This is a genomic window from Caminibacter profundus (assembly GCF_054657155.1).
Genome location: NZ_BAAHXC010000001.1, coordinates 759,234 through 815,740 on the forward strand (window position 1 = coordinate 759,234; position 56,507 = coordinate 815,740).

Annotated in this window: 68 protein-coding genes, 2 tRNA genes and 1 other RNA gene (2 of these 71 cut by a window edge); 30 read left to right on the plus strand and 41 right to left on the minus strand. The window is 28.5% G+C overall.

Annotated features, from left to right (window positions below; all coding sequences use genetic code 11):
• The 4 genes in view from uvrB to trxC are tightly spaced (at most 56 nt apart) and all read left to right on the plus strand, a layout consistent with a single transcriptional unit that may run on beyond the window.
• On the plus strand, positions 1-849 hold the final stretch of the coding sequence (gene uvrB, locus ACYQ1U_RS03970) for an excinuclease ABC subunit UvrB (RefSeq protein WP_459884570.1). 1,182 nt of this gene lie to the left of the window's left edge; 849 of the gene's 2,031 nt are visible here — the last part of the coding sequence; its start codon lies off the left edge, out of view; the stop codon is at positions 847-849.
• Positions 850-858: 9 nt separating this feature from the next.
• Positions 859-1,398 (plus strand): gamma carbonic anhydrase family protein, encoded by a 540-nt coding sequence (locus ACYQ1U_RS03975; RefSeq protein WP_459884572.1) that lies wholly within the window; start codon positions 859-861, stop codon positions 1,396-1,398.
• A gap of 3 nt (positions 1,399-1,401) precedes the next feature.
• Complete coding sequence (locus ACYQ1U_RS03980) at positions 1,402-3,567, plus strand: endonuclease MutS2 (protein ID WP_459884574.1); 2,166 nt, start codon at positions 1,402-1,404, stop codon at positions 3,565-3,567.
• Between the two features lie 56 nt (positions 3,568-3,623).
• Positions 3,624-4,061, plus strand: a complete 438-nt coding sequence (gene trxC / locus ACYQ1U_RS03985; protein ID WP_459884577.1) for a thioredoxin TrxC — start codon at positions 3,624-3,626, stop codon at positions 4,059-4,061.
• Between the two features lie 96 nt (positions 4,062-4,157).
• Here trxC and queA read toward each other — a convergent pair whose 3' ends face one another.
• Genes queA through gatC form a run of 3 tightly spaced genes read right to left on the minus strand, consistent with a single transcriptional unit; the run spans position 4,158 to position 6,533 of the window.
• Positions 4,158-5,186 (minus strand): tRNA preQ1(34) S-adenosylmethionine ribosyltransferase-isomerase QueA, encoded by a 1,029-nt coding sequence (gene queA, locus ACYQ1U_RS03990; RefSeq protein WP_459884579.1) that lies wholly within the window; start codon positions 5,184-5,186, stop codon positions 4,158-4,160.
• Positions 5,176-6,243, minus strand: a complete 1,068-nt coding sequence (locus ACYQ1U_RS03995; protein WP_459884581.1) for a type IV pilus twitching motility protein PilT — start codon at positions 6,241-6,243, stop codon at positions 5,176-5,178. Before ACYQ1U_RS03995 ends, queA begins: the two co-directional genes overlap by 11 nt.
• A gap of 8 nt (positions 6,244-6,251) precedes the next feature.
• Positions 6,252-6,533 carry an Asp-tRNA(Asn)/Glu-tRNA(Gln) amidotransferase subunit GatC gene (gene gatC / locus ACYQ1U_RS04000; RefSeq protein ID WP_459884583.1) on the minus strand — a complete coding sequence of 94 codons (282 nt, stop codon included), beginning with the start codon at positions 6,531-6,533 and terminating at the stop codon, positions 6,252-6,254.
• A 43-nt stretch (positions 6,534-6,576) separates the two neighbouring features.
• On the opposite strand from gatC, the gene hemL reads away from it, so the two are divergent.
• Both hemL and ACYQ1U_RS04010 read left to right on the plus strand, forming a co-directional pair.
• Entirely contained in the window at positions 6,577-7,839 is a 1,263-nt protein-coding gene (gene hemL, locus ACYQ1U_RS04005; protein ID WP_459884586.1) for a glutamate-1-semialdehyde 2,1-aminomutase, read from the plus strand.
• Positions 7,839-8,144 carry an AtpZ/AtpI family protein gene (locus tag ACYQ1U_RS04010; RefSeq protein ID WP_459884589.1) on the plus strand — a complete coding sequence of 102 codons (306 nt, stop codon included), beginning with the start codon at positions 7,839-7,841 and terminating at the stop codon, positions 8,142-8,144. The genes hemL and ACYQ1U_RS04010 overlap by 1 nt, the downstream gene beginning before the upstream one ends.
• Here the strand turns inward: ACYQ1U_RS04010 and ACYQ1U_RS04015 are convergent, their stop codons facing one another.
• From ACYQ1U_RS04015 to ACYQ1U_RS04025, 3 genes are read right to left on the minus strand one after another with little or no spacing between them, the layout of a single operon-like run.
• The gene (locus ACYQ1U_RS04015) at positions 8,145-9,389 is read right to left on the minus strand and encodes a type II secretion system F family protein (RefSeq protein ID WP_459884591.1); all 1,245 of its coding nucleotides are present in this window, start codon (positions 9,387-9,389) and stop codon (positions 8,145-8,147) included. It abuts the gene before it with no gap.
• On the minus strand, positions 9,386-11,020 hold the full coding sequence (locus ACYQ1U_RS04020) for a GspE/PulE family protein (protein ID WP_459884594.1): 1,635 nt from the start codon (positions 11,018-11,020) through the stop codon (positions 9,386-9,388). The genes ACYQ1U_RS04015 and ACYQ1U_RS04020 overlap by 4 nt, the downstream gene beginning before the upstream one ends.
• A complete protein-coding gene (locus tag ACYQ1U_RS04025; RefSeq protein WP_459884596.1) occupies positions 11,014-11,562 on the minus strand; it encodes a hypothetical protein in 549 nt (182 codons plus the stop codon). The genes ACYQ1U_RS04020 and ACYQ1U_RS04025 overlap by 7 nt, the downstream gene beginning before the upstream one ends.
• 76 nt (positions 11,563-11,638) lie before the next feature.
• On the opposite strand from ACYQ1U_RS04025, the gene ilvC reads away from it, so the two are divergent.
• The 9 genes from ilvC (at position 11,639) to ruvX (ending at position 17,016) form a co-directional block, all read left to right on the plus strand.
• Complete coding sequence (gene ilvC, locus ACYQ1U_RS04030; protein WP_459884599.1) at positions 11,639-12,661, plus strand: ketol-acid reductoisomerase; 1,023 nt, start codon at positions 11,639-11,641, stop codon at positions 12,659-12,661.
• Positions 12,662-12,716: 55 nt separating this feature from the next.
• Complete coding sequence (locus ACYQ1U_RS04035; protein WP_459884601.1) at positions 12,717-13,196, plus strand: hypothetical protein; 480 nt, start codon at positions 12,717-12,719, stop codon at positions 13,194-13,196.
• Positions 13,171-13,326, plus strand: coding sequence for a hypothetical protein (locus ACYQ1U_RS04040; protein ID WP_459884604.1), 156 nt, complete (start codon positions 13,171-13,173; stop codon positions 13,324-13,326). The genes ACYQ1U_RS04035 and ACYQ1U_RS04040 overlap by 26 nt, the downstream gene beginning before the upstream one ends.
• Positions 13,327-13,427: 101 nt before the next feature.
• Complete coding sequence (minD, locus tag ACYQ1U_RS04045; protein ID WP_459884607.1) at positions 13,428-14,237, plus strand: septum site-determining protein MinD; 810 nt, start codon at positions 13,428-13,430, stop codon at positions 14,235-14,237.
• Positions 14,234-14,467: a cell division topological specificity factor MinE gene (gene minE / locus ACYQ1U_RS04050; protein ID WP_459884609.1), complete on the plus strand. Its 234-nt coding sequence runs from the start codon at positions 14,234-14,236 to the stop codon at positions 14,465-14,467. The genes minD and minE overlap by 4 nt, the downstream gene beginning before the upstream one ends.
• A complete protein-coding gene (locus tag ACYQ1U_RS04055) occupies positions 14,464-15,450 on the plus strand; it encodes a divergent polysaccharide deacetylase family protein (RefSeq protein WP_459884612.1) in 987 nt (328 codons plus the stop codon). Before minE ends, ACYQ1U_RS04055 begins: the two co-directional genes overlap by 4 nt.
• The gene (locus tag ACYQ1U_RS04060; RefSeq protein ID WP_459884614.1) at positions 15,440-16,138 is read left to right on the plus strand and encodes a DNA-processing protein DprA; all 699 of its coding nucleotides are present in this window, start codon (positions 15,440-15,442) and stop codon (positions 16,136-16,138) included. Before ACYQ1U_RS04055 ends, ACYQ1U_RS04060 begins: the two co-directional genes overlap by 11 nt.
• Positions 16,139-16,147: 9 nt before the next feature.
• A complete protein-coding gene (locus ACYQ1U_RS04065) occupies positions 16,148-16,651 on the plus strand; it encodes a DNA-deoxyinosine glycosylase (protein WP_459884616.1) in 504 nt (167 codons plus the stop codon).
• Complete coding sequence (gene ruvX / locus ACYQ1U_RS04070; protein WP_459884619.1) at positions 16,624-17,016, plus strand: Holliday junction resolvase RuvX; 393 nt, start codon at positions 16,624-16,626, stop codon at positions 17,014-17,016. Before ACYQ1U_RS04065 ends, ruvX begins: the two co-directional genes overlap by 28 nt.
• On the opposite strand, the gene ACYQ1U_RS04075 is transcribed toward ruvX, so the two are convergent.
• From ACYQ1U_RS04075 to ACYQ1U_RS04095, 5 genes are all read right to left on the minus strand, one after another.
• Positions 16,976-17,788 carry a ketopantoate reductase family protein gene (locus tag ACYQ1U_RS04075; protein ID WP_459884622.1) on the minus strand — a complete coding sequence of 271 codons (813 nt, stop codon included), beginning with the start codon at positions 17,786-17,788 and terminating at the stop codon, positions 16,976-16,978. The two genes, ruvX and ACYQ1U_RS04075, sit on opposite strands and share 41 nt — an antisense overlap.
• Before the next feature lie 125 nt (positions 17,789-17,913).
• A complete protein-coding gene (trmA, locus tag ACYQ1U_RS04080; protein WP_459884625.1) occupies positions 17,914-19,011 on the minus strand; it encodes a tRNA (uridine(54)-C5)-methyltransferase TrmA in 1,098 nt (365 codons plus the stop codon).
• Positions 19,012-19,041: 30 nt separating this feature from the next.
• Complete coding sequence (gene fliP / locus ACYQ1U_RS04085; protein WP_459886386.1) at positions 19,042-19,785, minus strand: flagellar type III secretion system pore protein FliP; 744 nt, start codon at positions 19,783-19,785, stop codon at positions 19,042-19,044.
• Between the two features lie 35 nt (positions 19,786-19,820).
• Positions 19,821-20,591 (minus strand): OmpA family protein, encoded by a 771-nt coding sequence (locus tag ACYQ1U_RS04090; protein WP_459884627.1) that lies wholly within the window; start codon positions 20,589-20,591, stop codon positions 19,821-19,823.
• Between the two features lie 8 nt (positions 20,592-20,599).
• Positions 20,600-21,367, minus strand: coding sequence for a motility protein A (locus ACYQ1U_RS04095; RefSeq protein ID WP_459884629.1), 768 nt, complete (start codon positions 21,365-21,367; stop codon positions 20,600-20,602).
• 41 nt (positions 21,368-21,408) lie between these two features.
• Here ACYQ1U_RS04095 and glmU point away from each other — a divergent pair, with 41 nt between their 5' ends.
• From glmU to truA, 7 genes are read left to right on the plus strand one after another with little or no spacing between them, the layout of a single operon-like run.
• Positions 21,409-22,692, plus strand: a complete 1,284-nt coding sequence (gene glmU / locus ACYQ1U_RS04100) for a bifunctional UDP-N-acetylglucosamine diphosphorylase/glucosamine-1-phosphate N-acetyltransferase GlmU (protein ID WP_459884631.1) — start codon at positions 21,409-21,411, stop codon at positions 22,690-22,692.
• Positions 22,689-23,831 carry a bifunctional phosphopantothenoylcysteine decarboxylase/phosphopantothenate--cysteine ligase CoaBC gene (coaBC, locus tag ACYQ1U_RS04105; RefSeq protein ID WP_459884633.1) on the plus strand — a complete coding sequence of 381 codons (1,143 nt, stop codon included), beginning with the start codon at positions 22,689-22,691 and terminating at the stop codon, positions 23,829-23,831. Before glmU ends, coaBC begins: the two co-directional genes overlap by 4 nt.
• Positions 23,815-24,492 (plus strand): hypothetical protein, encoded by a 678-nt coding sequence (locus tag ACYQ1U_RS04110; RefSeq protein ID WP_459886388.1) that lies wholly within the window; start codon positions 23,815-23,817, stop codon positions 24,490-24,492. The genes coaBC and ACYQ1U_RS04110 overlap by 17 nt, the downstream gene beginning before the upstream one ends.
• A gap of 1 nt (position 24,493) precedes the next feature.
• A complete protein-coding gene (locus tag ACYQ1U_RS04115; RefSeq protein ID WP_459884635.1) occupies positions 24,494-25,156 on the plus strand; it encodes a di-trans,poly-cis-decaprenylcistransferase in 663 nt (220 codons plus the stop codon).
• A 28-nt stretch (positions 25,157-25,184) separates the two neighbouring features.
• Entirely contained in the window at positions 25,185-25,925 is a 741-nt protein-coding gene (locus tag ACYQ1U_RS04120) for a prepilin peptidase (RefSeq protein WP_459884637.1), read from the plus strand.
• Positions 25,918-26,889 carry an LptF/LptG family permease gene (locus tag ACYQ1U_RS04125; RefSeq protein ID WP_459884639.1) on the plus strand — a complete coding sequence of 324 codons (972 nt, stop codon included), beginning with the start codon at positions 25,918-25,920 and terminating at the stop codon, positions 26,887-26,889. Before ACYQ1U_RS04120 ends, ACYQ1U_RS04125 begins: the two co-directional genes overlap by 8 nt.
• The gene (gene truA / locus ACYQ1U_RS04130) at positions 26,871-27,596 is read left to right on the plus strand and encodes a tRNA pseudouridine(38-40) synthase TruA (protein WP_459884641.1); all 726 of its coding nucleotides are present in this window, start codon (positions 26,871-26,873) and stop codon (positions 27,594-27,596) included. Before ACYQ1U_RS04125 ends, truA begins: the two co-directional genes overlap by 19 nt.
• Here the strand turns inward: truA and ACYQ1U_RS04135 are convergent.
• From ACYQ1U_RS04135 to ACYQ1U_RS04155, 5 genes are all read right to left on the minus strand, one after another.
• Complete coding sequence (locus tag ACYQ1U_RS04135; RefSeq protein ID WP_459884643.1) at positions 27,593-28,108, minus strand: formyltransferase family protein; 516 nt, start codon at positions 28,106-28,108, stop codon at positions 27,593-27,595. The genes truA and ACYQ1U_RS04135 overlap by 4 nt on opposite strands.
• Positions 28,109-28,307: 199 nt before the next feature.
• Positions 28,308-28,384, minus strand: a tRNA-Met gene (locus ACYQ1U_RS04140).
• A gap of 6 nt (positions 28,385-28,390) precedes the next feature.
• Positions 28,391-28,465, minus strand: a tRNA-Gln gene (locus ACYQ1U_RS04145).
• Positions 28,466-28,780: 315 nt separating this feature from the next.
• Positions 28,781-29,056, minus strand: a complete 276-nt coding sequence (locus ACYQ1U_RS04150; RefSeq protein WP_459884645.1) for a hypothetical protein — start codon at positions 29,054-29,056, stop codon at positions 28,781-28,783.
• A gap of 169 nt (positions 29,057-29,225) precedes the next feature.
• Positions 29,226-29,501 carry a hypothetical protein gene (locus ACYQ1U_RS04155; RefSeq protein ID WP_459884647.1) on the minus strand — a complete coding sequence of 92 codons (276 nt, stop codon included), beginning with the start codon at positions 29,499-29,501 and terminating at the stop codon, positions 29,226-29,228.
• Between the two features lie 671 nt (positions 29,502-30,172).
• Here ACYQ1U_RS04155 and ACYQ1U_RS04160 point away from each other — a divergent pair.
• The 4 genes from ACYQ1U_RS04160 (at position 30,173) to ACYQ1U_RS04175 (ending at position 32,268) form a co-directional block, all read left to right on the plus strand.
• Positions 30,173-30,442 (plus strand): cupin domain-containing protein, encoded by a 270-nt coding sequence (locus ACYQ1U_RS04160; RefSeq protein ID WP_459884649.1) that lies wholly within the window; start codon positions 30,173-30,175, stop codon positions 30,440-30,442.
• Between the two features lie 12 nt (positions 30,443-30,454).
• Positions 30,455-30,782, plus strand: an RNA gene (gene rnpB / locus ACYQ1U_RS04165) — RNase P RNA component class A.
• A 179-nt stretch (positions 30,783-30,961) separates the two neighbouring features.
• Positions 30,962-32,053, plus strand: coding sequence for a molecular chaperone DnaJ (gene dnaJ, locus ACYQ1U_RS04170; protein WP_459884651.1), 1,092 nt, complete (start codon positions 30,962-30,964; stop codon positions 32,051-32,053).
• A gap of 23 nt (positions 32,054-32,076) precedes the next feature.
• Positions 32,077-32,268, plus strand: a complete 192-nt coding sequence (locus ACYQ1U_RS04175; protein ID WP_459884653.1) for a hypothetical protein — start codon at positions 32,077-32,079, stop codon at positions 32,266-32,268.
• Between the two features lie 245 nt (positions 32,269-32,513).
• Here ACYQ1U_RS04175 and ACYQ1U_RS04180 read toward each other — a convergent pair whose 3' ends face one another.
• From ACYQ1U_RS04180 to folD, 3 genes are all read right to left on the minus strand, one after another.
• Complete coding sequence (locus ACYQ1U_RS04180; protein WP_459884655.1) at positions 32,514-33,173, minus strand: site-2 protease family protein; 660 nt, start codon at positions 33,171-33,173, stop codon at positions 32,514-32,516.
• Between the two features lie 222 nt (positions 33,174-33,395).
• Positions 33,396-34,355: a signal peptidase I gene (lepB, locus tag ACYQ1U_RS04185; protein ID WP_459884657.1), complete on the minus strand. Its 960-nt coding sequence runs from the start codon at positions 34,353-34,355 to the stop codon at positions 33,396-33,398.
• Entirely contained in the window at positions 34,352-35,206 is an 855-nt protein-coding gene (gene folD, locus ACYQ1U_RS04190; protein WP_459884659.1) for a bifunctional methylenetetrahydrofolate dehydrogenase/methenyltetrahydrofolate cyclohydrolase FolD, read from the minus strand. The genes lepB and folD overlap by 4 nt, the downstream gene beginning before the upstream one ends.
• A gap of 52 nt (positions 35,207-35,258) precedes the next feature.
• On the opposite strand from folD, the gene ACYQ1U_RS04195 reads away from it, so the two are divergent.
• Both ACYQ1U_RS04195 and ACYQ1U_RS04200 read left to right on the plus strand, forming a co-directional pair.
• On the plus strand, positions 35,259-35,624 hold the full coding sequence (locus tag ACYQ1U_RS04195; RefSeq protein WP_459884661.1) for a c-type cytochrome: 366 nt from the start codon (positions 35,259-35,261) through the stop codon (positions 35,622-35,624).
• Positions 35,621-36,517, plus strand: coding sequence for an HpcH/HpaI aldolase/citrate lyase family protein (locus ACYQ1U_RS04200; RefSeq protein WP_459884663.1), 897 nt, complete (start codon positions 35,621-35,623; stop codon positions 36,515-36,517). Before ACYQ1U_RS04195 ends, ACYQ1U_RS04200 begins: the two co-directional genes overlap by 4 nt.
• 59 nt (positions 36,518-36,576) lie before the next feature.
• On the opposite strand, the gene ACYQ1U_RS04205 is transcribed toward ACYQ1U_RS04200, so the two are convergent.
• The gene (locus tag ACYQ1U_RS04205; RefSeq protein WP_459884665.1) at positions 36,577-37,002 is read right to left on the minus strand and encodes a hypothetical protein; all 426 of its coding nucleotides are present in this window, start codon (positions 37,000-37,002) and stop codon (positions 36,577-36,579) included.
• A 320-nt stretch (positions 37,003-37,322) separates the two neighbouring features.
• On the opposite strand from ACYQ1U_RS04205, the gene glyS reads away from it, so the two are divergent.
• The gene (glyS, locus tag ACYQ1U_RS04210) at positions 37,323-39,296 is read left to right on the plus strand and encodes a glycine--tRNA ligase subunit beta (protein WP_459884667.1); all 1,974 of its coding nucleotides are present in this window, start codon (positions 37,323-37,325) and stop codon (positions 39,294-39,296) included.
• Positions 39,297-39,306: 10 nt separating this feature from the next.
• Positions 39,307-39,507, plus strand: a complete 201-nt coding sequence (gene thiS / locus ACYQ1U_RS04215; RefSeq protein WP_459884669.1) for a sulfur carrier protein ThiS — start codon at positions 39,307-39,309, stop codon at positions 39,505-39,507.
• A 551-nt stretch (positions 39,508-40,058) separates the two neighbouring features.
• Here the strand turns inward: thiS and ACYQ1U_RS04220 are convergent.
• The 21 genes from ACYQ1U_RS04220 to pstA all read right to left on the minus strand — a co-directional run.
• Entirely contained in the window at positions 40,059-40,562 is a 504-nt protein-coding gene (locus tag ACYQ1U_RS04220) for an FKBP-type peptidyl-prolyl cis-trans isomerase (protein WP_459884671.1), read from the minus strand.
• A gap of 46 nt (positions 40,563-40,608) precedes the next feature.
• Positions 40,609-41,478, minus strand: coding sequence for a tetratricopeptide repeat protein (locus tag ACYQ1U_RS04225; RefSeq protein ID WP_459884673.1), 870 nt, complete (start codon positions 41,476-41,478; stop codon positions 40,609-40,611).
• A 30-nt stretch (positions 41,479-41,508) separates the two neighbouring features.
• Positions 41,509-42,093, minus strand: a complete 585-nt coding sequence (locus ACYQ1U_RS04230) for an OmpA family protein (RefSeq protein WP_459884675.1) — start codon at positions 42,091-42,093, stop codon at positions 41,509-41,511.
• A 20-nt stretch (positions 42,094-42,113) separates the two neighbouring features.
• Entirely contained in the window at positions 42,114-43,259 is a 1,146-nt protein-coding gene (locus ACYQ1U_RS04235; RefSeq protein WP_459884677.1) for a Tol-Pal system protein TolB, read from the minus strand.
• Positions 43,256-43,942, minus strand: a complete 687-nt coding sequence (locus ACYQ1U_RS04240; RefSeq protein WP_459884679.1) for a hypothetical protein — start codon at positions 43,940-43,942, stop codon at positions 43,256-43,258. The genes ACYQ1U_RS04235 and ACYQ1U_RS04240 overlap by 4 nt, the downstream gene beginning before the upstream one ends.
• The gene (locus tag ACYQ1U_RS04245; protein ID WP_459884681.1) at positions 43,939-44,316 is read right to left on the minus strand and encodes an ExbD/TolR family protein; all 378 of its coding nucleotides are present in this window, start codon (positions 44,314-44,316) and stop codon (positions 43,939-43,941) included. Before ACYQ1U_RS04245 ends, ACYQ1U_RS04240 begins: the two co-directional genes overlap by 4 nt.
• On the minus strand, positions 44,313-44,861 hold the full coding sequence (locus ACYQ1U_RS04250) for a MotA/TolQ/ExbB proton channel family protein (protein WP_459884683.1): 549 nt from the start codon (positions 44,859-44,861) through the stop codon (positions 44,313-44,315). Before ACYQ1U_RS04250 ends, ACYQ1U_RS04245 begins: the two co-directional genes overlap by 4 nt.
• Positions 44,842-45,222 (minus strand): ATP synthase F1 subunit epsilon, encoded by a 381-nt coding sequence (gene atpC / locus ACYQ1U_RS04255; protein ID WP_459884685.1) that lies wholly within the window; start codon positions 45,220-45,222, stop codon positions 44,842-44,844. Before atpC ends, ACYQ1U_RS04250 begins: the two co-directional genes overlap by 20 nt.
• Positions 45,223-45,224: 2 nt before the next feature.
• Complete coding sequence (gene atpD, locus ACYQ1U_RS04260; protein WP_459884687.1) at positions 45,225-46,634, minus strand: F0F1 ATP synthase subunit beta; 1,410 nt, start codon at positions 46,632-46,634, stop codon at positions 45,225-45,227.
• 9 nt (positions 46,635-46,643) lie between these two features.
• Complete coding sequence (atpG, locus tag ACYQ1U_RS04265) at positions 46,644-47,525, minus strand: ATP synthase F1 subunit gamma (RefSeq protein ID WP_459884689.1); 882 nt, start codon at positions 47,523-47,525, stop codon at positions 46,644-46,646.
• A 4-nt stretch (positions 47,526-47,529) separates the two neighbouring features.
• Positions 47,530-49,035 (minus strand): F0F1 ATP synthase subunit alpha, encoded by a 1,506-nt coding sequence (atpA, locus tag ACYQ1U_RS04270; RefSeq protein WP_459884691.1) that lies wholly within the window; start codon positions 49,033-49,035, stop codon positions 47,530-47,532.
• Positions 49,036-49,054: 19 nt separating this feature from the next.
• Entirely contained in the window at positions 49,055-49,573 is a 519-nt protein-coding gene (locus tag ACYQ1U_RS04275) for a F0F1 ATP synthase subunit delta (protein WP_459884693.1), read from the minus strand.
• Positions 49,573-50,073 carry a F0F1 ATP synthase subunit B family protein gene (locus ACYQ1U_RS04280; protein WP_459884695.1) on the minus strand — a complete coding sequence of 167 codons (501 nt, stop codon included), beginning with the start codon at positions 50,071-50,073 and terminating at the stop codon, positions 49,573-49,575. The genes ACYQ1U_RS04275 and ACYQ1U_RS04280 overlap by 1 nt, the downstream gene beginning before the upstream one ends.
• A complete protein-coding gene (locus tag ACYQ1U_RS04285; protein WP_459884697.1) occupies positions 50,070-50,495 on the minus strand; it encodes a F0F1 ATP synthase subunit B family protein in 426 nt (141 codons plus the stop codon). The genes ACYQ1U_RS04280 and ACYQ1U_RS04285 overlap by 4 nt, the downstream gene beginning before the upstream one ends.
• Positions 50,496-50,529: 34 nt before the next feature.
• Positions 50,530-51,357, minus strand: a complete 828-nt coding sequence (locus ACYQ1U_RS04290) for a ParB/RepB/Spo0J family partition protein (RefSeq protein ID WP_459884699.1) — start codon at positions 51,355-51,357, stop codon at positions 50,530-50,532.
• Positions 51,354-52,136 carry a ParA family protein gene (locus ACYQ1U_RS04295; protein WP_459884701.1) on the minus strand — a complete coding sequence of 261 codons (783 nt, stop codon included), beginning with the start codon at positions 52,134-52,136 and terminating at the stop codon, positions 51,354-51,356. The genes ACYQ1U_RS04290 and ACYQ1U_RS04295 overlap by 4 nt, the downstream gene beginning before the upstream one ends.
• Positions 52,133-52,753, minus strand: a complete 621-nt coding sequence (locus ACYQ1U_RS04300; protein ID WP_459884703.1) for a biotin--[acetyl-CoA-carboxylase] ligase — start codon at positions 52,751-52,753, stop codon at positions 52,133-52,135. Before ACYQ1U_RS04300 ends, ACYQ1U_RS04295 begins: the two co-directional genes overlap by 4 nt.
• A gap of 10 nt (positions 52,754-52,763) precedes the next feature.
• On the minus strand, positions 52,764-53,660 hold the full coding sequence (gene fmt, locus ACYQ1U_RS04305; protein ID WP_459884705.1) for a methionyl-tRNA formyltransferase: 897 nt from the start codon (positions 53,658-53,660) through the stop codon (positions 52,764-52,766).
• A 70-nt stretch (positions 53,661-53,730) separates the two neighbouring features.
• Complete coding sequence (locus ACYQ1U_RS04310; RefSeq protein WP_459884707.1) at positions 53,731-55,350, minus strand: inorganic phosphate transporter; 1,620 nt, start codon at positions 55,348-55,350, stop codon at positions 53,731-53,733.
• A 210-nt stretch (positions 55,351-55,560) separates the two neighbouring features.
• Positions 55,561-56,352 (minus strand): phosphate ABC transporter ATP-binding protein PstB, encoded by a 792-nt coding sequence (pstB, locus tag ACYQ1U_RS04315; protein WP_459884709.1) that lies wholly within the window; start codon positions 56,350-56,352, stop codon positions 55,561-55,563.
• Positions 56,349-56,507, minus strand: the 3' end of a protein-coding gene (pstA, locus tag ACYQ1U_RS04320) for a phosphate ABC transporter permease PstA (protein WP_459884711.1). The gene runs 651 nt beyond the window's last position; only the last 159 of its 810 coding nucleotides appear in the window; its start codon lies off the right edge, out of view — the gene reads right to left on this strand; the stop codon is at positions 56,349-56,351. Before pstA ends, pstB begins: the two co-directional genes overlap by 4 nt.

A 56,507-nucleotide genomic window follows, 5' to 3' on the forward strand; every position in this document is an offset into this window, starting at 1 on the left:
ACTCCGGGAGAATTTGAACTTAGTGTATCAACTTGTGTAGCTGAACAAATTATAAGACCAACAGGGCTTCTTGATCCAATAGTAGAACTACTTCCGAGCCTTAATCAAGTAGCTACTCTTTATGACAGAGCAAAAGAAGTTATAAGTAAAGGTGAAAAAGTTTTAGTAACAACTCTTACTAAAAAAATGGCTGAAGAACTTCAAAAATATTATCTTGAAATGGGTCTTAAAGTTAAATATATGCATAGTGACATTGATGTAGTTGAAAGAAATGAAATAATAAGAGGTTTAAGAAGTGGTGAATTTGATATGTTAATTGGAATCAACCTTCTTAGAGAAGGACTTGATTTGCCAGAAGTTTCTCTTGTAGCAATACTAGATGCTGATAAGGAAGGATTTTTAAGAAGTGAGACAAGCCTAATTCAGACAATGGGAAGGGCTGCTAGGAATGTAAACGGAAGAGTTTTGATGTTTGCAAATAAAATAGAAGAAAGAATTCTATTAGATGATGATTTGGAAATTTTAGAAAAAATAAAAGATAAAATAACAGGCTCGATGTATAGAGCTATTAAAACAACAATAAGTAGACGTATTAGACAAAAAGAATATAATAAAATTCACGGCATTACTCCAAAAAGTGTAATTAGAAAACTTGATAAATCTTTAAAAGAAGAAGGATATGAAGCAATAAGTAAAGAACTTAAAAACAAAAACAAAATTCCACCTAAAGAAAAAAAAGCAATAATTAATAAACTTCGAAAAGAAATGCAAGAAGCTGCAAAAGCACTTGAATTTGAAAAAGCAGCAATGTTAAGAGATAAAATTGAAGAACTTAAAAAAATGAAATAAGGAGAAGTGATGATTTTACGCTATAAAAATGATTTTCCAAAAATTGCTAAAAGTGCTTGGATAGCTCCAAGCGCTGATATTATTGGTGATGTAGAAATAGGTGAAGATAGCTCAGTTTGGTTTGGCTGTGTGATTAGAGGCGATGTGCATTATATAAAAATAGGAGCTCGCACTTCTATTCAGGATTTAACAATGATTCATGTAACTCACTTCAAAAATGAAAAAAAAATAGGAGACGGACATCCAACAATTATTGGAGATGATGTAACAATAGCACATAAAGTAATGCTTCATGGCTGCAAAATCGGAAATGCATGTCTTATTGGAATGAGTGCTACAATTCTTGATGGCGCAGAAATAGGTGATGAATCAATAGTTGGAGCTGGAGCACTCGTTACAGGCGGTAAAAAATTCCCTCCTAGAAGCCTAATTCTTGGAAGCCCTGCTAAGGTTGTAAGAAGCCTTACAGATGAAGAAGTAGAAAAAATATATGAAAATGCTAGAAATTACGTTAAATACAAAAATGAATATATTGATTTTATAAGGTAAAAAATGGTTAAAAAATTAGACTTAGTTGACTATATTGAAAAATTAACTTCTCTTTTTGCAAGGGAAAAAGACTATACTCTTATAGGAGATATTAGAAAAAATTATGAATATCTAAAGAAATTGTCAAATAAAGACTTTACCTCTCCTCCTAATATCAAAAATCTTGATAGAGAACTAATGCACCTAAAAAAATTTGGTGTATTAAAGCATGACCAAATATTTGAATTTGTGAAAATAATTAATTATTTTAAATATCTAAAAAGTAGAAACTGGCAAGATTTAGCTGAATGGTTTGATAAGATAAAAATTCCAGATGAAATTAATAAACTACTTAAACATTACAATGAAAAAGGTGAAGTTATAGGATTTGAAGAAATTGATATTATAAATGAAAAAATATCAGAAAAGAAAGCACAAATTAGAAAAGAGCTTTATAAATATTTAAACTCAAAAAAACTTGAAAGTTTTTTAGTAGATAAGCAAACTCATTTCCAAGGAGAGGAATGTTTATTAGTTAGAGGAGGATTTAATAAAGTCCTTGATGCTGAAATTCTTGGAAGAAGTTCTTCAGGGTTTTTCTATGTATTTCCAAGAGGCATTGAAAAAATAAAACGAGATCTTGATGATTTAGAAAGTATAAAAGAAGAAAAACTTTACGAAATTGCTAAAAATTTTAGTGAAACTCTGAGAATTTGGGTGAAATTTTTAGAATTTATAAATATTGAATTTGATAAATTTGATTCTCTGCAGGCAAGAGTATTTATGGCAAAAAATGAAAATCTTGAGTTTATTATGCCTTCATTTAACACTAAAAAAATAAGCTTAAGAGACTTTTGTCATCCAGCACTTAAAGAATGTAAACCTATAAATCTTGAATGGGAAAAAGAAGTCTTAATAATTACTGGTGTAAATGCTGGTGGCAAAACAATGCTTTTAAAATCAATTTTAAGTGCTGCTTTTATGAGTAAATATTTACTTCCAATGAAAGTTAGAGAAAATTCAATAGTCCCTCACTTTAAAGATATAAAACCAATAATTGATGACCCACAAAATGTAAAAAATGATATCTCCACATTTGCTGGAAGGATAAAAGAATTTAAAGAAGTTTTTTCAAAAGTAAATACGTTAATTGGTGTTGATGAAATAGAGCTTGGAACCGATGCAAATGAAGCTGCAAGTTTATTTAAGGTAATTATTGAAGAGCTTATTAAAAAAAATCGAATAGTAATTACAACTCACCATAAAAGACTAGCTAGTTTGCTTGCTGAACATGAAGAAGTCGAACTTCTCGCTGCAATTTATGATGAAAAAAATCAAAAACCAACCTTTGAATTTATAAAGGGAACTATTGGAAAAAGTTATGCATTTGAGACAGCAAAAAGATATGGTATTCCTCTAAATATAATCAATAAAGCAAAAAAAGAATACTCAGATGACCTTGAAAAACTTGATAACTTAATCGAAAAATCAGCCGAGTTAGAACTTACCCAAAAACAAAAAATAAAAGCATTAGAAAAAGAGTTAGAAAATGTTAAGTTTTTAAAAGAATCTCTAATTAGACAAAAAGAAGAATTTAATGAAAGAATTGAAAAAGAAAAAGAAAAACTACTAAAAGAATACAATGCCGCTATAAAAGCAGCAAAAGAAGCAATAAAAGCAAAATCAATTAAAGATGCTCATAGAAAACTAAACGAAGCAAATAAAATTCGATCAAATATTAAAATTAAAAAAGAAGAAATTAAAAAAGAATTTAAAGTTGGTGATATTGTAAAATATGGAAATTCAATAGGTTCAGTACTTGAAGTTAAAGGCAAAAATGCTATTGTAGAGTTTGATGGCAAAAAACTTCTAATCTCAAAATCAGCCTTAAAACCATATATGGTACCTATAAAAAAAGAAACAAAAATTTATAAACCAAAACCGACAAAAATTGATGTAAAACTTGACTTGCACGGAATGAGACTTGAAGAAGCTCTTGAGAAGACAGAAAAATATTTAAACGATGCAGCTCTTGCAGGACTTGAAGAAGTATGGATATATCATGGAATTGGTAAAGGAATTTTAGCAAAAGGGGTAACAGAACTTCTAAAAAACCATCCTTTGGTAAAAGAATTTAAAGATGCACCACCTCATATGGGAGGTTATGGAGCAAAAATTGTTAAACTATGATTTGACATTACTATATAAACTTGATACAATCACACTAAAAATAATGGAGGGGAAAGATGGAAACTATTATAATAGCATGTCCGCATTGTAAAAGCTTAAATAAACTACCAAAAAAAGATAGCTATAAAAAAGCTATATGTGGAAAATGCAAATCAAACTTACTAGATAATAAACCTATTGCTATTAACAATACTGAAGAATTTAAAAAAATAGTAAGCAATGTTAATGTACCTGTAATTGTTGATTTTTGGGCTGTATGGTGTGGTCCTTGTCAAATGTTTGCACCAACATTTGAGAGTGTTGCAAAAAATTATCCTCTAAAGGCCAACTTTTTAAAAGTTAATACTGAAGAAGTGCCTGAAGTTGCAGCAGAATTTGGTATTAGAAGTATTCCAACTATTATTGCACTCAAAGAAAGTATAGAAGTTGATAGAGTAATGGGAGCATTACCAGAATTTCAATTTAGTATGTGGGCAGATAAAATTATAGAGTAGCCAAGTTCCAAAGTTCCAAGTTCCAAATAATCAAGAAAACTTATATACAAAACTAATAAATATTAAACTTGGAACTAGGAACTCGGTACTTAAAACTTAAATTATTAGCATAGCATCTCCATAGCTATAAAAACGATATTTTTTTTCTATTGCCTCTTGATAAATTTGAAGTGTTTTTTCTCTTCCAATAAAAGCAGCTACTAACATTATAAGTGTTGATTTTGGAAGATGAAAGTTTGTGAGTAAATGATTTACACGAATTGGTGGATTTATCGGGTTTAAAAACAAATCACACTCACCTGAGAGTTTTTTCTCTCTTGCATAATATTCAACTGTTCTTGTAACTGTAGTTCCAACTGCTACAATTTCTTCATCACTATCAAGAATTTTAGCAGTATTAAGAGGAATCTCAAAAAACTCACTATGCATTTTGTGCTCTCTTATATCCTCAACCTCAACCGGCTTAAATGTCCCAGCCCCAACATGAAGTGTTAAGTATGATTTTTTAGAAATTTTGTTAAGTAGTTTGTCTGTAAAATGAAGACTAGCAGTAGGAGCGGCAACGGCACCCTCTTTTTTAGCAAATACACTCTGATATTCTCTCTCATCAATTGCTTCATCACTTCTTTTAATATACGGAGGCAAAGGCACATGCCCTATTTCTTCTAAAATCTTTACCAACTCGAAAAAACTAATTTTTCTTGGAACTTGTAACTTGGAACTTATAACTTTAAACTCAACTATTCTGCTTCCATCTTCCAACAACTCTACAACTTCAGCTAAAAGCCCCTTATCAAAATAAAGTTTTGTACCAACTCTTACCTTCCCTCTAATATAAACTAAAAAATTTTCACCAAATGGCCTATTTAATAGTAGCTCAACCTTACCGCCACTTGTCTTTTTGCCAAAAATTCTAGCTTTAATTACTTTAGTATTATTAAAAATAAATCTTTTATCTCCTACAAAATCCAAAATATTTTTAAAAATAGTATGAGTTATTTTGTCTTTTTTCCTATCATAAACTAAAAGCTTTGCACTATCACGTGGAAAGGCAGGATATTTTGCTATTAGACTTTCAGGCAAATTATAATCATAACTGCTAACGAGTAAATCTTTAAATTCCAATTAGTTTCCTTAACTCTTCTGGTTTTGTGGTTTTCGCCATTGCATCTTCTTTTGTAATAATATGTCTTCTAACAAGGTCAGCTAAAACTTGATTCATTGTCTGCATTCCTGTTACACCTTGATTTAATTGCATTTGAGAATAAATTTGTTGTATTTTATTTTCTCGAATAAGATTTGCAATTGCTGGATTATTTATCATAATTTCATGAGCTGCTATCCTGCCTCCTCCTATTTTTGGAAGTAACACTTGCGCAATAACAGCAGTAAGTGCCATTGAAAGCTGAGTTCTGATTTGGTCTTGTTCTTCTGCTGGGAAAACGTTTACAATTCTGTTTATTGTCTGGTCAGCACTATTTGTATGAAGCGTACCGAATACCAAATGTCCAGTTTCTGCAGCTGTAATTGCTGCACCAATAGTCTCTTTATCCCTCATCTCACCAATTAAAATTACATCAGGATCTTCTCTAAGTGAAGCTCTAAGTGCTCTTAGAAATGATTTAGTATCACGTCCCACTTCCCTTTGAGAAAAAATAGATTTTTTATGTTCGTGTACAAATTCTATAGGATCTTCAATAGTAATAATATGCTTTTTATAATGCTCATTAATCTCATTTAACATCGCCGCAAGAGTGGTAGATTTACCACTTCCAGTAGGACCTGTTACTAAAATAAGACCCTTATCTTTTTTAATAAGTTCTTTGAAAATAGCAGGTGCATTTAACTCATCTAAACTTAAAGGTTTTGGAGGAATTATCCTAAAAGCTGCTGCAATATTTCCTCTTTCATAATAGTAATTTGCCCTAAATCTTCCAACTCCTGGATTTTCAAAAGCAAAGTCAAGTTCTAGTTCTTCTTCAAAAGTCTTCTTTTGTTCATCAGTTAAAACTGCATAACAAAGATTAACAATGTCTTCATTTTTAAGTTTTGGAAGATTAAGTGGTAATAACTTTCCATCTATTCTAAGCATAGGCTCAGAATTTACAACTAAATGCAAATCACTTGCATTATATGCAACAATACTACTAAGAAGCTCATCTAAGGTAAAGTTAATTGCCATTAGTAACCTTACTCAATAATTTTTGGAACAATAAAATAGCCATCTTTTGTTTTTGGAGCATTAGCTAAAACATCTTCAATAATACCACTTTTAACTGGATTATCCTCTCTTAAAGGAGTAGGATTATCAAGTGTAGAAAAAGTTGCATCAATACTTTCTGTATCAAGTTCATTTAGCATCTCAACAAATTCTACTATTTCTTCTAAATCTTTTGCCATTTTTTCTTTATCTTCAACCTCAATCATTGATAAATTTTCAAGTCTTCTAACTAACTTTTCATCAATTTTCATTTCTATCCTTTTTTTGTATAATTTTAACAAAAAAGGAAAAAGAATGGGAATTTTTTCTGAAGCTAATAAATATATAGTAGGAGGTGTTAATTCACCAGTTAGGGCTTTTAAAAGTGTTGGTGGTGAGCCACCATTTATTAGAAAAGGAGTTGGTGCATACTTTTACGATATTGATAATAATAAATATTTAGATTATATTCAAAGTTGGGGGCCACTTATTTTTGGACATTGTAACAAGGAAATAGAAGAAGCAATTATTAAAGCTATCAAAGATGGTGTTAGTTTTGGAGCTCCAACAACAATAGAAATTGATTTAGCAAAAGAAATACTTGAACTATTTCCTCATTTAGATTTAATCAGATTTGTAAATTCTGGAACTGAAGCTACAATGAGTGCTATTAGACTAGCTCGTGGATATACAGGAAAAGATGATATTATTAAATTTGAAGGATGCTATCACGGACATAGTGATAGTCTATTAGTTAGTGCTGGAAGTGGTGCAGCTACATTTGGAGTACCAAGTAGCCCTGGAGTACCAAAAGATTTTACAAAACACACGTTACTCGCAAAATATAATGACATTGAATCAGTTAAAAAATGTTTTGAAAATGGCAATGTTGGTTGTGTAATAATTGAACCAATTGCTGGAAATATGAGCTTAGTACCGGCTGATAAAGAATTTTTGGGCGAACTTAGAGAGCTATGCAATCATTATAATGCTGTTTTAATTTTTGATGAAGTTATGAGTGGATTTAGAGCTAGTTTAAGAGGCAGTTTTGACATTTATGGAATTGAAGCTGATATTGTTACTTTTGGTAAAGTAATTGGTGGTGGAATGCCAGTTGGTGCTTTTGCCGGACGTAAAGAGATTATGGAAATGTTAAGTCCTATTGGTCCTGTGTATCAAGCTGGAACTTTATCGGGAAATCCAGTAGCAATGGCAGCAGGGCTTACTCAAATAAAAAAATTAAAAGAAAATCCTGAAATTTATAAAAATCTAGAAATTAAAGCAAAAAAATTAATGCAAGGATTTAGTGAAATTTCAAAAGAAGAAAAAATTGAGTTTAATTATAATGTAATAGGTAGTATGTTTGGATTCTTCTTCAATCACAAACTTCCTAAAAACTTTGATGAAGTAAACGAATCTGATACTTCAAAATATGCTGCATTTCATAATAAAATGTTAAAAGAAGGATTCTACTTCGCACCAAGTGCATATGAAACAGGGTTTATATGCACACCAATGACTGATGAAGATATTCAAAATACAATTGATTCTTATAAAAAAATTGCTAAAGAAATTTAATGGAAAATAAACAAAGAGGAAAATTAGGAAAAACAGTAGAGGGAGCTGAAAAACTCTCTCTTGGTATTTCAATAGTTGTTGCTATTTTAATGGGTATAGGAATTGGAGTTTGGATGAAAAATACTTTTGGGATTTCTTGGCTTTTATGGCTTGGAATATTTTGGGGAATAGCAGCAGCTATCATGAATATAAGAATAGAATATAAAAAACTAAAAAAAAGTTTTGATGAAACAGCAAACGACCCAAAATACAAAAATTATAAAATAAAAAAAGATGATGATTTTTTAGAAGAATTTGAAAAATAATTACATATGTCTTGCAGCATTTGCCAAATCCCACATTGGCATAAAAATCCCAAGAGCAAGAAGTAATACTAACCCTCCAATAATAATTAACATCAAAGGCTCAATTGATGCTTGCATATTATCAATAATATCCTGAAATCTATCCTCATAATAACTAGAAGCCTTACTAAGCATTGTATCAAGCTCTCCTGATTCTTCTCCTGCACTTATCATTCTTAGTGCAATAAAATTCACTAGCTCCACTTCTTGCATCATTTCAGCTAAATTTCTACCCTGATTTATACCTCTTATGATAGTTTTAATTTTATTTTTAATAATTTCATTTGAAATAATACTTTCACTAATTTTTAACGCATCTAAAAGAGGAATACCAGATTTTAAAAGAGATGAAAGTGTTAATAAAAATCTATGAAGAGTAGCAAATTTAATAATTTTTCCTATAAGAGGTATTTTTAATAATATTTTATCTGCATTAAATTTAAATTTATAAGAAGTTTTATAAAGATAAATGATAATTAAAACTATCAAAATGAAAACTAACAAAACAACCATTCCATATCTCGTAAGAACATATTCAATTCCTAAAAGGATTTTAGTTGGAAGTGGAAGTTCTGCGTGCAGTTGTTCAAACATTGCTTTAAATTTTGGAACTACTAAAAGAATTAAAAACACAAATGCAATTACAATTGCTATTAGAGTAATTATAGGATAACGGAGTGCTTTTATCATTTTACGTCTATTTTCATACATATTTTCGTAAATTTGAGCAAGTGAATCAATAGCCATTCCTAAATCACCAGTTTGTTCACCAAGTCTTATCATTGCAAGAGATATTCCACCAAGATATTCTTCATATTCTAAAAATACATCACTTAAACTTTTACCACTATCTATAGCATCTGCAGCAGCTAAAAAAATTTCTTTAATAAGAGAATCTTTTGTATTGTTTCCTATATCCTCAAGAGCATCTTTAAGAGAAATTCCGGCTTTAATAAGAACAGACAACTGCCTTAGAGCTGAAATATATGATGGGTATTTTAACTTTTTTCTAAGAATTCTTGTAAAAAAAATATCTTTTAAAAGTTTAGCTCTCTCTTCAAAAGGCATGGGAACTTCTTCAATTTTAACCAAAAGTCCTTTATGTAATTTTTTTGAATCAATAATAGCCTCAGTTTTATTTAAAGCCTTTATAATAACTTCCTCTTGTCTCCCTTTATAAAAAAAAGTAACTTTATACCATCTCATGGTTTTGCAACCCTATAAACTTCTTCTAATGATGTAATTCCCTTTAGAGCTTTAATAAGCCCATCATAAAACATATTCCTATAGCCTTTTGATTTTAAATATTCATTTAGTTCTGTCTTATCTTTATTTTTTGATATTAAACTCTCAAGTTTTTCATCCACTAAAAATATCTCAGTTACCAGTGTCCTTCCAATAAACCCCGTCATATTACATCTCTCACACCCTTTTCCTTTATAAAATATAGCATTTGGGGGAAGCAGATGTTTTATAGGTTCAAGATATGCATCACTTGGCTTATAAGGAGATATACAATAAGGACAATTTTTCTTGACAAGTCTTTGAGCTTCAACACCTACTAAAGCCGCTGCTACCATATAAGACTCAGCGCCCATATCTATCATTCTACTAACTGCACTTATTGCATCGTTTGTATGAAGAGTTGATAGTACCAAATGTCCTGTAAGGGCAGCCTTTATAGCAATTTCAAGAGTTTCTAAATCCCTAATTTCACCTATCATAATAATATCAGGGTCTTGTCTTAATATACTTCTGATTGTATTTGCAAAGGTAAGTCCTACTTTTGGATTTACTTGGACTTGTTGTATTCCTTTTAATTTATATTCAACTGGGTCTTCCACAGTAATTACTTTTTTTTCAATTCCCGCTATCTCATTTAAAGATGCATATAAAGTAGTAGACTTACCAGACCCAGTAGGTCCTGTTACAAGAAAAATTCCATTTGGTTTTTTAAGAGCACTTCTTAAAAGTTCTAAATTTTTTTCACTAATACCTATATCATCAAGGCGCTTTAAGATATTTCTTTTATCAAGAATCCTAATAACTATACTCTCCCCCCAAACCGTTGGTAATGACGAAACTCTAAAATCAAAATGATTTCCATCAATTTCCATAGAAAAAGCACCATCTTGCGGTTTTCTCTTTTCACTAACATCCATTCCTGCTTCAAGCTTTATTCTAGAGTTTACTGCATTATAAACATCCTCTTCTAAATCCCATTTCTCATACAGAGTACCATAAATTCTTATTCTAACTATTGCTTCATCTTCTGTAGGCTCAATATGAATATCACTTGCATTTTGTTCTATAGAAGACTTTATAATAAACTTAATAAGTCTAACTACTGCTGATTCTTCACCAGCAACTTCTTCGCCTTTTAGCTCTTTTTTGATTTCAACTTTAAGTTTATTAATTTCTTCTTTATCTTCAAGAAGTTTTAATAATTTATCAATATCCTCTTTATGTGCCAATACAAACTCTAAATTAAGTTCTGGAAAAAATCTTTGAAAATACGCTTTTACATTCCAATCAATAGGATTTTCTGATGCAATAATTACTCTATCATACCTAATATCAACTGGAATTGCTCTTACTTTTTTTAAAATAGAAACTGGTATCTTAATTCTAGTAAAAGAAACTTTATCTAAAGAAGGAATATATTTTACATTTAATTCTTGAGCCAGCTCTTTTAAAAAGTTATCTTTTGAGATATAATTTAAATCATATAAAATATCAAGCAATTTTTTTGTAGGATGGCTTTCTTTAAATTTTAAAGCTTCTTGAAGTTGTTCTGGAGTAATAAGACCTTTTTTTATTAAAATTTCCCCTACCAAAATTTTACCTTTTTTATAAATTTATTATTTTTATAAACTTTAATAACTATGTTATTTACATCTTCTTTAAAAGTTACTTTATAAGTATATTTATTATCACTCACTTCAAAAGTATTATCACTTACTTGAGGCTTTTGAATTTGAGCCATATAAAAAACTTTCGCTAAAAGATTATCTTCTATTAATGGAATTTTTATTTTTTCGATTTTGTAGTTGTCTTTTATGTATCTTTCAAGCAAAAGTTTTATCAAAAATAAAGTATTAATATATGTAGCATTTATTCTACCACTTTTTGTAATCCTAAGAACTTTTGCTAAATCAAGTGCTGGAGTTAGATAATTTTTTTTTAAACAAGCATATGCAACAAGAGATAAAAATTTTTCATTTTTTTTCTGATATTTATTAATATATATCCACCTATGAAGACATATATATGAGTAATATTTTCCTTTAAAAAGTTCTATTAAAGTTTTATTTTTCAAATTATCCTCAGAGTATAAAAATGAAGCAAAAAATAATAAAAAAATTGCAATAATTCTCATATAAAAACGCCTTTTGCTCTTTTTCCAAAAATTATATCATTTTATTTGTTATAATTCCAACAAAAAGGAGATTTTTATGAGCACTTTACCAATCTATTATGATAAAGATTGTGATATAAATATCATTAAAAGCAAAAAAGTTGCAATGATAGGATTTGGAAGCCAAGGTCACGCACATGCTTTAAATCTTAGAGACAGCGGAGTTGATGTAGTTGTTGGACTAAGAGAAGGCAGCAAATCTTGGGAAAAAGCTGAAAAACGCGGATTCAAAGTTTTGTCTGTGGCTGAAGCAGTAAAAGATGCTGATGTAGTAATGATTTTACTTCCTGATGAAATTCAACCAGATGTATACTATAATGAAATTGAACCAAACTTAAAAGAAGGTGCAACTATTGCATTTGGACATGGATTTAATATTCATTATAAACTAATTAAACCAAGAGCTGATTTAAATGTAATAATGATAGCACCAAAAGCACCAGGGCACACTGTAAGAAGTGAGTTTGTAAAAGGTGGAGGAATTCCTGATTTAATTGCAGTATATCAAGGTGGTGAAGAAGCAAAAAAATTAGCTCTTAGCTATGCTAGCGCAATTGGTGGTGGTAGAACTGGTATAATTGAGACAACTTTCAAAGATGAAACTGAAACTGACCTATTTGGAGAACAAGCAGTACTTTGTGGTGGTGTAACAAGTCTTATTAAAGCAGGATTTGATACATTAGTAGAAGCTGGATATGCACCTGAAATGGCTTATTTTGAATGTCTTCATGAATTAAAACTAATCGTAGATTTATTATATGAAGGTGGTATGGCAAATATGAGATATTCAATCTCAAATACTGCTGAATATGGTGATTATGTAAGCGGTCCTAGAGTTATTGGAGAAGAATCAAGAAAAGCAATGAAAGAAATCCTTAAAGAGATCCAAAATGGTAAATTTGCAAAAGATTTCATCTTAGAGAGAAAAGCTGGATATGTTAGAATGAATGCAGAAAGACAACTTACAGAAGATAGTCTGCTTGAACAAACTGGTAAACAATTAAGAAAAATGATGCCTTGGATTACAAAAAATAAAATTGTAGACCCGGACAAAAACTAAGTTTTTTGTCCTTTTTTGTTATAATTTAACACTCAAAAAATAAAAAGAGGAAATGATGAAAAAGTTATTAGGGGTATTAACAATTTTAGCTTTATTATTAAATATTGCAATAGCTGATAATATAGCAATAATAAAAAAAGGTCTGAGAGATTTTTCAACATTTCTAACTTATTATGTAAATAAAGATATATGCACAAAAATAACAGTACTTAACACTAATAAAACTCATTCTATTTTAGCAAAAAAAGTAGCAATTATAGAACACACTACCCCAAACAAATTAGACTTTCCAATTTTTCTAAATCCAGAAGATATATGGAATTGGAAAATATGTCAAAAAGATGGTAATATAATTTTAGTTTCTAACGATGATTCAATTCATCCAATGATCGCACCTGTTCTAGCAAATGAAAAAAATTTAGATAAAAGCATTAATATTAAAAATGTAAATAATAAATTTTCTATTGGATATATTGAAATCTTACCAGTTGCAGAGTTTAAAGAAGGAAGTGAAAAAAAAAGCTGTATTAGTTAAAAGATGGAAAATGTTTATTGATAATAAATGCTCTTCAAATCAAATAAAGACCAATATGAGTAAACATTCTTTAGATTGTAAAATTGAATATGAATCAAATAAAAATATTAAATCAATTCTTCCTATGTAGAGTTTAGAAAAGTTTATTTATTAAATCAATTTTAATTTAAAAAATATAGTTAAATATAAAATTAGTTTAAAATGATATAATTTCAATAAAAAGGATATATATTGGCTGAAATAATCACTATTACTAGTGGAAAAGGTGGTGTTGGTAAATCAACAACAACAGCAAACATTGCAACTGCTCTTGCAAAATTTGGTAAAAAAGTAGTAGCAGTTGATTTTGATATTGGTCTTAGAAATTTAGATATGATCTTAGGACTTGAAAACAGAATAGTTTATGATGTAGTTGATGTAATGGAAGGTAGATGCAACCTTGCTCAAGCTATTATTAAAGATAAACGCACTCCAAATCTACACTTTTTACCAGCAAGTCAAACAAAAGATAAAACTGTTTTAGATAAAAATAAAGTAGAAAAATTAATAAATGATTTAAAACAAAACTTTGATTATATTTTAATTGACTCTCCAGCTGGAATTGAAAGTGGATTTGAGCATTCAATATATCTTGCTGATAGAGCTTTAATAGTAACAACCCCGGAAATTAGCTCAGTTAGAGATGCAGATAGAGTAATAGGAATTATAGATGCAAAAAGTAAAAAAGCTAAAGCTGGAGAAGAAGTAAAAAAACATATAATTATAAATAGAATAAAACCTGAACTAGTTGAAAAAGGTGAAATGCTCTCAACTGAAGATGTTTTACACATATTGGCATTGCCTCTTATAGGTATAGTACCTGATGATGAAGATATAGTAAAATCTACAAACCTAGGAGAGCCTATAGCTTTAAAAGATGACTCACTTGTAGGAGAAGCTTTTAGAAGAATTGCTAGAAGAATTTTAGGAGAAGATGTAGAGTTTTTAGATCTAAAAGCTAAAAAAGGATTTTTAAGTAGACTTAAAGGACTATTCAAATGAGTTTTTTTGATATTTTTAAAAAGAAAAAATCAAAAGATGTAGCACGTGATAGATTAATGATGATGCTGGCATATGAAAGAGCTAATACAAAAATAGAAAACCTTGATGAAATGAAAAAAGATTTAATTGCAGTTGTAAAAAAATATTTAAATGTTAAAGATGTATGCATAAAAAATAATTCAAATCAAGATATTGAAACCTTGGAAGTAGAAATTATATTAGATAAATGAAGAAAACAAAAAAAACTACAAGAAAAAAGAAAAAAACTTCTAGTTCCTCTAAATACAAATATCTTATTATAATATTATCTACGCTTATATTAATTTTGTCTGGAACTTTAATAACATTACTGTTACAAAATAAAAAAATAGAAACAAGAATAACAAAACAAGAATCTACAATAAAAAATCTTCAATCAAAAATAACAAATTTAGAAAAAGAACTAAAGAAAAAACCAAAAAAAGAAATAGTAATAATGCCAGTATCTTCTGAAGCTAGAGACTATGAAGAAGCTTTAAAAAAACATCCTATAAAAAAAGAAGAGCCAATTAAAAAAACTATAACAACAAAAAATTCACCTAAATTAGTAATTATTATTGACGATGTTGCTTTTAAACATCAAGTAAATCTAATAAAACAAATTCCTTATAAAATCACTCCTTCTTTTTTCCCACCAACAACTAGGCACCCAAATACACAAAAATATTCAAAATTATTCACCCATTATATGGTCCATGTACCAATGGAAGCAATAAATTTTAATAAGCCAGAAAAAAACACTTTAATGGTAGGAGACAGTTTTGAAAGTATTTATAAAAAAATTCATCATATAAAACAAATTTTCCCAAATGCAAAATTTATTAATAACCATACAGGAAGTAAATTCACAAGTGATTATAATTCAATGTATTATCTTTTTATGGCTCTTAAAAAAAACAACTTAGGCTTTGTTGATTCAAAAACTACTCCAAAATCCAAGGCATCTAAAGTAGAAAAGAGCATAAAAATTCCTTTTTACTCAAGAAACATTTTTTTAGATAATATTGAAGACCCAAATTATATAAGAAACCAACTAATAAAAGCTATAAAAATTGCAAAAAAAAGAGGCTTTGCAATAGCAATAGGTCATCCTCACAAAATTACTCTAATAACTCTTAAAAATTCAAAAGATTTGCTAAATCAAGTAAAGGTAGTTTATATTGATGAGCTTTGAATTTAAAGGATTTAAGCTTTTTTATAAAGGAAATATAGAGCTAATTAAAAAGCCAAAAATTGCAATAGTTGGCACTAGAAAACCCACTAAATATTCAAAAGAAATAACTTATCTTCTTGCAAAAAAACTCTCAAAAAAATTTGTAATAATTAGCGGAGGTGCCTTAGGGATTGATACAGAGGCTCATAAAGGAGCTTTTCCAAATACTATTTTTGTATCACCATCATCTCTTGATATAATTTATCCAAAAGCAAATGAAAGTTTAATAAAGTCAATTGAAAAAGAGGCACTTGCAATTAGTGAATATGAAAAAAATTTCTCTCCAAAAAAATATACTTTTATTGAAAGAAACAGAATTATAGTGTATTTAAGTGAGTTTGTAATAATTCCTGAAGCAAACCTAAAAAGTGGTAGTATGAGAAGTTTTGAATGGGCTGAAAAATTTAACAAAAAAGTATTTGTTATTCCTCAACGGCTTAATGAAAGCAGTGGGACAAATTATTTAGCAAAAAGAAAATTAGCAGAGGTTATATGGGATATCGATGAGTTTTGTGAAAGTCTTGGTATAAATTCAAATGAAAAAATAATATCTCTAAATGAAGCTCTTAAAACATATGGATCATTACTTTATGAAATGGAATTAAATGGTGAGGTTGAGATAAAAAATGGAAAAGTTTATTTCAATTGACAATGGAAAATGGAAAATATTTTAATTCATCCGTTTGAGCCTATTATTTTTGAGGATAGTGAAATATTGATTTTAGGAACTTTTCCATCAATTAAATCATTTGAAAATAATTTCTATTATTCTCATCCAAAAAATCAGTTTTGGGATATATTAAGTATCATTTTTAATGACAAAAAACCTGATAGTATTGAAAAAAAAATAAATTTTTTAAAAAGACACAAAATTGCTCTTTGGGATACAGTTTGTGAATGCAAAAGAAACAAAGGTAATTCAAGAGATGATAATTTAGAAATCATTAAGCCATGTCCTATAGAAAAATTATTAAAACAATACCCTAATATAAAAAAACTTGCCGTTACAAGTAGACTTGCTGAAAGAGTATTAAAAAAACACTTTTCATTTTTAACTTTACACTTTTCACTTATATATCTTCCCAGTCCAAGCCCACTTAATGCAAGAATGAAATTAAATGAAAAGGCTAAAAAATGGAAAGAATTATTGCAATTGATGTAGGACTTAAAAGGATTGGAGTAGCTTACAATCCTTATAGCGATGTTGTAGTCCCTCTTCCAGCAATTATTAGAAAAAACAGAAATCAAGCAGCAAGAGAAGTTGAAAAGATTTTAAAGGAATTCAATGCTAATATCTTAATAGTAGGACTTCCAAAGACAAATGAAGAAATGCAAATTAGAATAAAACATTTTGTAAATTTACTTGAATTTAAAGGAAAAATTGAATTTGTAGATGAAAGTTTTACAAGTAGCATTGTAGAAGAAGAAATAAAAGGAAAAATTAAATATAAAAGAGATGGTAGAATAGATAGTTTAGCGGCTAAACTTATCCTTGAAAGTTTTTTAACCTCTCATAAAAAAAATTAATAAACTCACTTTTTTTTGCTAAAAATCCAGTTATGTTATCTACTTCAGTAGGATTTCCTAACTCATAATCAATCTGCATACTCATCTTACTCTCAAACGGAATATTTAAAGCTTGTTTTATAACTTTTTCTTTTTTGTCTCTTAAGTCTATTCCATAATATGCAGCTATTTTAATAACTTCATCTAAAAACTTTTCAACCTCATCTCTTTTATTTTTCATAATCCAACCAGTCGGTTTAGAGTAAAAACTTTGAAGTGTTGCAAAAGTTGAAATAAATAAATATTTTTCCCATATATCCTTATCAATATTTTTAGAAAATTTAATTTTAAAGTCACTACAATTTTTAAAAATTTCTTTTATTTTTTCATCATCTTCAATACACAAATAAAAAAGAGGAGTTTTTTTATGAATAATTCCATTTTCTTTGTTTGATAAAATATAAATACACGCTTTTTTAATATTAAAATTACTAAATTTATCAAAATGCCCTACTCCATTAAGAATTGGAACAATTATTGAATCTTTCTTTATGAAATTTGGCAGAATTTTTATTACATCATCTAAATGATAACTTTTTGTAGTTACAAAAACTATATCATATTTGTCTTCTATTGTATTAAATTCTATCTCTTCTATTTTTTCTACATCTTTAACTTTTAATTTCCTAACCATCCCTTTGCTTCCAATTACACTTACGAAATTTCCACATTTTTTAAGCCTGTAAGCCAAATACCCTCCAACTCCTCCAGGACCTATTACTAAAACTTTCATTTTCTTTTCCTTATTTTATCTGCTATTATTACTCCAAGTGCTATGCTTAAAAAAACAAGTATTAAAAATACTTCACCCACTAGATCTTTAAAACTTATATAATTTTCCATTTTCAATTTTCCATTTTAAATTTTTTCTAAAATTACTCCACATTCCATATGATTTGTATAAGGAAATTGATCAAAAAAGGCAAATGCTTTTATTTTTCTATTTTTACTTAAAGTAATTAAATCTCTTTTTAAAGTTTCAGGATTACAAGAAATATAAATAATATTTTCAAAACTATCTACAAACTTCCTTGATTTATCATCAAGTCCCGCACGTGGTGGATCAATTAAAACATTTTTCAAATCATAAGAAGTTAGCAGAGGTGAGTTTTCTTCTTTTAAAGAGCTAAACTCAGCCGCACTCATTGCAAGAAATGTTATATTATCTCTATTATTTGCTTCAGCATTGAAGCTAGCAGCTTCTATAGATTCTTTATTAATTTCAGTTGCTATTACTTTATTAAAGTTTTCACTTAGTGGAATAGTAAAATTTCCATTACCACAATAAAGTTCCACTAAATCACCTTGTAAGTGAGATGAATTCCTAAGAGCCCATTCAATCATCTTTTCATTCATCCCTCTATTTGGTTGAGAAAATGTATTTTCAATTATTTTGTATTTATAAATTTTGCCAGCCACTTTTAATTCTTCAATCAAATAATTTTTATCAAATACATATTTTCTACCCTTTTTTCTTACAATAAAATCAACATTTGAAAACTTCTCTTTTAGTTTTTTTATATCTTCAGCTATTGCTTCATCAACTTTTCTATGATAAATTAAAGTTACAAGTAACTCGCCTTTAGAATTACTTAGAAAATCAATTTCATATAACCTTAATTTAAGATTTTCATTTTTTTCAATTTCTTTAAGAAGTTTTGGCATTACATCATAAATAAACCTATCTACAATTTTACACTCATCAATATGTATAACTCCACGTCCCTCTTCTTTTCTTTTTCTCATTGCATAAAAAAGTTTATCTCCTTCCCTCCAAACTCTAAACTCAGCACGAGATCGAAAATGCTCATTGCTTCCACTAATAACTTCAATATCAGGAATATCAAACTCACTAAAAAGCTCTTTTAACTTTTCACTTTTAACTTGTAATTGCTCTTTATATGGTACTTCCCATAAAACACAACTACCACATTTTCCAAAACTAGAACACTTCATATTACTCCTTATATTAATATTAAAGTTAAATTATTTAAAGCTTTGAACTAAACCTAAAACAATCAAATTCCATCCATCAACTAACACAAATATAAGTATTTTAAAAGGTAATGATATCATAACTGGCGGTAACATCATCATACCAAGACTCATAAGTATACTACTCACAACCATATCAATTACTAAAAATGGCAAAAATATCAAAAATCCAATTTCAAAAGCAGTTTTAAGTTCACTTATCATAAATGCAGGTACTAAAACACTAAGTGGGACATCATCAATTGTTTTTGGATTTGGCAGTTTTCTAATTCTAAAAAATAGAGCCAAATCTTTTTCTCTAGTATTTTTTAGCATAAACTTTTTAAATGGCTTAACAGCTCTATTAAAAGCTTGCTCATATCCAATTTTTTCTTCCATATAAGGCTTTATTCCATTTTTATAAGCCTCTTTTGCATAAGGTTCCATTATAAAAAAAGTTAGTACAAGAGATAATGAAACTAAAAGAGTAGTAGGAGGTGATTGTGGAGTTCCAAGAGCTTGTCGTAAAAACCCAAAAACCACTAACAATCTGACAAAACTAGTAGTAACTAATACAATGCTTGGCGCTAAAACCAAAAAAGTCATTAATATAGCAATATTTAAAACTGTTACTAGTTGCTTTGGATTATCTGGTGCTGTAAGCGATAAATTAACCGTAGGTATTTGAGGTGCTGCAAAAGAAAGCATAGGAAATAGTAATATAAAAAAAATAGAAAAATTAAGATATTTTTTCATTTCCCTTATACTTTTCATTTTTCACTTTTAATTTTTCATTTATTTATATTATCTAGAACTGATTTTTGAATTTGTTCTTTATTTTTTTTCGCAAAAAACCATATTTCAACTCTTCTGTTTTTTGCTCTACCTTGCGGGGTATTATTACTTGCTATTGGATGATAAGGACCATATGCTGCAGCACTAAGCTGAGCTGGATTTACACCATTTTTTATCAAAATTTTAAGTACACTAAGTGACCTTGCTGCACTCAGTTCCCAATTGTCTTTATATGGACTGTTTTTTGGTGGTGGAACATTATCAGTATATCCCTTTATTTGAATTTCAACATTTTTTGGCAAATACTCTTTTATAATTATAGCAATTCTTTTTAAAAAGAGTAGTGAATCTTGGTCAGTAATCATAGCACTACCAGGAGCAAAAGTAATATCTGCTGGAAGTCTAATAAAAAAACCTTCTTCTCCTTCTTCGAGCACTATTGCAGGGCCTTTTCCACCTTGAGTAAATTGCTTAAACTCCATTATAGCTTGAGAAAGTTTATTGACAGTTTGTGCAGTTTCTTCATTTTTTTGAATAGGAGTTGCTTTTTGAATTCTCTCTCGGCTTACTTCCGTTTGTGTACCTCCTTCAAGTACACTTAGAGCCCCTGCAAGTGAACCAATTGCCTCCTTTACTTTTTTTGCATCCATAGTAGACATAGATAGAAGTAATACGAAAAAACATAAAAGAAGACTCATTAAATCCCCAAATGTAGCAAGCCACTCAGGCATACACTTAGGACATTCACATTTGCATTTTTTAGCCATTTTTTATCCTATTCAAATTGAGATTGTCTTTTACTCGGCGGCAAGAAACTTAGTAATTTTGCTTCAAGTGTTCTTGGATTGTCTCCTGCTTGAATAGACATAATTCCTTCAATTATCATCGTTTTTGCTAATATTTCATCATCATTTCTTAAAGCAAGTTTATTAGCAATAGGACTTCCAAAAATATTACCAATCATTGCTCCATACAATGTTGTAAGAAGTGCAACTGCCATTGCTGGACCAATTGCTGATGGATCAGACATATTAAGAAGCATAGCAACTAGTCCTACAAGCGTTCCAATCATCCCCATTGCCCCTGCAAGACCTGCCCAGTTATCGAAAATAGCAGCCATCTTTTTGTGTCTTGCATCCATTTGTTCAAGGTCAATTTCTAATAGTTCTCTTATAGTATCAGGTTCATTTCCATCTACAGCCATTGAAAGGCCTTTTTTTAAAAATTCATCCTCTTCATTTGCAGCAGCTTGCTCTAACGATAATATACCATCGCGCCTAGCTTGAGTTGCATAATCTACAAGCTTTTTTATAAGTTCTTCATAATTTGGTTGATAACTAGGTTTTATTGCAATCATAAATACTTTTGCAAATTTAGTCATCATTTCCATTTTATTTGCAACAAAAAGTGTCATAATTGAACCTAAAACAACAATAAGCACCGATTGTGGGTCAATATAAGGCCCAATACCTACTCCCATTGCCATTGCAGCAATAATAAGACCAAGAGCCCCAACCAACCCAATGACCGTTGCTAAATCCATTCCCTCACCTTTATGTTATAATTTTGGCAAAAAGGTTTGCCATGCTTCAAATTATTATTTTAGCTGCGGGCAAAGGCACCCGTATGAAAAGTAAATCGGCAAAAGTGCTGCACACTTTATGCGATAAACCAATGATTGAATATGTAATTGAAGAGTCTTTAAAACTCACAAATAGCATCGATGTAGTTTTAAATCATCAATTTGATAATGTTAAAGAAATTGTATCAAAATATCCAGTAAATATTATAAAACAAGACTTAGAAAATTTTCCAGGAACTGGAGGTGCAGTAAAGGAAGTCCCTATTAGGGGTGAAAGAGTATTTGTACTCAATGGTGACATGCCATTAATCGAAGCAGAAGAACTGAAAAAATTTCTAGATATTAATGCAAATATTGTTATGAGTGTCATGAACCTTGCTAATCCTGACGGATATGGAAGAGTTGTAATTGAGAATGGAAATGTTAAAAAAATTGTTGAACAAAAAGATGCAAATGAAGCTGAATTAAAAATTCCTTATGTAAATGCTGGTGTTTATTTATTTAAAAAAGAGATTCTTGAAAATTATCTACCAAAACTAAGTAATAACAATGCACAAAAAGAATATTATCTAACAGATATTATTGAAATGGCAGTCAATGATAATAAAGAAATTAAAGCAATAGAAGTAAATGAAGAAAACTTTAAAGGAGTAAATTCTAAAAAAGATTTAGCTGAGGCTGAAAGGATAATGTGTAATAGAATTAAAGAATATTGGATGAGAGAAGGTGTAATTATGCACTTACCTGAAACTATCTATATTGACGCTAATTCTTGCTTTGAGGGTGAGTGTGAAATTGGTCCTGGATGTGTTATAAAAAACAGTGTAATAATTGAAAGTGAAATAAGACCATTAAGTGTAATTGAAGGTGCAGTTATTAAAAATTCAGGAATTGGTCCAATGGCAAGGATTAGACCAAAAAGTGAACTAATAAATACTCATATAGGAAACTTTGTAGAAGTAAAAGCTTCTAAACTAAACGGTATTAAAGCAGGACACCTTAGTTATCTTGGTGATAGTGAAATAGATGAAGGTACAAATATTGGTGCTGGTACAATTACATGTAATTATGATGGAAAAAATAAATATAAAACTAAAATTGGAAAGAATGTATTTGTAGGAAGCGATACAAAACTTATTGCTCCTGTTGTAATAGAAAATGATGTTATAATTGCAGCAGGAAGCGTAGTAAATAAAGATGTGCCTAAAGGAAGTTTAGCTATAAGTAGAGATCCTATTAGAATAGTTAAAGACTTTTATTATAAATTTTTTGGGAGAAAACAGTGAATGTATTAATTGGAGTAACTGGCAGTATAGCAATATATAAAACATGCGAACTTATAAGAATGTTTATAAAAAGAGGCGATAAAGTAAGAGTAATTATGAGCGAAGCTAGTACTAAGTTTATATCCCCTTTGATTTTTGAAGCATTAACAAGAAATAAAGTGTTAATAGAAAAAAATGAAGATTGGTCAAATGAACTTAACCACATAGATTTTGCTAAATGGGCAGATATTTATATAATAGCTCCAGCAACTGCTAATACAGTTAATAAAGCTGCAAATGGAATTGCTGACAATTTACTCTTACAAACTTATCTTGCCTGCACATCTCCTACTCTTTTTGCACCAGCTGCAAATACAAATATGTATCTTCATCCAACAACTCAAGAAAGTTTTAAAAAACTAAATATAATTGAAGCAAATGCTGGTCTTCTTGCATGTGGAGATGAAGGTATAGGCAAAATGGCAGATGTTCAAGAAATTTTCTTAAGAGCATTAAGAGAGGTTAATAAAGATAGCTTCTTTGAAAACAAAAAAGTGGTAGTAACAGCTGGTGGAAGTATTGAAAAAATCGACGATGTAAGATTCATTTCAAACTTTTCAAGTGGGAAAATGGGAGAAGCACTTGCAGAAGCTTTTTATATCAAAGGTGCCAATATAACATTAATATCAAGCAAAAACCATAACCTAACTAAAGAAATAAAACAGATAAAGGTAATGAGTGCTGATGATTATTACAAGGCTATTTTAAATGAAAATCCTGATTTTTTAATAATGGCAGCAGCGATTGTAGATTACAAGCCTAAATACACTCCAGGAAAACTTAAAAAAGAAAAAATAGGTGAAAAATTTTGTCTTGAAATGGAAAAAAATATTGATATATTAGAAACACTTAAAGACAAAAAATTTAAAAAAATTGGTTTTAAAGCAGAAGTTGATGAAAAAAACGCAATAAACTCAGCAAAAAATGCTCTAAATAAAAAAAATTTAGATGCAATATGTTTAAATTTACTTACAAAAAATAATTTTGGAAGCGATGAAAACGAAATTATTTTTTTAACAAAAGATAAAGAAATAAAATTTGACCAAGACAAAAAAGAAAATATTGCTTTTAGGATAGTTGAAAGTGCTAAATCTATCTAAAATAGGAAAAATATTAAAAGCAACAAATCGAATGGCAGTTGTTAAAGATTTTAATAATTCTATCCCAATAAAAATAGAAGTTTTAAAAGAGATAAACCCAATAACATACAAAATAAAACTTGGTAACAAAGAAGTTGAAACAAAGTCTTATATTCCTCTTGAAACCAATAAAAAATATTTTGCAAATGTAAAAGAAAAAAAAGGATACATCCAAATTACAAATCTAAAAGAATATCCAAAACTTCTTGAAATATTAGAAAAAATGCCTAATCAAAAAGAAACAGACATTACAAAAGATAATATTATTCAAAAATTAACTTCTTCTACTTCAAAAGAAGAATTTTTATTTTTTGCAAATATTTTTTTAGCTCTTCAAAAAGGTATTTATCACTTATTTATAAATGAAAAAAATAATAGAGGTATAATGCAATATAAATATACAAAAAATCAAATAATATTTTATGCATGTTATAAATTTTTAGGAGAAATTGAAGGTATAATAATACCTAAAAAAATTAAAATTTTTGCAGAATATAAAAATAGTGCCAAACTTATTTTAGAAAACAAAGAAGAAATAAATCTAGATGTAGAAGTGGATTTAAAAAATGAAATAAAACCTATTTATGAATTTAAAAATTCATTATTAAATTTAAAGGCGTAATATGCATTTAGCAATAATTATGGATGGAAATGGAAGATGGGCGAAGCAAAGAGGTTTGAAGCGTACAGAAGGTCATAAAAAAGGTGCTGAAGTTGTTAAAGAAATTACTACATATTGTGCAAATAATCCCGAAATTGAAATTTTAACTCTATATGCTTTTTCAACAGAAAATTGGAAAAGACCTAAAATTGAAGTTGATTTTTTAATGAAACTTCTTGAAAACTACTTAAAAAAAGAACTTCCAACTTATATTGAGAATGAAGTAAGATTTGAAGTAATAGGAGATATATCTAAGTTTTCTCCTAACCTTAGAAAAAGAATAGAATATACAAAAGAAGTTACAAAAGATTTCAAAAAACTTACACAAGTTTTAGCACTAAATTATGGAAGTAGAGATGAAATAACAAGAGCTATTAAAAAAATGATAGAAAAAAATGAAGAAATAACATATGAAAATATTCAAAAAAATTTAGATATATCTCGTGATGTAGATTTGTTAATTAGAACAAGTGGAGAAATTAGAGTTAGTAATTTTCTTTTATGGCAAATTGCTTATGCTGAAATGTTTTTTACAAAAACGTTATGGCCTGATTTTAATACACAAGAGCTCGAAAATATTTTAAATGAATTTAAAAAAAGAGATAGAAGATACGGAGGAATATAATATAATTTCAAAAAAGTTAAGGTAATTTATGGAAATTATATTTATTTTTGTTTTTGGGTTAATAATCGGTAGTTTTTTAAATGTAGTAATTTACAGAGTACCAATTGGTAAAAGCATAATTTCACCTCCTAGCAGTTGTCCCAAATGTAATACATTAATAAAGCCTTATTACAATATTCCTATACTCGGTTGGATATTGTTAAAAGGTAAATGTGCTAATTGTAAAGAAAAAATTTCAATAAGATACCCATTAATAGAATTAATTACTGGAATTTTAGCAGTACTAATTTACCTTAAGATAAAAGAAATTGATATTTTTTTTATTATAACATTTGCAACATTTTCTACACTTTTAGCACTCTGTGTAATTGATTTTGACTACAAAGCAGTACCAGATAGCTTAAACCTTTTAGCACTAACTCTTGCTTTTTTTCATTCTACTGATATTTTAGAAAATTTTAAAAACGCTCTTTTAATGATGGGGGCTATGGCTCTTATTAGATATTATTTAAGCTATTTTATAAAAAAAGAAGCTATGGGAGAAGGTGATATTATTGTTGGCGGTACTATGGGGGCACTGCTTGGAGTGAAATTATCTCTAATTGCCTTATTTGTAGCATCACTTATTGCTATTATTCCATCACTTTATTATAGAACCCAAAAAAAAGATCCTGAGCTTCCCTTTATTCCTTTTTTAGCATTAGGCTCATTTTTAGTATGGTATTTTGATAATCTTTTTATAAATTTATGGAGTACTTTATATGGGTAAAATAAAAAAATATTTAATAATTGAATATTTACCTATATTTTTTTCTTTATTTTTTATTATTTCACTTATTATTTCATTAATTTTTATTGTTTCAATTTCAAACATTACAGCTGGACTTCAAATAACATTTATTGACCTTATGAAAATGTACCTTCTATCCCTTCCTCAAATTATTTTTATAACTTTATCAATTGCTTTTTTTATATCAGCCAATACCCTTTTTGCAAAACTCAGTGAAACTCAAGAGTTAGTAGCCCTGTTTTCACTTGGATTTAAACCTATAAAACTACTATCTCCTATAATCTTTATAGCTTTTATTCTAACTATAATTAACCTTTTTATTTTATTAGTCTCAATTCCTTATTCAAAAATTGCTTTTAACAATTTAAAAAATGAAAAAAAACAAGAAACAAAATTTAATTTTGAATCAGCTCAAATTTCTCAACAATTTGGAGAATGGTCTGTATTCGCCCAAAAAAATAAAGAAAAGTCCTATTCAAATATATACCTTTATAACACAAAAGAATCAAAGTTTATATTAGCTAAAAAAGCAAACCTAAAAGGTTCTAATGGTAGTTTAAAGTTTACAATGACAAATGGAAAAGTATATGATTTTAACTCTTCATATGTAATCAATTTTGAAAAAATGCATATAAATCAAAAAATTCCAAAAATCAAAATTTCAATTTTTAATTTTAAAAACTATTTTAATTACAATAAAAAACTATTTATTAAATACTTACCATTTGCCCTACTTCCAATTGCTCTTTTATTTTTTATCCCAATTCTAAGTTTTTTCCACCCAAGACTTTACAAAAATAGATATCTGCTATATTCCATTGCTTTACTTGGAGTTTATATAACTTTAGCTTTTGCAAATAAAAACATATTAATGTCTATTATAATTCCTTTTACATTTTTAATAGCAGGAGGTATTTTATATAAATGGAAAGTAAAGTTTTAGCAATAATTTCATATGATGGAAGTAAATTCTATGGTATGCAAATTCAACCAAATAAAAAAACCGTCCAAGGTGAGATAGAAAAAGCCTTAAAAAAACTAAATATAAATTCAACAATAACTCATGCAGGAAGAACTGATAGAGGAGTCCACGGACTAAACCAAGTTATAACTTTTAAAATTCCTTTATTTTGGAATATAAAAAAACTTCAAACTTCATTGAATAAAATATTACATCCATATATTCACATAAAAAAAATAAAAATAACTCATAAAGATTTTAATCCAAGATTTGATGCAAAAAAAAGAAGTTACAGATACATTTTAACTCCTTATTTTTCTCCTCATATAGCAGATTATATGACTTATTATCCAAAAAAAATAAATTTAACACTTTTAAATGAAGCTCTAAAAGTTTTTGAAGGAGAACATGACTTTGAGTATTTTGCTAAAACCGGAAGCGAAGTAAATAGCTATATTAGAAAAATATATAACACAAAAATTTTCAAATATAAAGATAAAATAATTATAAAAATAATAGGGAATGGTTTTTTAAGAGGTCAAATTAGAATTATTATTGATTTTTTACTAAAAATAAATGAAAACAAACTAACTATTGATGATTTAAAATCTCAACTACGTAAAGAAAAATTAATCTCAAAACACCTAGCTCCCCCGCAAGGACTTTATCTTGAAAGAATTTGGTACTAATCCCAAAATCTTTCAATTACTAATGTCAAAAAAGTATGTTCTGCTTTTTTTAATGCTTTACGATACTCTTCAAATGTTTTATATTTATGTGGGTTTATATGATATTGCAAAATTATATCTCCACTATCTAATTCAATGTCTGCATAATGTATAGTAATCCCACAAGACTTTTTTGCTTCAAAAGAAAGCTTATCAGCATTAAGACCTTTAAAGTCTGGTAAAATACTTGGATGTAAGTTAATTATACGACCTTTAAAGGTATTTATAATTTCTGGTGGTATTATTCTCATATAACCAGCAAGTACTATTAAATCTGGATTTATTTCTTTTAATTTTTCTAAAATTTCATTATTATCATTTGAAATTAATATTGGTGGCAAATTTTTTTCTTTTAAAGCTTCTGAATCAGATCTATTAGTCACTCCCAAAACTACCTTATAATTTTTTTGATGTGATAATATATTTAAAAAATTACTCCCTCCCTTACCAAAAAAAACAACAACTTTTTTCAAGAAAATCCTTTTTGATTGAAATTATACCAATAAGAAGCTATGTAGTAATTTATACTTTATTAATTTTCCTATACTTTAGGTATATTTTAGCTTATTTTGATGAATTAAGAAATAAATCTTGTAGAAAAAACTGATCTGAACAATTCAAAAGTAGCAATTAAAAACATAAAAAAGTGTCAGAGACTGTATACTATTAAATTGGTTGCGGGGGGAGGATTTGAACCTCCGACCTCCGGGTTATGAGCCCGGCGAGCTACCAGGCTGCTCTACCCCGCGTCACAATGGCTGGGCTGGGAGGATTCGAACCTCCGAATGACGGAGTCAAAGTCCGCTGCCTTACCACTTGGCGACAGCCCAATGTCATTTGGTGATGAAATTATATTAAAAAACATCCACAAAGTCAAGTGTTTTTAAGCCTGTTCGAGAAAAAAAGTCAAAAAAAAGAGAAAAAAGCTTTTTTTGAAAAGAAAACAAGTTGTACAAAATACATAAATAATATAAGAATAAAAAAACAACTAATAACCATGCTAAAAATTTTGCATAAACAAATGTTTTAGCAACTTCATAAGTTACAGCATTAACGAAACAATTAAATTTGTTTTTTACATTTCCAAAAAATCCTTCTATATTGAATCTTTGTTTAAATAATGAATGTTTATATTTTTCATAAATTTATTTAACCAATTGTCTTTGTGTTGATTTTATTTCATTGTGTAAAGGCTTTTTTATTCTGAATATTGGAAGTAAATCTTTTTCTATTGTTAAATCAATCAACTCATTGGAATTTGAATAAATACCATCACCTATTATAGGTATTTTGTTTTCATATTCTCCAAAAGAAAAATTTCTTATTAAAAATGTTTTTGCTTTATTAAAAATATTGTCTGTAAGTATTCCTTTTAATGCTTTTCTTTCATCATAATAAGCTTCAAAATTTCTTATTATCAAAGGTATTCTAAAATTAAACTCTGGTATATAAAGAATTATTGCTTCTGTCTTAATGTGAGATTTTATTTTCCTTATCTCTAGTCCTCTTTTAAATTTTGCATAAAATTTATTTGAATATGAAAATCCTGTCGCATCTATTAAAAGTAGAACTGTTATTTTGGAAAGTTTTTTATTGTTTAATTTTTTTTATTATTTCTTGGCTTATTTTTAATATCGCTTCTTCTAATAGTTTATCATCGAGTTTAGATAGTCTGTAATGAAGTGTTGATAAGGCTGGTAGTTTTATTTTTAACTCTCTTTCAAGTATTACTATTACTTCTCTAAAAGAATACTTATGCATTTGCATGATTATTGCTATAAATATTATAAAATAATCATCGTATATTTTTGGTTTTCCTCTTTTAGGCTTTTCTTTATTTTTAAAATATTTCTTGCATAATTTCAATACTTCTTTGTATGGTAAAAGTTTATATGATATTTGTCTTTTCTCATCCTAAACCTTTTTTAAATCACAAACAATTTCTGTTCCTAAATCCCCCCTTTTTTTCCCAGTTTCTCCTGTTTTTTCTCGAACAGGCTTAGTGTTTTTTGAAACTTTTTTTTTAAAAATAAAAAATTTTCTAAAAATTATGTATAACTATATTGCCTAATAGGTCTTACCTTAATATAAGCAAAATCACATTTCATTTCTTCACTGACTAAATAATTTCAACAAGAATGAAATTTTTTAGTATTTAAATCACAAACTACTAATGAATCAGGCTTGTATGATTTTTTTAACACTTTTTTTCACTAAAATTTGCAACAATTGTTTCTTGTTATTTAATCATCTTGAAAAATATAATTAATTCCAAGTTGTTTGCATTTTGATTTTAGTTTTTGTTTAAATCACTGATGTTAAACAGTTTGAAAGTTGATATGAAAAACTCTACATTATAAATGTTTTGCAAAATTATATGCAAGTAACTTAAAAACTCTTAATTCTTCTTTGTTTAGTTTTAATCTATTTTTTTGTGTTAAGATTAATTTCTTCATATAAATTTTATTATAATGTCAAAAAAACTCTCCTTACTGCCTTAAAAGCCTATGTCTTTAAGTCTTAAGAAAGGAGTTTTGGTGAAAACCGCTTCTGATATTATTAAAGATTTAGAAAAAGAAGGATTTAAAAATATTTTCATTTGGAAAGATTCTAAAGGAACTTATTATAATTGGCATAAACATCAATATGATGAAATTAGAGTAATGTTAAAAGGCAAAATGATAATAAATACAAAAAATAATAAATATCACCTAAAGCCTGGTGACATATTAAATGTTCCTGCTGGTGAAATTCACGAAGCATATATTATAGAAGATGCAGAGTACATATGCGGATCAAAATTTTGATATAATTATATAAAGGTGCGCTGGGAGGTTGCTGGAAACAGAGGAAAGTCCGGGCTGCAGCAAGGCAGGGGTCAGCCTAACAGGCTGCCGCCGTAAGGCGAGGGAAAGTGCCACAGAAACCAAACCGCCGATGGCCTAAAATAGGTTCAGGCAAGGGTGAAACGGTGAGGTAAGAGCTCACCAGGGGATATAGCGATATATCTCGCTGGTAAACCCACCCCGCAGCAAGGAGGGATGGTAAAGCCTTGCAATTTTACCCTCCGCATGAGCGGCACCGTAAGGTGTGCGCCAAGATAAATAACCTCCTAAACAGAACCCGGCTTACAGGCGCACCTTTTTATTTTTACTCCATAACTAATATCAAAAAAATCATTACCTCACTCCGAAGTTTTCTTTACTCTAAAAAAATTAAATTTTCAATCATATAAAATCTTCCATTTTACATTCTCAATTCTCAATTGGTATTATAATTTTACATTTATGGTTTGATATAATTCCACTAAAAAAAATGGAGGGGAGATGGATTATTATGAAATATTAGGTGTCAGTAGAGAAGCTAGCAAAGTTGAAATAAAAAAAGCATATAGACGCCTTGCAATGAAATATCATCCTGATAGAAATCCTGGTGATAAAGAAGCTGAGGAAAAATTTAAACAAATAAATGAAGCTTATCAAGTTTTAAGTGATGATGAAAAGAGAGCAATTTATGATAGATATGGAAAAGATGGCTTAGAAGGAAGAAGTTTTAAAAGCGATTTTGATTTTAGCGATATTTTCAATATGTTTAATGATATTTTTGGTGGAGGAAGAAATTATCAAGATGAAATACATATGCCATATGATATGGACAATTTATATGAAATAAGCTTAGAATTTGAAGAAGCAGCTTTTGGAGTTAGCAAAGAAATAGAAATTGATTATTATTCCATTTGCCTAAAATGTAAAGGTTCGGGAGCTGAAGAGAAAATCACTTGTCCAACTTGTCAAGGAAGAGGAAGTATTGTTTTAGGAAATGGTTTTATAAGAATGTCTCAAACTTGTCCTGAATGTCAAGGGAAAGGTTTTATTCCTAAAAAAATATGTTCTGAATGTAGTGGAAAAGGATTTATAGCAAAAACAGAAAAAGTCCAAGTGGACATACCTGCAGGTGTAGATACTGGTATGAGAATGAGAATTGCAAGAAAAGGGAATGAATATCCTCACAGAAGAGGTGATTTATATTTAATTTTTAATGTAAAAGAATCAAAAATTTTCAAAAGAAAAAGCAATAATTTAATAGTAGATGTACCTGTGTTTTTTACAAGTGCAATATTAGGAGATAAAGTAAAAATACCAACCTTATCTGGAGAAAAAGAAATAGAAATTAAACCGAACACAAAAGATAAAACAAAAATCATTTTTAGAAATGAAGGGTTACCTGATCCAAACACAGGTATTAAAGGTGATTTAATTGCTACTATAAATATAACTTACCCTAAAAAATTAACCAATGAGCAAAAAGAGTTACTTGAAAAATTACATGAAAGTTTTACAGGTGAAATAAAAGAACACAAAAATTTTCTCGAAGAAGCTATAGAAAAAGTTAAAGGATGGTTTAAGAATAAGCTATAATACTATTATAAAAAAGACAATTTATGAAAAAAATGTTTTTGCTACTAATAGCAAGCTTTTTATGGGCAAAAATACTTATTGTAAACTCAAATGACCAAAAAGATCAATGTGGTATCCCTCAGCTTAATGGATTTCTATCTGTAATGTATGAAAATGAATATTCACCAAAAGACTTTTCTATATATTTTTTCTCATACCAATTCCAAGATGTTTAGATACTTCAGTATAATAAAATTTAGTTAATCAAATACAACCAATTAAAGCATATACTTCTATTTAAAAACTATGACTATATTAGAATTGATATAAAAAATAAAAAACTCTATCAGTTAGCGTGGAGGATGTGAAGAAAATCTACCTTTTGAAGAAAAAATTGAAAAAGCAGATTTAGCTTTATATAAATCTAAAAAGCTTGGAAAAGGAAAAACTGTATTTTTTAAAGAAATTGATTATATCAAAATTAATAAAGAAGTGCATTAATCAATTTATATGCAGGTAAAAATATATAATCTCCTAATGGTGTAAATAATACAATAAGTAAAATTAATATTCCATAAGGCTCAATTTTATTATAAAATTTAACAAGTGCTTCCCATCTAAAATGAAGTGCTAAATATTTAAGAGCATTTGCTCCATCAAGAGGTGGAAGCGGTAAAAGATTAAAAATGGCTAAAATTATATTCACAACTACTATATAAAATAAAAATACAAACATCCATAAACTAAGTATAGACTCAGGAGAACCAAAAAAAACAATAATAGAAGATGCTATTAGAGCCAATAAAAAGTTATATGTAACTCCTGCAAGAGATACTGCAAATGCAGCTAAATATCCCCCTTTGCTAATAACTGTAAAGATGTTAACTGGAACTGGTTTTGCCCATCCAAAAATCATAGGGTTTTCTACTCCTGCTAATTTTTGAGATAAATATAAAAGAATTGGAAAAACAATACTTCCAAACGGATCAATATGTTTTATTGGATTAATACTAAGCCTACCTTCCCTACTTGCCGTATCATCGCCATAATATTTTGCAACTGCTCCATGCATTATTTCATGCCCTATAATTGCAATCAAAAATGCAAGTATCATTGCTGTATATTTAATTATAAACTCCAATTTATTCCTTTTTTTGTATATTGGTTATTGGTGTATTAGTAATTGGTATATTGGTAATTTTCCATTGTCCCCGACCACCATACATCGATTAGTTTTAGGGTTAGTAGAGGTTGTAGAAGTATTAAAGGTAATAGAGGTATTATAACCTCTACAACCTATACAACCTCTATTAACCTTTAATACCTTCTCATTTTCCATTTTCAATTTTCCATTTTACATTAGCTATCTACATCCTGCCACTTCATAAGGTCTCTTACCAGCTCTAAGTTCTTCCTCTATTTCATCAATTGTTTTTCCTACTCTATTCCATCTAACCGTAAAATCACTATTCCAACTCATATAAATAAACCAAGGTTTTCCTACTACAAGACTATAAGGTACTGGTCCCCAAAACCTACTGTCAAAACTTTCATCTCTATTATCTCCAATCATTAAAAATTTATCTTTACCAAGTTTTGAGTAAAAGTATTTAATTTTTCCATTTTCAAGATAAATCCCCATTCCTATATCAATTTCTTGAGGTTTTACATTAATCCCTTGAAGTGCGAGTGCTGCTAGGGCTTTGTCAATTGCCTTTTTTATCTCATTATAAGGTATATATCCAGTATAATTATTTAGCCCCATAAAATCAACTAACTGCTCTGCTCTTTGCTTTAATCCAAAATAAGTAAAGTTTTGATTGATATATTGAATTCCTTTGTGCTTTTTTCTGTAAGGATTTAGTACAAAAAGTTTTCCATTAAACTCTTTGGTTATAAATCCTTTAAAATGCTTTTTAACATACTCATCGCCCTCTTTTGGATGAAGCCAAAAACCTTCATCATTATAAATTACCTCATCACCGCTACTTGCAAAACATCTTTTTACGAAATGTTTTTTTACATCAAGTGGATATCTAAAAATTACAATATCACCTCTTTTAGGTCTAGGACCATCAATCAAATGCCCATCACCTCTAAAATCTGGTAAAATTGGTACTTCAATCCAAGGTATATGAGGTATTGGGATTCCATAAGCAAACTTTTTAGCAAAAAGAGCATCACCTGGAAGAAGAGTTTTTTTCATACTTCCACTTGGAATAATAAAAGCTTGAGCTAAAAAGAAAATCACAAGCAAAACAATTACAATCGTCCCTGTCCAAGTATTAGACCAATGGTAAAATTTAATTAATTTATCTTTCATTTAGACTCTTTCAAAAAATTTTTAGCAGCTTTTACTGTATTTTTGAGAAGCATTGCTATTGTCATAGGACCAACCCCACCTGGGACTGGTGTTATAAATGAAGCTTTTTTGCTTACATTTTCAAAATCCACATCCCCCACAAGTCTTCCATTATCAAGCTTATTAATCCCAATATCAATCACTATTACTCCATCTTTAACCATATCAGCTGTTATTAAATTTGGTTTACCAACTCCAACAATTACAATATCAGCTTTTTTTGTATGAGCTGCTAAATCTTTAGTTTCTATATGACAAATATCAACAGTTGCCCAAGCATTAACAAGCAAAGCCCACATAGGCTTTCCAACAATATTACTAGCACCTACAACACAAACATCTTTTCCTTTTAAATCAATTTCATATTCTTTAAATAATTCCATAACTCCAAGAGGAGTACATGGAGCAAATGTATCAAGTCCCTCCACAAGTCTTCCCATATTATAAGGATGAAAACCATCAACATCCTTAGCAGGAGAAACTTTTTCAAGAATTTTTGTAGTATCTATATGTTTTGGTAGAGGAAGTTGAATAAGTAGACCATGGATATTTGGATTTTCATTTATCATTTCAATAGTAGAGAGAAGTTCTTTTTCGCTAATTTCTTCTGGAAATTCATGAACCACACTATATATTCCAACATCTTGACATGCGTTTCTTTTCATTCTCACATAAGTATGACTAGCAGGATCATTCCCTACTAAAATCACAGCAAGACCAGGTGTTATACCTTTCTCTTTTAATTCTTTTACTTCATTTTTTAACTCTTCTTTTATTTTAGCAGATAACTTCTTACCATCCATAATTGTCATCGATATTCCTTTTTGGTAAAATATTTTAGAATTTTAACATAAAAGGCCTATATTGAGATTAATTATCCCCTTTTTAGCAACTTTTCTATTTGGACAAGAATGGTTTATAACTAATTATGAATATGGAAAAATGCTCTATAATAACCCAAGAGGTATTAGCTGTGCAAAATGTCACGGCATTAAAGCACAAGGAAAAATAATTGCTAAATATAAAATAAAAAAACATGGAAAAATAATTTTAAAAGAATTAAAAGCTCCCAATATTCAAAATATATCTTATGATAGATTAAAATCAAAACTATTTTTACTTACAAAAAAAGACAGAAAACTATCTGTTATGCCAAGATATAATTATCTAACTTCAAACGAACTTGAAGCTTTATTTTTATACATCCAATCACAAAAGGACAAAAAATGATTTTTAAAGATATTTCAAAACTTCAAGAAATTGTTGATAAAAACAACATAAAAGAAGCTTTAAAGCTTATAAAAAAACAAAAAAATTTTCCACTCCCTCAAACAAAAAAAAGAAGTGCTTTAATGATAAGTGGACATCAAATAAAACACTTAAACAAAATTGACGAGCTCCCAGCTGATATTATTATGCTAAATTTAGAAGATGGTGTACCAAAAGAAAAAAAAGAAATAGCTAGAATCATGATAGCAGTATTTTTATCACATATCGAAAAAATAGACAAAGAAATCGTAATTAGAGTAAATGCACTAGATGAAGGAGGAATAGAAGATATTGAATTTTTAAAAAACTTTAACTTCAATGCGTTTAGAATTCCAAAAGTGAATTCTCTTGAAGATATTGATGATATATTTTTATTAACAGAAAAAGAATTGCATATTTCAGTAGAAACTAAAGAAATATTTATAAATTTAAAAAATTTTAAGCATCCAAAAATTAAAGCATTTTATATTGGAGTATATGATTTGCTAAATGAACTTAACATCCCACACTCTGTTATAAAACTAGACAATCCTTTAATTCATAAAATTTTAACTGATTTTTCAATATATTCAAATTACAATTCAATTACTCCAATTGGATTTGTATATCAACAATATAAAGACCTTGAAGGTTTTTCTAAATGGTGCTTACTTCAAAAAGATTTAGGAATTAAAGGAGTTGGTTGCATTACTCCTGCTCAAATAGAAATTGCAAACAAAATTTTCTCAGAAGATTTGGAATTTGCAAGGATGATAGTTGAAAAATTTGAAAAAGAGGGGCCTTTTACAATTGATGGGTTATATGTAGATGAGCCGATTTATAAGAATTATTTACAAATTTTATCAAGATTTTAGTTTGTAAAAGTATTTTACATAATATAAATTTTTAAACTTCAAGCACTTTTACAACTTTATTAATTAAACAATTTTATATTTTTCTCTATTTTTTTTATAATATCTTCTGCACTATTATTTATTGTTACCTCAATTAATATACCTTTTTTATTTAAATGTTTTTCTAATTTATTTTTAACTTTGTATGTTCCCATTTTTCCTGTTTGAAATAACATTATCACAAAAGTATTATCATACTTTGCAATTAAATCACTTTTTCTCAAAAGTTTTTTAATTAAACTAATTTGATTTGCATCAAACTTAAATAAAACCAAATTAACTTTTAAGTTTTTATATCTTTTATATATTTCTAAAGTATGTTTTAAATATTCAATAAAAAAAACTTTAGAATAAATATTATATTTAGGCTCTTTTACTAAATTTACATAAAATTTTTCTAGTATTTCGATTAATTTTTCTTTTGACAAATTGAATAGTCTATTCATAATAAAGCCTTCTACAAAAAATATCATAAAGATATTCTATACTTTCTACAGTCCAATTATACTTTTAAACTTGTGTCAAATGAAATATTTAAAATAGAGGCAATTATTATATCACAATTTAATTTTAAGAAGTAAATTTATGTATAAATATTTAATAATTAAGATTTACAACTAATACTTTTCATTTATAATTTAGAAAAAATTCTTAAAATTAGTATTATTGTTAAAATTAATAAAAATATTTTCTTATTTTTTACTTATTATTTAGAATCTACCTGCAAATAATAATTTTGATAAAATTACAATAAAAAAGGAAACTTATGTTAAAACCTTTATTAATTGAAATTGGAGTTGAAGAACTTCCAGCTGGGCCTCTATTAAAAGAAATACCAAATATTGAAAAAAAATGGTTTGAAATTTTAGAAAAATATAATTTAAAAACAAATTTTGATTTTTTCTATACTCCAAGAAGATTAACTCTTTGGCATAGAGAATTCCCTACAAAACAACCAAATGAAGAAAAAGAGATTTGGGGAGCACCAAAAGCAGTAGTAGAAAAAAACCCTAAAGCACTTGAAGGATTTGCAAAAAAATGTGGAATTAACGTAGATGAAGTAACATATAAATCAAAAGGCAATCAAGAGTTTTTATACTACAAAACTACAATAAAAGGTAAACTTGCAAAAGAATTATTGCCTCAAATGATTGAAGAATGGTTAAAGAGTCTTAATTTTGGAAAAACAATGAAATGGGGAAATTGCAAAGAAGAGTTTATAAGACCTATTAGATGGATTTTATGTATGATGGAAGATGAAGCAATCAAATTTAAAAGTTTTTGCATATCTTCATCAAACATTACAAAACCACATAGAGTTTTTAAAGAAGATATTGAAATTAGTTTTGTGGGAGATTATTTTTGTAAACTAGATAAAAACGGAGTTATTTTATATCAAGATGAAAGAAAAAAAAGAATACTAGATGGTATTAAAAAAATAGAAAATGAAAATAATATAAAAGTAGAAATTGATGAAGAACTTCTATTAGAAATTATTGCAATTACTGAATATCCTACACCATTGCTTGGAAAATTTGATAAAGAGTTTTTAGAATTGCCTCCTGAAGTTATTATTACTTCAATGAAAGAACATCAAAGATATTTTCCTGTATATAAAGATAATAAACTAACAAATGCTTTTGTAGTTGTGAGTAATGCTTTTACAGATGATTTCAGTAAAATTATTAAAGGAAATGAAAAAGTACTTAGAGCAAGACTATCTGATGCTCTATTTTTCTGGAAAAACGATTTAAAAAATAGTCTAAGCATTGAAGGATTAAAAGACATTGTATATATGGATAATCTTGGTAGCCTTTACGATAAAGTTAAAAAAGAAGAAAAAATTATTGAATATTTAGCTAAAGAATACAATGGAGATATTAAAAAAGCAAAACTTGCTGTAAATCTTGCAAAAGCTGATCTGCTTACTGAAATGGTTTATGAATTTACAGAATTGCAAGGAATCATGGGGTATTATTATGCTTTAAAAGAAGGTATAGATGAAGAAATTGCTACTAGCATAAAAGAACAATATACTGACACTGTTACAAATAAAACATCAGCCCTACTTAATATATCAAGAAACCTTGATACTATTATGGGACTTTTTAGTATAAATAAAAAACCAAAAGGAAACAAAGACCCATTTGGACTAAGACGTGCCGCAAATCACATAATAAAAGTAACACTTGATAACAAAATCCCTCTTGATATTAAAAAAGTTGTTAAAGACTTAGAACAAAATTATCAAAACTTAAATATTAAAGAAGTAGTTGATTTTATAAATGAAAGGCTTTATAAGTTTTATAATGTAAATCCAACAGTTATTAGAGCAGTTCTTGCTACAGGTGAGAGTAACTTACTTGCAATTGATAAAAAAGTAAAATTATTAAATGAAATGGTTGAAAGTGAAGACTTTAAAGAATTATCAACTACATTTAAAAGAGTTGCAAATATTGTAAAAGATTTTGATCTAGAGAGTATAAAAGTTGATGAAAATCTTTTTGAAAAAGAAGAAGAAAAAAAATTATGGTTGGAATTTAAAAAAGTAAAAGACATTAAAGACCTTGAAAAAAAACTTGACTTTTTGGTATCTTTAAAACCACTAATAGACAAATTTTTTGATAATGTAATGGTGAATGTAGAAGATGAAAAAATTAAACACAATAGGCGCTCACTAATTGCTTCAATATATAAAGAGTTTTTAGATATTGGTGATATAAAAGAGATAACAATCTAAAGGAAAACATATGAAAATTACGATTAATGGAATCGAAAAAGATATACCTAAAAACACGACTATAAAAAAACTTCTTGAAAGTTTACAAGTTTTAGATAAAACTATGGCAGTTGCAGTAAATATGAAAATAATAAAAAAAGACAATTGGGACAAACACATTATTAATGAAGGAGATAAAATAGAAGCACTAAATTTTGTAGGTGGAGGATAAGCCCTTGCCCCTCCTCCTATGCACTCTTTCTTATACTAATACTCATTATAAATCAAAAACTTATACCATCGTTAACTACTAAAAACACTTATATTTAAAATTGATAATTTAAAAAGTAATACCAATTCTTAATTATACCAATTCTAATATAGTCATAGTTTTTAAATAGAAGTATATGCTTTAATTGGTTGTATTTGATTAACTAAATTTTATTATACTGAAGTGTCTAAACATCTTGGAATTGGTATTAGTTACTTTATAAATGTTTAAAATTTCCTTAATTTCAATACTTTTCATCATTTTCAATTGTCAATTGGTATAAGTAAAAGCTATTTTCTTTGAGCTAATACATAAATGTTTTTTAATTATGTTTGGTGTTATGGATTTTAAAAGGTTAAGAAAAAGTTGAAAAAAGGTTTAGATAAGATTAAAAGGTGGTGTTTAAAAGTGTTTTTTAATGGGAAATGGTTTATAAATTTAAAGTATAAAAAATATTCTTATTTACTTAAATGATGTCAGCCACTATAAAGCAATAAAAAAAAGATACGGTCTTAGTGACCGCATCCACAACTTCCGCATCCACAATGTCCGCCATCATGCGCTTGTGCGCCAACTTGTCCTGTTAGAGCTTCTTCTGGGGTAGCCTCTCTTTTAGTTACTACTTTTACATCAAATGTCAAATCTTCACCTGCTAAAGGATGATTATAGTCAATTGTAACAGTTTCATCGTTAAAATCTTTTACAGTAACTGCTATTACTTGTCCATCAGGAGATTGGCCATAAAGAGTCATTCCTTTTTGAAGTTCTATTCCTTCAAATTGACTTCTTGGAAGCTCTTCAACAGCTTCTTCATTTCTTTCTCCATAAGCTTCACTTGCAGGAACTACTACTGTTTTTTCTTCCCCAATTTCCATTTTTTCTACTTCTTTTTCAAGTCCAGGGATAATTTGACCTTTTCCTGCAACAAATTCTAAAGGAGATTGCCCTTTGTTACTATCTACTACTTCACCATTTGAATTTTTAACTGTATATTCAATTCCGTATACTGTTGCCATATTATTCCTTTTTAAAATTTAAATTATAAGTAATCATTATATCAAATTATTTTAATTTTTCCAACTCTTTTTGTGCCAGCTTTGAATATTTTGAATTTGGATAATCATTAACTAGTTTTTTAAATGTAAGCTTTGCGGATTTCTTATCACCAATTTTTTCAAATGAAATTCCGGTATGATATAATAATCTTTCACTAAAAGATGTTTTTTTAGGATAAATTTCTATACTTTTTTTATAATATCCTAGAGCTTTTTTATATTCAGCCTTTTTAAAAGCAATTTCTCCTAAATAGTAAGCACTTGTTGCAGGCAAATAATTTTTGCTAAGTGTAAATAAAAATAACTCCTTCGCCCTCTCAAGTTTTCCTGAAAAATAATATTGTTTAGCTTTTGTCATTGCTTCTTTTGGAGAAAGTGGCTTTTGTTTTTTTATCTCTTTTATTATTAAATCAATAGCATTTTTTAAATACATAAAATTTTCATTTTGAACTTTTGTTATCTCTTTTATTGTATTTTTTATATTTACTACTTCATTTTGAATAGAATAAATCTTATTTTCTAAACTTTTTACCTTATTATCTAAATCTTTATATTTTTTATCTATATTCTCAATTTCTTTTTTAAATGCAAGTAAAGAAGATTTAGTTGCATCAAGTTCTGAAAGAAAAGTATTAAAAGAAGCAAGTTTTTCATTTAATAAAGAAATACTTTCATCATAACTTATAAGTTTTATTTTCAAATTCTTTAAATCTTTTTCTAATAAACTTAAGTCTTTTTTAATAGTTTTAATCTCTTTTTTATTCTCTAAAATAATTTTTTCTTGAGGAGTCAAACCATAATTTGAGTTTATTCCTGCATTAAAAGGATTAATATCAGCTAATAAAAATATAGGCAAAAAAAGAAAAAACTTTTTCATACAATTCCTTTTTTAAGGAATTGTATCTAATTATGGTAAATAAGTGAAATTATCTCTTCTATTTAATTTCCAACACCATTTAGCATGAGCAGAACATACAGGATTTAACTCACCATAGCTTATAACAGTAAGTTTTTTAGGATCAACTCCTAATTTTATTAAAGCATTTTTTACACTATTTGCTCTTTTAAGCCCTAAAGCATAGTTATATTCTTCTGTTCCCCACTCATCACAATTTCCCTCAATTCTTATCGTATAATTACTTGGATTATTTTTTATAATTTCAGCTAATTTTTCAACTTTTGGCCACTCTGATTTTTTAATATTATATTTATCAAAATCGAAATATATTACTATACTCGCAAGCTTTTTAGCAAATTTTTGATTATTTTGTGTTTTTGAAACAGTTACAGTAGTAGCTTCAATATTTTGCTCTTCAACAGTTGCATTTTTAGTATCAACTATTTCTTCTTGAGGTTGACTTTTTACAACTTTATCAGCTTGAATAACTTCCTCAGTATTTTTTTGTTCTGCATTCTCTAAGTTTGGCTGTTTTGAACAACCTGTAAATATTAACAATGCTGTTATTCCTGCAGTTAATGCCAATTTTTTCATTATTTGCTCCTTTTATTTTTTTACCAGTCAAACGATTGTAACTTTTTAGTAAGTGGATAATAAAAAATTTTATTTTCTCCTAATCGTATTATACCAATTTTACTAATAAAATTTTCTCTTTTTATAAACATTATAGAACTTCCATCAACAGAAAAGTTAGGATAAGAGTTTTGCCCTTTCATTGTAAGTCTTTTTAAATAATCTTCGGAATTTACTAAAAATAAATTAAAAGTATTTGTTTTAAATTCATTCGCAGTTTCTCTACTACTAATTACTAAATTATTTTGATAGGCATCAACTCCAATTTGATTCTTTCCATGGTATAATATTCTTTTAATGTATCCTGTTTTTAGATCTTTTTCAAAAACATAAGGTTTTAAATATCTATCCGATACAAAAACTATTTTGTCTCCCCAAAACTTACCATTTACATCAATACCTGGATAATTTGTGATTTTACGTAACTTTTTACTTTTTAAATCAAGCATATAAACATCAGGTTGACCTTTAGGTGCAAGAGTTAAAAGTAATTTATCACCTTTTACATCTGATACTATTAAAAGTCCAGGGGAAGAAATAATTTTTTCTCTTTTCCCTGTATAAAGATTGTATTTATATAAAGTAGGCACCCTCTCATATTTTGTAAAATATATTGTACTTTGTCTATCATCTGCCCATTTTGGAAAAATATTTAAACCGCCACTAATAATTCTTCTTCTATAAGAAAGCGTGTAATCACTTAAATAAATTGAAGCTTCTTTTGGAGCAGTTAAAACAGAATAAATAACTTTTCTTATAAGAAATTTAGCACTAGGCAATTTAAAATATTCATTAATATCATAAATAGCTCTATGTACTAAAAAAGGAAAGTATGCAAAGCTCTTTGAGCGATATTTTTTTATTAGAAATATATTATCATTTTTTAAATATTTGACAGTAAGAGTTTTTGTATTTTTATTATAAAAAAATTCAAAACTAAAAGGTGCATTATCTTTTATATCGAAATGATCTAAAACTTTAAAATCAATATCAATTATTTTTTTAACTTCTGCAGGTCCTTTATATGATATCTTAATAATTGGTTTTTCATCAATATACTTTGTAATTACATATTCCTGAGCATTTAAAAAATAAAAAAAAGTAATCATTAAAATTAATTTTCTCATTTATTCACCTTTGTTTGAAATAAGATATTTAAATCAAAACTTTGCTTAAACTTTAGATTTTTTATTCTATTGATTAATCCTTTTTGTCTAATTTTATCAATATTACTATCAAGTATTGTAACATAAATTTGACCATTGTTATTTGTAATATTAATTTTAGCATATTCTCCAGGAATATCAGATAACTCATACCATACTTCGCCTATTTTATTAATAATTTCATTAATTTGATCTTTAGTAATTTTTGTCTGCGTTCTGTTTTCATATTTTATTTCAAAATTTATATTTTTAACTTTGTTTACTAGTTTTTTCACTCGCTCTATACCTTTATATCTACTCATTTCTTCATATTTTTTTAATTTTAATGGAGCAGTATCAATATTTTCATTTACATTTTTAAAAATATCACTAAACTTTACTTTTCCTCCTTTAGTAATATTTGATTTAGAACCTGTTTTGACAGATTTTTTAACTTTTTTAATTTCTTTTTTAATTTCTTGTTTTTGTGTAGTTTTTAATATTTTTTTTGTTTTTTCTACTTGTTTTGTATTTTCTACTTTTATTACTGTATGAATTAAAACCTCTTTTTTCTTTTCTTGTTTAGGTAATAAATAAAATGTCAAAAAAAATATAATCGCAATATATATTATCAAAGAAAGAAAAAAAGAAATTAAAAGTCTCATTTAGTAAGTAATCCTATTTGAGTAAATCCTGTTTTAACAACAGCTGCATATACTTTCATAAAAGTATCATACTTAATATTTTTATCAGCTGCTATATACACTAATGAATTTTTATTAAAGTTTCCATATTTTAAATTAAAGTTTTCTAAAAAATCTTTTAAAGGAATTTTTTGTGAATTTACTATAGCAAAATTAGAGTTTGGTATAACTATTGTTATAGTAGCTTTTTTTACAGCAGGTGTAGTTTTACTACCCTCTGGCAGATTTACATTTTTCTCTTGATATGTAGTTACAGTAATAGACACCATTAAAATTGCAAGTAACACCAACATAATATCTACAAAAGGAGTTATATTTAGTTCAGGCTTTTTCATTTGCTAAGATACATATCCCTTTGCATTTTGAGTGTCAATATTAAATCTTCTACTTTTTTTGAAAGTATTTGATGAAAACTATATGCTGGTATTGCTACTAAAATACCCAAAGCAGTAGCTATTAGAGCATCCGCAATTGCTGGTGCTATCATATTAATAGTGCTAACTTGTTGTAAGCCATTAAATGCATTGAGGATGCCTATCACTGTACCAAAAAGTCCAATAAACGGTGACGTTGATGCTACAATACTTAAAAAAATAAGACCAGCATTTGCTTTTTTTCTAGCACCTTCTATACAAGCATTAAAAGTGTACTTATTAATGTTTGCAGATTTTTCAATACACGAATATAGTGAAGAAGAAATTGGGAAAACATCACTCATAATAACTGAATTAAGAGCTTCTTCTTCTTTTTTTAGCCATGAAGAAATAGAAAAATATTTATAAATAAAAACAAAAAAAACAAAAAAGAGATAAATTCCAAGCCACCCTAATACAACAATATTTATAGGGTTACTTAGAATTTTAGATATTTCTAGCAGCACTTTCTATCTTTGCCTCTACAGCTGCGAGTATTGTTTTTGAATCAGAAGCATCTCTAATAAGCTGTTTTGCTTTTTCTATTGCAGCTGCTATTTCACTCTCATTATTACCAGCAACTGGCACTGCACCCTCTGCTAATACATTAATATGATTAGGTGTAACTTCTACATATCCCCAATTTATTGCAATTACTTCTTCTTTACCATCAGCTTTTTTTAAAGAAATCACACCTGGGTTTAAATTAGTTATTAATGGAGCGTGTCCATCAAGGACACCGAATTCTCCATCAATTCCAGGAAAAGTTGCTTCTTTAATTTCCCCTTGGAAAATTCTTCCAAGAGGAGTTACTATATCAATTTTCATTTTTAAGCCTTTTGTTGCATCTTTTTAGCTTTTTCAATTGCTTCGTCTAAATCTCCTACCATATAGAATGCATTTTCAGGTAAGTCATCAACTTTACCTTCAAGAATTGCTTTAAATCCTTCAATTGTTTTATCAAGTGTTACGTATCTACCATCAGCTCCTGTAAATACTTTCGCAACAAAGAATGGTTGAGATAAGAACTTCTCAATTTTTCTTGCTCTTGCAACGATTAGTTTATCTTCTTCTGATAATTCATCCATACCTAAAATTGCAATAATATCTTGTAAGTCTTTATATTTTTGTAATACTTCTTGTACTCCTCTTGCTACTTTATAGTGCTCTTCACCTACAATTTGTGGGTCAAGAATTCTACTTGTTGAATCAAGAGGATCAACTGCTGGATAAATACCTTTTTCAGCAATTTTTCTGTTTAATACTGTTGTTGCATCAAGATGAGCAAACACTGCTGCTGGTGCTGGGTCTGTTAAGTCGTCAGCTGGTACGTAAACTGCTTGAATTGAAGTAATACTTCCTTTTTTAGTTGATGTAATTCTCTCTTGCAGTCTACCCATTTCTGTTGCAAGTGTTGGTTGATATCCAACAGCACTTGGAATTCTTCCAAGTAATGCTGACATTTCAGCACCTGCTTGAGCATATCTAAAGATGTTATCGATAAACATTAATACATCTCTATTTTCTTCATCTCTAAAATACTCAGCCATTGTAAGACCAGTAAAAGCAATTCTATTTCTACATCCAGGAGGTTCATTCATTTGACCATAGCACAGTGCAACTTTATCAAGTACCCCACTCTCTTTCATTTCATGATAAAGGTCATTACCTTCTCTTGTTCTTTCACCTACTCCAGCAAATACAGAGTATCCACTGTGTTTATATGCAACATTGTGAATAAGTTCCATAATAATAACTGTTTTACCAACTCCAGCACCACCAAATAGACCAGTTTTACCACCTTTCATATATGGACATAATAAGTCTACTACTTTGATACCTGTTTCAAAAATTTCCATTTTAGTTGATTGCTCTTCAAATGGAGGTGGATCTCTATGAATTGACCATCTTGTAACATTTTCTGGAATTGGTTCCCCACCATCAATTACATCACCTATTACATTGAAAATTCTTCCTAGAACTGCTTCACCAACAGGTACTTTAATAGGACCACCTGTAGCTATTACTTTCTCTCCTCTAGTTAAACCATCAGTTAAATCCATAGCAATAGTTCTTACAATGTTATCACCAATTTGAGCTGCAACTTCAAGTACAACTTTTCTTTTTTTACCTTCAGCTTCAAACTCTACAATAAGTGCTTCATTTATTTCAGGTACTTTATTTCCGTCAAATTCAACGTCAATAACAGGACCTAAAACTTGTATTACTTTACCTTCCATTTTACTCCTTTAGTTTTTCTTCATTGCTTCTATTGCAGTTACAATTTCTATTAGCTCTCTTGTAACGTTTTCTTGTCTTACTTTATTATATTCAAGTGTTAATTGTCTTACCATTTCCCCAGCATTATTAGTTGCTGCATCCATTGCTTGCATTCTTGCACTATGTTCACCAGCAAGTGAATCAAGTAACGAATAATACATAGTATACTCTAAATATTTTTTAACCAAGCTCTCTAAAATTACTTCATAATCATCGCTTGGTTCAACTTCTAAAAATTCTTCTTTAACTTCAGTATCCGCTTTTATTGGAAGAAGTTCATTTATATGAACTTTTTGAGTTAATTTGTTTACATATCCATTATAAATTAAGATTATATTATCAATTTCTTCATTTACAAAATCTTCATAAGACTTCTCAATAACTTCTGCAGCTTTTTTATATTCAGGTGCAGAACTTAAACCTGTAATTTCTTCATACATTTCAATTCCAACAAATTTAAAATATTCAATTGCTTTTTTACCTATTACTCTAAGTCTAATTTTAACTTTTTTTTCTTTTAATTCTTCAATTTTAGCAAGTGTTGCTTTAATTGTTTGAATATTAAATCCACCACATAAACCTTTATCAGCCGTAACAACTATTAAATCAATTTTTTCTTGTTTTTCAATATTAGCAAATGCTCTTAAGTTAATTGAATCTTTGATTGATGCAAGTTTTGCCGAAATTTCTTTAATTACTTCATCAATTTTTCTTGCATATTCGCGAGACATTAAAAGAGCTTCTTCAGCTCTTTTAAGTTTCGCTGTTGAAACGAGCTTCATAGCTCGTGTCGTTTTTTGAGTGTTTTTTACACTGTTTATTTTAGATTTTAGTTCTTTTAGAGTTGCCATTTAATTATCCTTCTGGATTGAACTGAGCCTTGAATTCTTCTAAAGCTTTTTTAAGTAACTCTTCAGTTTCTTCATCAATTTTTTGTTTTGTTCTAATATTTTCTAAAATTTGTGGATACTTAGTTTCGATAAATGGATAAAGTTCCTCTTCAAATCTTCTAACAGCTTTTACTGGAATATCATCTAAATATCCTTTAGTACCTGCATAGATTATTACTACTTGTTTTTCAATAGGTAGCGGTTGATTAGCAGGCTGTTTTAAAATTTCAACAAGTCTTTGTCCTCTTTCAAGTTGTTTTCTACTTGCTTCATCAAGATCTGAAGCAAATTGTGCAAATGCTTCAAGCTCTCTATATTGAGCAAGTTCTAGTCTAAGAGTTCCTGCTACTTGCTTAGTAGCTTTAATTTGTGCTGCACCACCAACCCTTGATACTGATAAACCTACATTAATAGCTGGTCTAATACCTTTATTGAATAGGTTAGTTTCAAGGAAAATTTGTCCATCAGTAATTGAAATTACGTTTGTTGGAATATAAGCTGCAACATCTCCACCTTTTGTTTCAATAATAGGTAATGCTGTTAAACTACCAGCACCAAGTTCATCATTTAATTTTGCAGCTCTTTCAAGTAATCTACTATGTAGATAGAATACGTCACCTGGATATGCTTCTCTTCCAGGAGGTCTTCTAAGAAGTAATGACATTTCTCTATATGCATCAGCATGTTTACTTAAGTCATCATAAACAATTAATGCATGTCTTCCATTGTTTCTAAAGTATTCACCCATAGTAACACCAGCATATGGTGCTAAAAATTTAAGAGAACTAGCTTCACTTGCACTTGCATTTACAACAATTGTATAATCCATTGCTCCATGTTCTTCAAGAATTCTTACAATATTAGCTACAGTTGATTGTTTTTGACCAATAGCTACATAAATACAAATTACATCTTGACCTTTTTGATTAATAATAGTATCAAGTGCTACTGTAGTTTTACCAGTTTGTCTATCACCAATAATAAGCTCTCTTTGTCCTCTTCCAATTGGAACCAATGCATCAATTGCTTTAATACCAGTTTGAAGTGGTTCATGAACTGATTTTCTTGCCATAATTCCAGGAGCTTTTTCTTCTACATATCTATACTCACTAGCTTCAATTTCACCTTTTCCATCAATTGGCTCACCTAAAGCATTTACCACTCTTCCAATTAGCGCTTCACCAACTGGAACTGAAATTAGTCTTCCAAGTCTCTTTACTGTACTTCCTTCTGTAATTTCAGTACCTTTACCAAGCACAACAACACCAACATTATCAGTTTCAAGGTTAAATACAAGTCCTTTTTCACCTGTCTCAAACTCTACCATTTCACCAGCCATTGCATTTGTAAGACCATAAACTTTAGCTATACCGTCTGCTGAATAGATAACTTTCCCAACCTCTTCTACATCAACTTTTAGTTCAAAGTTTTCTATTCTCTCTTTTATAATTTGCGTGATTTCTTGTACCACTTATACTCCTTTCGTTTAGTTAGATTGCTTTTAGTATTTGTTTAATTAAGTTTTGTTTGAACTTCTCTTCTGATATTGAAACTTCAACATTTAAAACATCTACAAAAACTTTAATTCCGTTTAGATCAGTATCTTTTGTTTTAAGTTTTATAGTAGCATCAAATTTTTTAGCAAGTTTTTCTTCAATAGCTTTTATAGTATCTTCACTTACTCTACCTTCTACAACACCTGAATAAGTATTAAAATGTTTTGATACAGCTGCATATAAAGATTGAAAAATTTCTTTTAAAAGATCAATTCTTTTATTTTCTAGCAAAATTTTCATAAAATTAATAAACTTTGAGTTTTCACATTCTGCTAATTGTTTTAAAATCACTACTTTTTCCTCAATACTTAAAAGTGGTGACTTTACAATAAGAATAAATTTTGGGTCTTTTGCAATTAATGAAAGCCTTGCTATTGCTTCATAAACTTCTACAATTTCATCATCTTCCTTGAGCGCTGCTAAAAGAGCTTTTACATACTTCTCAACTATCATTATGCCGCCTTTAATACTAGTTTTGCTGCATCTTCACTACTTAGATGCACATCTTTAAGTACTTCCTCTAGGAAAACTTTAACAGCAACTTGCTTAGTTTTTCTAATTTCATTCTCTTTATATTCTTCAAAGTGTTTTTGAAGAATTTTAATTTCTTCTTCTACTTGAGTTTTTATTTTTTTCTCAAGTAGCTCAGCTTCTTTTTTTGCATTTTCAACTATTTCTTCTGCTAACTTTTTAGCTTGTATAAGTTCAGCTTTTAATGCTTCTTTTTTTTCTTTTGATTCTTTTAACTTAGTTTCAATTTCTTGAAATCTACTCGCAATTTGCTCTTTTCTCTCAGAAAAAAATCTTTTTATCTTATCAGCAACTAAATACCATAAAAGTGCCGCAAAAATCACAAAGTTAATAGCTCTTGGAATAATATCTGTATGCCCACTTGCAGCTTCGCTTGCAAATACAGACACTACACCAACTACAATCAAAAGAACTTTCTTCATGCCGCATCCCTTATTTTGTTTTCAATTAATGTTTTAATTTCATTTTTGTCTTTTGATAATTCTTTAATTAATTCTTCTTTTTCTTTTTGAAGCTGAAGTCTTAATGACTCTTTAGCTTCTTCAATTTCTTTCACTTTCACTGCTTTTAATTTTTCAGCTTCTTCACTAGCTTTTAGTCTCGCTTCTTCAACAATTTTTCTTGCATCTTCTTTTGCTTCTTTTAAAATACTTTGTATTTCTTCTTCAATTTCTTTTGAATCTTGCGCATTTTTAGAGATCATTTCAAGCTCTTCTTTTAGCTTAGCTTCTCTTTCATCCATAAATTTCACTAATGGTTCAAATAACCACATTTTCAAAAGAACCATTGTTATCAGGAATATTCCTGCTATTATCAGCATTACGCCAATATTCAAGTCTAACATCAAGTCTCCTTTTTGGTGGAATTTTAACATAAATTTAATTTATATTATCCAAAAGTTTTTTTAATTTTTCTAAATCTGTTTCATTTTTAAACTTAATTTTAATATAATCAGTTCCTAGCTCCGTTTTTAATCCCAGTTTCTTAAATTCATAATTAATTTCTACTAACTCATTATTTATTAAATTTTCATTTTTTTCTTTTTTCTTAATGTTTTTTATAAGTTTTTCAGTATCCCTAACGCTTAAATTTTCTTTTTCAATTTTGCGAGAAACTTCTAAAGCCTTCGTTTTATCTAACCCAACTAAAATTTTTGCATGACCAATACTTATTTTGTTATCCCTAATTTTTTCTATTACCTCTTCTGGAAGGTTTAATACTCTTAGCATATTTGTTATATAGGTTCTACTTTTACCTAAATTTTTTGCTAATTCTTCATGGGTAAAACCATATTTCTTTATAAGCTCATGTAAAGATAAAGCAACTTCAATAGGATTTAAATCTTCTCTTTGAATATTCTCAATTAACGCATATTCTCTTAAATCATCAAGCGTGTAATCAACTATAATTGCTCTTATTTTTTCTTTTCCAATTAATTTTGTAGCCCTAAGCCTTCTCTCACCAGAAACTAAAATATAGTTATTATCTTTTTTAATTACTAAAATTGGCTGTAAAAGCCCGTGTCTTTTTATAGACTCAGCTAATTCTTTTATAGACTCTTCACTAAACTCTTTTCTTGGTTGATATGGGTTTGGAATAATTTTTTCGATTTCAATTTCATTTACACCACACTCTGGTAGTCCTTTTAAATAGCCAGCTTCAGCATCTTCTAAAATAGCACCAAGCCCACGACCTAGTCTTTTCATTCATTACTCTCCAATATTTTTTTTGCAAGCATTTCATAGGCTATAGCACCACTGCTTTTTATGTCATATAAAATAATAGGCTTACCAAAACTTGGAGCTTCTGCAAGTCTAACATTTCTAGGAATTATTAAAAAATCACCATCTTCATTTATAAATAACTTATCTCTAAAATGTCTAACAATATCTGCTAAAACCTGTTTTGAGAGATTATTCTTTTTAGCATACATTGTAGGAAGAAGCCCTTTTATTTTTAATTTTGGATTTGTAGTATGTTGAAGAAGTTTTATAGTTTTCATCAGTTGAGCTAATCCCTCAAGCGCAAAAAATTCAGTTTGAATTGGTATTATTACACTATCACTTGCATTAAGAGCATTTACTGTAATAAGACCTAAAGTTGGGGGAGTATCAATAATAATATAGTCATATTCTTTATTTAGTTCTTTTATTCTCTTTTTTAAAATCATCTCTTTATCATCAAAATCTTCAAACTCTCTTTCAATTCCTACAAGACCAATATTTGATGGAATAAGTTCAAGTGTTGGTAAAGTTGTATTCAAAACTACTTCATTAATATTTTTACTACCAATTAAAACATGATACAAATTATATTCATAATCACTTTTATAAAATCCAAGTGAAGATGTTGCATTGGCTTGTGGGTCAGCATCAATTAGTAATACTTTTTTATCAGCAATAGCTAAACTCGCTGCTAAATTAACTGCCGTAGTTGTTTTACCCACCCCGCCTTTTTGATTTGCTACAGAAATTATTTCTATCATCGTTTTGAATACACCCTTTTATTATTTTTTAAAATAGCACCATCAAGCCCTAAATCTCCATCTATTTTAAACAAACTTTTTGTCTTTTCAAACTCTATTTTATATTCTTTTATAACTTGAAAAAAATTTATTTTACTCTCTAATCTTTTAAAAAACTCTTTTAAAATTTTATCATTTTTTATTTCAATATCCAAACTTCCAAAGATTAAACTCGGAGAATATTTTGTATTAAGTCCTATTCCACATATCAAAATATCTCTTTTTATATTTGTAATAACTCCACCAACTTTTAAAGGTTTTTCTTTTATAAGATAAATATCATTTGGCCATTTTAACACTACTTCACTTCCAAAACTATTTAAAGTTTTTTTAAAAATCCAGCCAAAATAAATAGATAAACTTTGTAATGGAATACCTTTAAATTCATCCACCTTATAAGCAAAAGAAAAAAATAAGTTCCCCCTCTTTCCAATCCACTTATTGCCTCTACTACCAATTCCATCGGTCTGAAATTCAGACCAAATACATACAGGCAACTCATATTTTTGAAAATTCTTAAGTAAATGCTTTTGTGTTGAATCTATTTTATCAAAATAAATAAATTTTATACTTCTCACTTTTTACTTCTCACTTTTCACTTAAAATATTATCCCCCTGTTTTAATCTTTTTCCATTTATATAATCAATTGCTTTTACTTCTTTTTTCCCTGGTGATTGAATTTTAATCAGTTTAACCTTACCTCTATCACATCCAACAACTACACCATCATTAATTTCTAAAATTTCGCCTCTTTTATTTACTGAGTCTAAATCAATAATTTCCATCTCATTGATCTTGAATTTATCACAAAATATACCAGGCCAAGGCTGAAAAGCTCTATATTTTCTATCAATAGTTAGCGCAGATGAAAAATCAACAAATCCATCTTCTTTTTTGATTTTTGGTGAATAAGAAGCTAAAAGATCACTTTGTTTTAATGGTTTTATTTTAGAAAAGTTTTTAAGGGTATAGATTATCTGTTTTGATGCAATATCAGCTAATTCATCAAATAAATCAATACTATTCTTTTTTCCTATTTCAGTATAGTCCCAAGTTAAAATATCCCCAGTATCAAGACCTTTGTCCATAAGCATAGAAGTAACACCTGTATATTTATCTCCGTTTAAAATTGCACTTTGAATTGGACTTGCACCTCTATATTTTGGAAGAAGTGAAGCATGTAGATTAATACAAGGAAATAGTTTTAAAATATTTTCTGGCAAAATTAACCCATATGCTGCAACTACTATAAAATCAGGTTTTAAAGATTTTAGTATTTCATCATTTTTAAGAGTAGTCGGAGTGTAAACACTAAATCCTTTATGCAGCGCATATTTTTTAACAGGTGTAGGAGTTAAAACTTTTTTTCTACCAACCGGTTTATCCGGTTGAGTGTAAACAGCTAAAATTTCAAAATGATTTTGTAATTCATCTAATATTTTTACTGCATAATCAGGACTTCCCATAAAAACTATTTTTTTCATTTTTTTCATTCTCCCTTTATACCCTATAATTGTTTATTATACATTCTCAATTCTACATTCTCAACTAATTTTATATCATCATTCCTTTAATCATAAAGAAAATCATAGCCGCTAACACTGCTGCTACAGGTACTGTAATTATCCAAGCAGCAATTATTTTTTTGAATAAATCTCTTTTTACGTATTTTACTTTTTCTTCTTTTTTAAGAATCTTTTTATATCTCTTAATACTTTTTTCAATATCTTCTATCATTTCAATGAGATCCACAATTCTTTTATAGTCATCTTTACTTTTGTCTGTTTTTTCTTGTAAATCCTGAAGTTCTAATTCATAAACTTTTAATCTTTTTTCAAAATTTTCAATCTCTTTTTCAATTTCATCTTCTCTTTGTACAACTAAATGAAGCCATTCTCTCAAAAATCCAACCCCAAAAATCGCACCAACAGCAATATGTGTTGAACTTACTGGAAGCCCAAGTTGTGAAGCAATGATTACTGTAATAGCAGCTGCTAAAGCTACACAAAAACCTCTAATAGGATCAATTTTTGTAATTTCATCCCCCACAGTTTTAATAAGTCTTGGACCATAAAGAGCAAGGCCTATTGATATACCAAGTGCCCCAATAGCCATAACCCAAAAAGGAATAGCAGATTTACTTGAAATACCTCCACTCATAACAGCATCACTAATTGCTGCAAGAGGTCCAACTGCATTTGCAACATCATTAGCGCCATGAGCAAAACTAAGAAGTGCTGCCGCAAAAATAAGAGGCACAGTAAAATACTTATTAATTTCCTCTCTAGTATTTTGAATTTCTTCTTTTTTAAGCTTTATTGACATTAAAAAATATACTATAACAGCAAATATTAAACCAAAAGTTGAAGCTACACCAAATGTAGGCTTTTTAGTAGAAGGAAGAAAAGATAAAATATTGGTTATATCAACCCATATGTGTTTTAAACCTTTTATTGTTAAATATGTTATAAATGCCCAAGTCATAATAGCTACATAAATTGGAACCCAAGTTCTCGCTGCACTAACTTTATCCTCTTTAAAAATAATTGTCTTTTTAATTGCATAAAGAAAAGTAGCTGCAATAATTCCACCAAGAACTGGCGATATAACCCAAGAAGCAGCGATTTTCCCCATTGTCATCCAATTAACTATTTCAAAACCTGCAGCAGCGATTCCAGCACCCATTACACCACCTACAATTGAATGGGTAGTAGATACTGGTGCTTTAAATGCTGTTGCAAGATTAAGCCATAAAGCTGCTGCAAGTAATGCTGACATCATAGCCCATATAAATATATCAACATTTCCATTAAATGCATTAATATCAATAATACCTTTTCTAATAGTATTTGTTACATCAGCACCTGCTATAAGTGCCCCTGCTGCTTCAAAAATAGCAGCAATAATAATTGCCCCTGTCAAACTTAATGCTCTGCTACCAACCGCGGGACCAACATTATTGGCAACATCATTTGCACCTATATTCATAGCCATATACGCACCAAAAACTGTAGCAATTACTAAAAATAAGTTATTTGGAACATTCCCAGTTTTTGCATAGGTATAAAGGACAACTAATGCTATGAATAAAAGTCCTATACCAAACCTCATTAAATCCACTCCAGCAGATTTTCTTGCTTTTTTTTCTAGTTTGGAGATTGTTTGTAGCTCCATTACACCCTCTTTTTTAGAGGAAATTTTACAAAAAGAAATAGAAGTTGTAAATGAAGATTAATATTGTCTGAATTCTTTTATAAATAATATCTATTTAAAGTTAAAGACATTTATCTAATTAAATTGTCAAAGTTGATCTGAAAAATTTAAAAATAATCTAAACCCACTAAATGTAGATATTATTTTTTTAGAAAGTACAAAAGAAAAAAATTAACCAAATTTTCCTGAAATATAATCTGCCGTATGTTTTTTTTGAGGATTTAGGAAAATTTGCTCAGTTGTTCCAAATTCAACAAGTTCTCCCAAATACATATAAGCTGTAAAATCACTAACACGACTTGCTTGTTGCATATTGTGAGTTACTATTACTATAGTTACTTTATCTTTTAGTTTTGTAACTAACTCTTCAATTGCAATAGTTGAAATTGGATCAAGAGCACTTGTTGGTTCATCCATTAAAAGTACTTCTGGCTCAACTGCAATAGCTCTTGCAATACAGAGTCTTTGTTGCTGACCTCCACTTAAACCTCTTGCATCATCTTTTAATCTATCTTTTACTTCATTCCAAAGTGCTGCATCTTTTAAGGCAACCTCAACTTTTTCATCTAAAAGCTCTTTATTTTTAATCCCCATAAGTCTTAAACCATAAGCAATATTATCATAAATACTCATTGGAAATGGAGTTGGCTTTTGAAAAATCATTCCAACTCTTTGACGAAGGCGAATTAGTTCATTTTCTTTTTTATACTCTAAAATATTTTCCATCTCTTCTGTTTCAAGATTTTTAAGCAATATCTCACCTTCATACTTATTGCCAGGATACAAATCATGAATTCTATTAAGGCTTCTTAGAAGTGTAGATTTACCACATCCACTAGGACCAATAAGAGCTGTTACTTTTTTTTCATATATTGGAAGATTAATACTTTTGAGACTCGGCTTACTAGCCCCTGCATATGTAAAACTAAAATTTTTTATATCCATTACTTTTTCTAAATTCATTTCTTTTTCTCCTTAACTATATATCTACCAATTAAATTAATTAATAATACAAATAAAGTTAATAAAAATGCCCCTGCCCATGCAATATCAACTAAACTTTTATCAGGCATTGTAGCAAGATTATATATTGCAACAGTTAAACTTGGGAAGTTTTG

Excerpts from the sequence above, each read along its gene's own strand:
- ACYQ1U_RS03975 (WP_459884572.1), top strand. The coding sequence starts at position 859 with ATGATTTTACGCTATAAAAATGATTTTCCAAAAATTGCTAAAAGTGCT.
- ACYQ1U_RS03980 (WP_459884574.1), top strand. The coding sequence starts at position 1,402 with ATGGTTAAAAAATTAGACTTAGTTGACTATATTGAAAAATTAACTTCT.
- trxC (WP_459884577.1), top strand. The coding sequence starts at position 3,624 with ATGGAAACTATTATAATAGCATGTCCGCATTGTAAAAGCTTAAATAAA.
- ACYQ1U_RS03995 (WP_459884581.1), bottom strand. The coding sequence starts at position 6,243 with ATGGCAATTAACTTTACCTTAGATGAGCTTCTTAGTAGTATTGTTGCA.
- gatC (WP_459884583.1), bottom strand. The coding sequence starts at position 6,533 with ATGAAAATTGATGAAAAGTTAGTTAGAAGACTTGAAAATTTATCAATG.
- hemL (WP_459884586.1), top strand. The coding sequence starts at position 6,577 with ATGGGAATTTTTTCTGAAGCTAATAAATATATAGTAGGAGGTGTTAAT.
- ACYQ1U_RS04010 (WP_459884589.1), top strand. The coding sequence starts at position 7,839 with ATGGAAAATAAACAAAGAGGAAAATTAGGAAAAACAGTAGAGGGAGCT.
- ACYQ1U_RS04015 (WP_459884591.1), bottom strand. The coding sequence starts at position 9,389 with ATGAGATGGTATAAAGTTACTTTTTTTTATAAAGGGAGACAAGAGGAA.
- ACYQ1U_RS04025 (WP_459884596.1), bottom strand. The coding sequence starts at position 11,562 with ATGAGAATTATTGCAATTTTTTTATTATTTTTTGCTTCATTTTTATAC.
- ilvC (WP_459884599.1), top strand. The coding sequence starts at position 11,639 with ATGAGCACTTTACCAATCTATTATGATAAAGATTGTGATATAAATATC.
- ACYQ1U_RS04035 (WP_459884601.1), top strand. The coding sequence starts at position 12,717 with ATGAAAAAGTTATTAGGGGTATTAACAATTTTAGCTTTATTATTAAAT.
- minE (WP_459884609.1), top strand. The coding sequence starts at position 14,234 with ATGAGTTTTTTTGATATTTTTAAAAAGAAAAAATCAAAAGATGTAGCA.
- ACYQ1U_RS04055 (WP_459884612.1), top strand. The coding sequence starts at position 14,464 with ATGAAGAAAACAAAAAAAACTACAAGAAAAAAGAAAAAAACTTCTAGT.
- ACYQ1U_RS04060 (WP_459884614.1), top strand. The coding sequence starts at position 15,440 with ATGAGCTTTGAATTTAAAGGATTTAAGCTTTTTTATAAAGGAAATATA.
- ACYQ1U_RS04065 (WP_459884616.1), top strand. The coding sequence starts at position 16,148 with ATGGAAAATATTTTAATTCATCCGTTTGAGCCTATTATTTTTGAGGAT.
- ruvX (WP_459884619.1), top strand. The coding sequence starts at position 16,624 with ATGGAAAGAATTATTGCAATTGATGTAGGACTTAAAAGGATTGGAGTA.
- ACYQ1U_RS04075 (WP_459884622.1), bottom strand. The coding sequence starts at position 17,788 with ATGAAAGTTTTAGTAATAGGTCCTGGAGGAGTTGGAGGGTATTTGGCT.
- trmA (WP_459884625.1), bottom strand. The coding sequence starts at position 19,011 with ATGAAGTGTTCTAGTTTTGGAAAATGTGGTAGTTGTGTTTTATGGGAA.
- fliP (WP_459886386.1), bottom strand. The coding sequence starts at position 19,785 with ATGAAAAAATATCTTAATTTTTCTATTTTTTTTATATTACTATTTCCT.
- ACYQ1U_RS04090 (WP_459884627.1), bottom strand. The coding sequence starts at position 20,591 with ATGGCTAAAAAATGCAAATGTGAATGTCCTAAGTGTATGCCTGAGTGG.
- ACYQ1U_RS04095 (WP_459884629.1), bottom strand. The coding sequence starts at position 21,367 with ATGGATTTAGCAACGGTCATTGGGTTGGTTGGGGCTCTTGGTCTTATT.
- glmU (WP_459884631.1), top strand. The coding sequence starts at position 21,409 with ATGCTTCAAATTATTATTTTAGCTGCGGGCAAAGGCACCCGTATGAAA.
- ACYQ1U_RS04115 (WP_459884635.1), top strand. The coding sequence starts at position 24,494 with ATGCATTTAGCAATAATTATGGATGGAAATGGAAGATGGGCGAAGCAA.
- ACYQ1U_RS04120 (WP_459884637.1), top strand. The coding sequence starts at position 25,185 with ATGGAAATTATATTTATTTTTGTTTTTGGGTTAATAATCGGTAGTTTT.
- ACYQ1U_RS04125 (WP_459884639.1), top strand. The coding sequence starts at position 25,918 with ATGGGTAAAATAAAAAAATATTTAATAATTGAATATTTACCTATATTT.
- truA (WP_459884641.1), top strand. The coding sequence starts at position 26,871 with ATGGAAAGTAAAGTTTTAGCAATAATTTCATATGATGGAAGTAAATTC.
- dnaJ (WP_459884651.1), top strand. The coding sequence starts at position 30,962 with ATGGATTATTATGAAATATTAGGTGTCAGTAGAGAAGCTAGCAAAGTT.
- ACYQ1U_RS04175 (WP_459884653.1), top strand. The coding sequence starts at position 32,077 with ATGAAAAAAATGTTTTTGCTACTAATAGCAAGCTTTTTATGGGCAAAA.
- lepB (WP_459884657.1), bottom strand. The coding sequence starts at position 34,355 with ATGAAAGATAAATTAATTAAATTTTACCATTGGTCTAATACTTGGACA.
- folD (WP_459884659.1), bottom strand. The coding sequence starts at position 35,206 with ATGACAATTATGGATGGTAAGAAGTTATCTGCTAAAATAAAAGAAGAG.
- ACYQ1U_RS04200 (WP_459884663.1), top strand. The coding sequence starts at position 35,621 with ATGATTTTTAAAGATATTTCAAAACTTCAAGAAATTGTTGATAAAAAC.
- ACYQ1U_RS04205 (WP_459884665.1), bottom strand. The coding sequence starts at position 37,002 with ATGAATAGACTATTCAATTTGTCAAAAGAAAAATTAATCGAAATACTA.
- glyS (WP_459884667.1), top strand. The coding sequence starts at position 37,323 with ATGTTAAAACCTTTATTAATTGAAATTGGAGTTGAAGAACTTCCAGCT.
- thiS (WP_459884669.1), top strand. The coding sequence starts at position 39,307 with ATGAAAATTACGATTAATGGAATCGAAAAAGATATACCTAAAAACACG.
- ACYQ1U_RS04220 (WP_459884671.1), bottom strand. The coding sequence starts at position 40,562 with ATGGCAACAGTATACGGAATTGAATATACAGTTAAAAATTCAAATGGT.
- ACYQ1U_RS04225 (WP_459884673.1), bottom strand. The coding sequence starts at position 41,478 with ATGAAAAAGTTTTTTCTTTTTTTGCCTATATTTTTATTAGCTGATATT.
- ACYQ1U_RS04230 (WP_459884675.1), bottom strand. The coding sequence starts at position 42,093 with ATGAAAAAATTGGCATTAACTGCAGGAATAACAGCATTGTTAATATTT.
- ACYQ1U_RS04235 (WP_459884677.1), bottom strand. The coding sequence starts at position 43,259 with ATGAGAAAATTAATTTTAATGATTACTTTTTTTTATTTTTTAAATGCT.
- ACYQ1U_RS04240 (WP_459884679.1), bottom strand. The coding sequence starts at position 43,942 with ATGAGACTTTTAATTTCTTTTTTTCTTTCTTTGATAATATATATTGCG.
- ACYQ1U_RS04245 (WP_459884681.1), bottom strand. The coding sequence starts at position 44,316 with ATGAAAAAGCCTGAACTAAATATAACTCCTTTTGTAGATATTATGTTG.
- atpC (WP_459884685.1), bottom strand. The coding sequence starts at position 45,222 with ATGAAAATTGATATAGTAACTCCTCTTGGAAGAATTTTCCAAGGGGAA.
- atpD (WP_459884687.1), bottom strand. The coding sequence starts at position 46,634 with ATGGAAGGTAAAGTAATACAAGTTTTAGGTCCTGTTATTGACGTTGAA.
- atpG (WP_459884689.1), bottom strand. The coding sequence starts at position 47,525 with ATGGCAACTCTAAAAGAACTAAAATCTAAAATAAACAGTGTAAAAAAC.
- ACYQ1U_RS04275 (WP_459884693.1), bottom strand. The coding sequence starts at position 49,573 with ATGATAGTTGAGAAGTATGTAAAAGCTCTTTTAGCAGCGCTCAAGGAA.
- ACYQ1U_RS04280 (WP_459884695.1), bottom strand. The coding sequence starts at position 50,073 with ATGAAGAAAGTTCTTTTGATTGTAGTTGGTGTAGTGTCTGTATTTGCA.
- ACYQ1U_RS04285 (WP_459884697.1), bottom strand. The coding sequence starts at position 50,495 with ATGTTAGACTTGAATATTGGCGTAATGCTGATAATAGCAGGAATATTC.
- ACYQ1U_RS04290 (WP_459884699.1), bottom strand. The coding sequence starts at position 51,357 with ATGAAAAGACTAGGTCGTGGGCTTGGTGCTATTTTAGAAGATGCTGAA.
- ACYQ1U_RS04295 (WP_459884701.1), bottom strand. The coding sequence starts at position 52,136 with ATGATAGAAATAATTTCTGTAGCAAATCAAAAAGGCGGGGTGGGTAAA.
- fmt (WP_459884705.1), bottom strand. The coding sequence starts at position 53,660 with ATGAAAAAAATAGTTTTTATGGGAAGTCCTGATTATGCAGTAAAAATA.
- ACYQ1U_RS04310 (WP_459884707.1), bottom strand. The coding sequence starts at position 55,350 with ATGGAGCTACAAACAATCTCCAAACTAGAAAAAAAAGCAAGAAAATCT.
- pstB (WP_459884709.1), bottom strand. The coding sequence starts at position 56,352 with ATGAATTTAGAAAAAGTAATGGATATAAAAAATTTTAGTTTTACATAT.